Below are 56,927 nucleotides of genomic sequence, written 5' to 3' on the forward strand. Positions count from 1 at the left end.
CGGGGCGACGTCGGCGAGCCGCGCCGCCAGCACCCCCCGGTCCCGGACGGCGGCGTCGCGTTCGGCCTCCGCGTCGTCCAGCGCCTCCTCGAACAGGTCCCGCTCGGTGAGCGCGTCCGCGAGCTGCCCGGCGAGGTGGTCGGCGTGCTGCTCGGCCTGCGACCGGGCCTGCTCGGCGGCGGACGCCTCGTCCCGCAGCAGCGTCAGTTGCCGCTTGGTCCGCCGCTCGGAGCTCGCCAGCACCGACTCCAGCTCGGCGAGGCGGGACCGCAGCCGGTCCAGCTCGGACGCCGCCCGCTCCTCACCGGCCGCCGCGAGGGACTCGGCGGACTCCGACACAGCGGGCATCGTCTCCTCCTCGGGCGGCTCGGCCGGGGGCGGGACCTTCGGACGCAGCCGGCGCGGCAGATGCTCGTTCAGCAGGGTCGCCGCGTCGGCCGCGACGCCCTCCGGGGACGCGCCCGACCTGGCGGCCAGCGTGTCGTCGAGCAGCGCGGTCAGCAGGCCGTGCCGGTCCCGGACGGCGGCGCGGGTGAAGGTCGTGTCGTCCTCGGCGTTCCCGGACGACCCGAAGTACCGCGCGCCGCCCGCCGGGATCGCCCGCTCGGGCAGCAGCCCGGCCAGCACCCGGCGGCCCGGCTCGATCACCACGGCCACGCTCAGCAGTCCGGGCCAGTGCACCCGGAACAGCGTGTCGATGCTGCTCAGCGCCTTGCGGGAGTCGAGCGACACGACCAGCACGCCGACGCTGCGCTCGGGATGCCCGAGGCTGCCCGCGACCAGCGCGAGCCGCTCGTCCTCGGCCCCGTCGTCCGGCTGGACGCCGTCCAGCGGGAACAGTTTCAGCGGCTCGCCGGTCACCGGCAGCCCGCCGGAGTCGCAGATGTGCTGGCGGTCGATGCCGAGCCGCACGCACGGCGCCACGGCGCGGTGCGTCCAGCCGCGCTCGGCGTGCGCGGCGACGCCCCACTCGACCAGCCCCCGGGGCGAGTCGCGCAGGACGACCGCCGCGCGGACGGCGCCCGCGGCCGGGTCGCTCCAGCGGGCGGTGGTGCGGGCGACAAGCCGGGGCGGATCCGCCCCGGCGCCCTCCTCACGGTCGAAGCGCCACGGCCGGATGCCCGCGTCGTCGCCGGGGATCGGCGCGCGGGGCGGCGGTAGCGGAAGGGTGGCGGCTCGGGAGCCTAGCAGGCGGCTCTGGGGCAGCGCGGTGGCTCGCGGGGCGCACGCCTGGAGCACGCCGGTGCGCGCCGCGCCCTTCCCGAACGCCTCGAACAGGGCGTCGGCGAGGGCTCGGGTCGCGCGGCGCGGGCCGGCGTCGGCGATGCCGCGCATCCAGATCACACCGGCGCAGGCGGGGTCTGCGTGGTCGTCGATCACGGTGTGCTTCCCTCTCGTCACGGGTTCCGCACACCCCTATCCAAACCCGAACCGGGCCCTTCCCTCCGGCGAACGGCGTATGTCGCCGTTCTGAGAGTTTTCCGACGTTCACCGCCCGCGTCCTTTACGAAGTAAGATCCGTGCCGGGCGGCACCCACCGCGGACCGGCCCGGGAGGCGGGGTCAGCCGTGCGGGAACTGCTGGGTGTCGGTGCGGACGGAGTACTCCTTCGGTTCCTCCAGCGCGCCGCCGCGCCGCCGCTCGGTCCGGTGGCCGAACAGCGAGTAGTCCACGATCTCCGGGATCACGCGCGGCGCGTCCACGACCACGTCGGAGAACAGGTGGACCAGGCCGCACGCCACGAGGCCGACGACGATGATCACCGCGCCGACGGTGAACAGGATCCAGCTCGGCCCGACGCACAAGGCGATGCCGCCGAGCACGAACCCCAGGAAGACGATCGCGACGGCGACCCACGAGCTCGGCCTGCCCGCGTGTGAGCCGTGCTCGGCCACCGATTCGGTGGCCGTTGTGTCCGACATGACGAAACCCCCCAGAATCCGCCGGTTCTAGCTGGAATCTTCCCTGATCATCGCGGTGCGTAACCATGGACGAGCGGACGGTGCGGATCTAGCATTCGCCCCGTGCTCCTTTCCGGTGCCCTGCACTACTTCCGCGTCCTGCCCGAACAGTGGCCCCACCGACTGGCGATGCTGCGGGCGATGGGCCTCGACACGGTCGAGACCTACCTCGCCTGGAACCTGCACGAACCCGAGCGGGGACGCTTCGTCCTCGGCGGCCGCGCCGACGTCGGCCGGTTCCTCGACCTCGCGGCGGACGCCGGGCTCGACGCGATCGTCCGGCCCGGCCCGTACATCTGCGCCGAATGGGACAACGGCGGGCTGCCGTCCTGGCTGCTGGCCGACCGGTCCGCGCGGCTGCGCTGCCACGACCGCGCCTACCTCGGGCACGTCGCACGCTACTTCGACGCCGTCCTGCCGGCGGTCGTGGAGCGGCAGCGGACGCGCGGCGGGAACGTCGTGATGGTGCAGGTGGAGAACGAGTACGGCGCGTACGGCACCGACCGCCGGTACCTGGAGTGGGTGCGCGACGCGCTGCGCGAGCGCGGCGTGGACGTCCCGCTCAGGACGTCCGACCCGCCGACCGACTACGTGCTGGCCGGCGGCGTCGTGCCCGGCGTCGCGGCGGCGGTGAACTTCGGGCACGACCCGGAGACCGCGTTCGCGACCCTGGCCCGGTACCGCCCGGACGACCCGCCGATGTGCATGGAGTTCTGGGACGGCTGGTTCGACCACTGGGGTGAGCGGCACTCGACCCGCGACGCGGCCGACGCCGCGAACGTGCTCGAGCGGATCCTCGCGACGGGCGCGTCGGTGAACCTGTACATGGCCCACGGCGGCACGAACTTCGGCACGACAGCGGGCGCGAACCTGGGCGGCGACGAGTCCACCGGCGCGTACCAGCCGACCGTCACGTCCTACGACTACAACGCGCCGATCGACGAGCGGGGCGCGCCGACGGCGAAGTTCCACGCGTTCCGGGAGGTGCTGGCGAAGTACCAGGCCCGCGCGATCCCCGAGCCCGAGGCGATGCCGCCGGTGCTGCCCGCCGGGACCGTCCGGCTGGACGAGACGCTGCGGCTGCTGGACGTCCCGCCCGCGAAGGTCGCCGAGGCGGTCGTGCCGCCGACGTTCGAGGAGCTCGGACTGCACCACGGGCTGGTCCTGTACCGGACGCGGGTCCCCGGCCCGCGCGGCGCGCACGACCTGCACCTGGACGGCCTGGCCGACCGCGCGCACGTGTACATCGACGGCGCGCTCGCCGCCGTGCTGGAGCGGTCCGGCGAGACGTCCGCGCCGGTGGGGGTGCCGGGCGGGAGCGCGACGCTGGAGATCCTCGTCGAGTCGATGGGACGCGTGAACTACGGGCCCGGGCTCGGCGACCGGAAGGGGCTCGTCGGGGGCGTCCGGCACGCGCGGCAGTTCCTGCACGGGTGGACGGCCGCCACCTACCCCGTGGACGACATCTCCCACCTGCCCTGGGGCAGGCGGGACCGGGCCGGGCGCGGGCCGGTGTTCCACCGCGGCGTCCTCGACGTCGGCGAGCCGCGCGACGGCTACCTCGCGCTGCCCGACTGGACCAAGGGCTACGCCTGGGTCAACGGCTTCTGCCTGGGCAGGTACTGGGACCGCGGGCCGCAGCGGACGCTCTACGTGCCCTGGCCGCTGCTCCGGCGCGGCGCGAACGAACTGGTCGTCCTGGAGCTGGACGGCGTCGCCGACCCGGTGGCCGAGATCAGGACCACGCCCGATCTCGGGGCACACCGGTTTCGTCGAACGAGATGCCGGACCGTCCGCTCCTGACTACGCTGCGTGCGCCATGACGACCACGCACGGCCTCAGCGAGATCATCGTCGGGGAGGCGCTCGAACGGCGCAGCCCCGCCCAGGGAACGACCTATCTGTCGGGCTCGGGGCCCGTCCCCGGCGCGCACATCCCCCCGGTGCTCGTCGCGCCCGTCCCGGAGCTGGTGGAGGCGCTGCGGGCGTGCGACATGTACGGGATGGTGAGCGCGCACATCGACTGGGCGCGCCGGGGGCGGCCGCTGGTCCCGGACGGCGCTCCGGTGCCGGACGACGTGCTGGCGCTCGTCCGGGAGCGGCTCCCCGACACGGCGCCGCGCGGTGACGCGCTGCGCCACGCGGCCCGGGTGTTCTGGGACGTCCTGGTCAGGGCCGACATCCTGCACCCCGACGACGAGGAGCGGGTGCTGCGGCCGGGCGCGACCGCCCTCGCGCTGACCGGCCCGGACGAGGACGGGGCGCTCGCCGCCTGGCACCGCACGGTGATCGCCCTGCTCGACGAGTGGGGCCACGACGGGCGGCAGGGGCTCACCGCGAACCTGCTCGTCTCGATCTACACCTACGACCAGCCGATCCCCCGGACGAGCATCACGCCGTGGCTGGACGAGGACGGCCGGGCCACCATGGGCCACCATCTGGACGCGCTGCGCGAGTGCGGGCTGGTCGAGTTCACCGCCGCGAAGGTCGGTATCACGCCGCTCGGCCGGTCGGTGACCCGCGTCCTGCTGGAGGACGCGACCGGGATCCGGGTGCCGATGGTCGGCGACCACGCGGACGGCGACGCGGCCGGGCTGCTGGAGGCGCTGCCGTTCTACCCGTCGTTCATGGTCGACCCGGAGGTGCGGCTCTGGCTCGTCCACGGCGGCCGGACGCGGGAGGACGGCGCGGCCGAGTTCGCCGCGGCCCTGCGGGAGGTCGCGCCCGGCGCCCGCCGCGCCGGGCTGGACATCCTGACCGGCAAGTACGGGCGGGCGTTCGGCGAGGCCGGGCCCCGGGCCCTGCTGGACCTCGCGGACGATCCGGCGCTCGCCGGGCTGGTCCGGAGCCGCCTCGCGGACGGGGAGCGCGACGCGCTCTCCCGGCCCGCACCGGCCGGGTCCGACGCGTGGGCCCTGATCGACATGGTCGCGGAGGGCCTGGAGAGCGGCGAGCACACGCCGCACGCGATCATCACCGAGCTGGGGTACACCGGCTGGCCGGAGGACAAGTTCGCCAAGCTGCTGGGCCTGTTCGCCGAGTCGGACCATCCGTGGACCGGACGCGTCCTGACGCTGATGGCCGAGCACCACCCCGAGCCGTCCAGCGCGGCCGCCGCCCGCGCCCTGCTCGACCCGCTCGGCTGAGCCGGCGGGCGGGAGCACGGCCGTCCTCCGGCGCGGCGCGGCGCCGGAGGGCCGGGGGCTGAGGCCGCGGCGGGTCAGAAGGTCAGGGCGACCTTTCCGTGGAGGCCGCCCGCGCGGAAGCGCTCGTGCGCGGCCCGGACGTCGTGGACGCCGAAGGCGGAGTCCACGCGGAGCCGCAGCCGGCCGTGGTCGACGAGCTCGGTGAGCTCGTCCAGGCCGGGGCCGTCCTCGCGCACCTGGTGGACGGTGGTGCGGACGCCGCGCGCGGACAGGTCGGGCACCGGGCCGGCCTGCGTGGCGATCGAGGCGTACCGTCCGCCGTCGGCGACCGCGTCGGTCACGAACGCGCCGAAGGTGTCGAGGACGGCGTCGTAGGCGCGGTCCTCGAGGGCGCCGGGGTCGGTGGTGACCAGGCCGGCGCCGTGCTCGCGGGCGAAGGCGGCCTGCTCGTCCCGGGAGACCAGGGCGTCGACCCTCACGCCGCGCGCGAGGGCGATCTGGAGCGCCAGGCCTCCGACCGCGCCCGCGGCCCCGGCGACGAGGAGCCGCTCGCCGGACGAGACCGCGAGCCAGTCCAGGGTCTGGAGGGCGGTCAGCCCGGGGAGCGGGAGGGTGGCGGCCTCGGCCAGGGTGACCGCGTGCGGCGCGAAGGCCACGGCCTGCGCCGGGAGGGCGACCAGGTCGGCCCAGGTGCCCCGGCCGGTGGCGAGCTGGTGGGACATCGCGATGACGCGTTCCCCGGCGCCGAGGCCGCTGTCCCCGGCGTCGACGACGATCCCGGCCAGGTCCCAGCCGAGGGTCATCGGCAGCGGGGGCGTTCCGCCGCCGATGACGCCCTCGCGGGTCTTGTCGTCGACCGGGTTGAGGCTGGTCGCGATGGTCCGGATCAGGACGTCCCCGGGGCCCGGCTCGGGCCGGGGGACCTCGGCGAGGCCGAGGACGTCGGGGCCGCCGAACCGGTCGATCTGTATTGCGCGCACAAAGAACCCTTCACGCGGTGGACCGCTGACCTGCGCTGCAACACGCGCGATGATCTTGGGATTCCCCGGGGCGCGGCCCGTCCGGGACGGAAGGGGGCGCGCCGCCCGGCGAGCCGGTTTTCAGCCGAAACATGAGCGGGCTTTGACTTGGGCCGGACCCCCTTCCGGGAAAGAAACGATCATGGGCATTCCCGAGTCGCGCGCGTCCCGTCCGGTCCCGCGCCATACGGCCTCCCGCACCCTGGCCGGACGGCCCCGGCCCGTCCGGACCCCGGTCTCCCCGCCGCCCCCGGCCCGGCCGCCGCGGACCGGCGCGAGACGAAGCGGAACCGGCGGCGCGGCACCCCGGGGAGGTCGGCGGCCGTGAACCCCGTCTTCTCCCCCGACATCGCCATCGACCTCGGTTCCCGCAGCGTGCGGGTGCACGTCCGGGGACGCGGGAAGGTCGTCGCGCAGCCGCCGCTGCTGGCGACCTGCGCGCGCACCGGGCGGATGCTGGCCGCCGGGGACTCGGCCGCCGAGATGCGGCGGCGCGCCCTGCCCTGGGTCCGGTTCGAGCGGCCGTTCGAGGCCGGGATCCCGATCGACACCGAGCCCGCGTCCCGGCTGCTGCGCCGCCTCGTCCGGGCCGCGCAGGGCAACCGCCCGTACCTGGTGAAGCCGCGGCTGGCGGTGGCCGTCCCGACCACGCTGACCGACGTCCAGGAGCGGGCGCTGCGGGAGGTGCTGTACTCGGTCGGCACCCGGCAGGCGCACCTCGTCCCGACCCCGATGGCCGCCGCGCTCGGTGCGGACCTGCCGGTCGAGGGCACGCACGCGACCATGGTGGTGGACGTCGGAGCGACCGCGACCAGCGTCGCCGTGCTCGCCTGGGGCGGGCTGATCTGCGCGCACCACTCCCTGGCGGGAGGGGACGCCCTGTCCCGCGCGATCGCCTCCCTGATCCGGCACCGGGACGGGCTGCTGATCGCGGAGCAGACCGCCGACGAGGCCAAGCTGCGGGTCGGCGCGGTGCGTCCCCGCGCGCGGCAGCGCACCCGGCGCATGGTCGTCCACGGCCGCAACCTGCGGACCGGGCTGCCCGGCGCGACGGTGCTGTCGTCCACCGACGTGGAGGCGGCCGTCGCGGGCCCGCTCGCCGAGATCGTCCGGACGGTCCGGACGGCGCTCGCGCTGTGCCCGCCCGAGCTGTCGGCCGACATCATCCCCACCGGCATGCTGCTGACCGGCGGCGGCTCGCGCCTGAAGGGGCTTCCCCTGGTGCTGCGCGAGGCGACCGGCCTGCCCGTCCGGGTGGCGGCGGACGCCGAGGACGCCGTGGTCACGGGCGTGGCCCGCTACCTGGAGACGCTTCCCGCGTCGGTCCGGCGCTTCTACGCCGGTTCTCCCCGGCTGATCTGGCCGGGGACCAAGCCGTCCTGGCTCCCCGCGCACTGACCGGAACGCGCCATTCCCTCCCCTCACATTCCCGTGCGGGGGGTGGGAGGCTGGTTCGGCTGAATCAGCGAACCGGAGGTGCCTCTTGTTCGATTCTCAGAGTGCCGGACGGCGCGCGGCGCTGGCCGCGACGACCCTGGCCTGCGGTGCGGGCCTCGTCTGGGCGGGATCGCCGGCGTCGGCCGACGCCCGCGGGGACTGGCAGCCGTACCGGGCCAAGCCGTTCGTCGATGTCGGGGTGTGCGCGTTCACGGTGCGCGCCGACATCGTCAACGACGAGGAGGAGGTGCGGACGCTCTCCACCTATCCGGACGGCAAGGTCGAGTGGCAGGAGTTCCGGGGCGATCTGCTCATCCGCTTCACCGGCAACGGCCACTCGGTGGTGCGGGACGTGCCGGGATACGGGTGGTTCCACCACCTCAAGGACGGCACGCTGCGCATTCGGATCGACGGCGGACTCAGCCTCGGGATCAAGCAGGGCAACGTCGGATCTCCGGCGGGCGAGTACATCCTGCACGGCCGCTTCAACGTGGAGCGCAAGGCGGACGGGAACTGGATCATGCATCCCGCGGGCGCCACGGTCGAGAACCTCTGCGACACGCTGAGCTGACACTCCCTCGGACATAGCCGACGCTCCCGCAGACGGGGCGCAGGCGAGAGAGCCCGGGTCCGCGCGCCGGACCCGGGCTCTCTCGCCTGCGTGGAACCTGGTCAGCCGACCTGGCGTCCGACGCGGCGCGCGTCCATCTGCTCGCCGAGCTTGCGGAGCCGGAACGCCGCGCCGATCAGCACCGCGCCCATGACGATCGCGAACAGCCCGATCAGCCAGGCCACGGCGATCGCGCCGGAGACGGGCCAGATGAACAGCACGAGACCGAACAGCACCGACACCGCGCCCGCGGCGCCGAGCAGCCACGCGTCGTCCACCACCTTGCGGAGCCGGATCGCGCCGACGATCTCCAGGACGCCGGTGATCAGGGCCCAGGAGGCGATCAGCAGAAGCAGCACCAGCGCGGTGACACGGGGCCAGACGAAGGTCATCAGGCCGAGCAGGATGCCGCAGACCCCGGCGACGGCGAGCCAGCCGCGCGACTCGCCCTCGACGCCGGTGAACGCCCCGGCCAGCGCTACCACGCCGTCCACCAGGGCGTACGCGCCGAACAGGAGGGTGAGCGCCCAGACGGTGATGCCGGGCCAGAACAGGGCGAGCACCCCGAACAGGACGGCGAAGACGCCCCGGACGAGCAGCACCCACCAGTGGCGGCTGAGTTGACCGATCATGCCGGAGACCTGTCCGCGACCGGCTGCGGGCAACACCATCACCGCGCCCAGGATGGGCAAAATCGCACGAACAAGAAGATCAGGGCGGGCGTCAGGCGCCGATCAGGCTGCCCGCGACATAGGTGATCGCCATCGCGATCAGCCCGCCGAGGACGTTGCGCAGGACGGCCCGTCCCGGCGGCGCGCCCCCGAGGCGCGCGCTCGTCCAGCCGCAGATGACCAGCCCGATCACGACCGCGACGACCGTGACCCACACGCGCACCGACGGCGGCGGCAGGACGATCGCGAGCAGCGGCAGCAGCGCGCCGACGGTGAACGCGACGAAGCTCGCCAGCGCCGCCTCCCACGGGTTGGCCAGCCCGTAGGGGTCGACGCCGGCCTCCATCGCGGCGTGCGCGGCGAGCGGGTCGCGGGCCGTCAGCTCGAGCGCGACCTGCCGGGCCACCTTCGGCGTCAGCCCCTTGTCCACGTACGCCTGGGTCAGCTCGTCGAGCTCCTCCTCCGGCTCGTCCTCGAGCTCGCGCCGCTCGGTCGCCAGGAACGCGCGCTCGGTGTCGCGCTGGGTGCTGACCGAGACGTACTCGCCCGCCGCCATCGACAGCGATCCGGCGAGCAGGCCGGACAGGCCCGCGAGCAGCAGCGTCGACTCCTGGGCGGTCGCGCCCGCGACGCCGACGACGATGCCGGCGGTCGAGACGATGCCGTCGTTCGCGCCGAGCACCCCGGCGCGCAGCCAGTTCAGGCGGTCGCTGAAGTTCTTCTGCTCCACGGGATCAGGTGCCGTCCTGGCCCGTGCCGGCGGTCACGCCACCCGAGGGCGCGCCCGCGGACCTCTCGTACTGCCGGTCGACGCGGTAGTCGAGCCCGCCGTCGATGTAGTCCACGATCACGGTGTCGCCCTCGTTGAGCTCGCCGCCGAGCAGCATGCGGGAGAGCTGGTTGTCGACCTCGCGCTGGACGGTCCGGCGCAGCGGACGCGCGCCGAACTGCGGCTGGTAGCCCTTCTCGACGAGGTTCTCCTTGGCTGGGACGGTCACGATGAGCTCCACGTCCTGCCCCCGGAGCCGCTGCTGGGTGTTCTCCAGCAGCAGGTCCACGATCTGGAGCAGCTCCTCCCGGCCGAGCCGGTCGAAGATCACGATCTCGTCGATCCGGTTCAGCAGCTCCGGGCGCAGCGTCTGCTGGAGCAGGTCCATGAGGTTCGCGCGCAGCTCGTCCTCGCCGCCGGTGTTGTCGAGGATCATCTGCGCGCCGATGTTGCTGGTCATGATGACGAGCGTGTTGGAGAAGTCGACCGTCCGGCCCTGGCCGTCGGTGAGCCGCCCGTCGTCGAGCACCTGGAGCAGGATGTTCATCACGTCCGGGTGGGCCTTCTCGATCTCGTCGAACAGCACCACGCTGTGCGGACGCCGCCGGACGGCCTCGGTGAGCTGCCCCGCCTCGTCGTAGCCGACGTACCCGGGCGGCGCGCCGACCAGCCGGGCGACGGTGTGCTTCTCCTGGTACTCGGACATGTCGATGCGGATCATGTGGTCGACGCCGCCGAACAGCACGTCCGCCAGGGCGCGCGCCAGCTCGGTCTTGCCGACGCCGGTCGGCCCGAGGAACAGGAAGCTGCCGATCGGGCGGTTCGGGTCGGACAGGCCCGCGCGGGACCGGCGGACGGCCTCGGCGACCGCGTCCACCGCCCGCTCCTGGCCGATGACCCGCTCGTGCAGGTGCTCCTCCAGCCGCAGCAGCCGGTCCCGTTCCTCCTCGGTGAGCTGCGCGACCGGGATGCCGGTGCGCCGCGACACCACCTCGGCGATGTCGGTGGCGGTGACCTCGGGCGACCGGTCGTGGCCGTGCCGGGCGGCCTCCAGCTCGGGCCGCAGCCGGTCGATCTCGCCGGTGAGCTCCTTGGCGCGGTCGTAGTCCTCGCCCGACACCGCCTGGTCCTTGTCCCGGTGCAGGCGGTCGAGCCGCTCCTCCAGCTCCCGGACGTCGTCGGCGGGCACCGCCGAGCGCAGCCGGACCCGCGCGGACGCCTGGTCCATCAGGTCGATCGCCTTGTCCGGCAGGAACCGGTCGGTGATGTACCGGTCGGACATCGTCGCGGCCGCGTCGAGCGCGTCGTCGGTGATCCGCACCTGGTGGTGCGCCTCGTAGGCGTCGCGCAGCCCGGCGAGGATCTCCACGGTCTGCTCGACGGTCGGCTCGGCGATGAGGACGGGCTGGAAGCGGCGCTCCAGCGCGGCGTCCTTCTCGATGTTCTTGCGGTACTCGTCGATCGTGGTGGCCGCGACGACGTGCAGCTCGCCGCGCGCGAGCGCGGGCTTGAGGATGTTCGCGGCGTCCATGCCGCCCTCGGCCGAGCCCGCGCCGACCAGGGTGTGCACCTCGTCGATGAAGATGATCAGGTTGTCGGAGTCGGCGCGGATCTCGTCGATGACCTTCTTGATCCGCTCCTCGAACTCGCCCCGGTACTTGGACCCGGCGACCATGCCGGTGAGGTCGAGCGCGACGACCCGCTTGCCCTTGAGCGTGTCCGGGACGCCGCCGTTGACGATCCGCTGGGCGATGCCCTCCACGATCGCGGTCTTGCCGACGCCGGGCTCGCCGATCAGGCACGGGTTGTTCTTGGTGCGCCGGGACAGCACCTCGACGGCCTGCTCGATCTCGTCCTCACGGCCCACGACCGCGTCCAGGCCGCCCTGCCGGGCCTCCTCGGTGAGGTCGCGGCCGTACTCGTCCAGGGTCGGGGTGTCACTGCCGCCCTCGCCCTGGCGGGCCGTCCCGCCGGGCGTCCCGGGGCGCTGCCCCTCCTCGCCCGCGAGCGCCCGCTGGAGGTCGTCCACGCCGACGCCCTGCGAGGCCAGCAGCCGCGCGGACGCGGCGTCGGGGTTCATCGCGAGCGCGAGGACGACGTGCTCGGGCCCGATGTAGGACGAGCCGAGCGCGTTGGAGATCCGCTGCGCGTCCAGCAGGGCCCGCTTGGCGGACGGTGTGAACGTGGACGGCGGGGACCCGGGCGTCCCGGACAGCGCCTCGTCGATCGCCTTGGTCAGGCCGTCCGGGTCGGCTCCCGCCGAGCGCAGCAGCGTCCGCCCCGGGTCCTCCTGCGCGGCGGCGTTGAGCATGTCCAGGGTGTCCAGGTCGGGGGCGCCGCGCTCGCCCGCGTTCTGCAGGGCGCGGACCAGCAGCTCCCGTCCCTGCTCGCTGAGCAGCCGGCCGACGTCCACCCGCTGCACGCCGGGCCGGGCGGGCGGCCAGGACTCGCCGCCGAAGACGCGGCCGCCGAGCAGGTCGAAGCCCCGGAAGGGGTCGTCGAAGAACGATCCGAACGGCGAGTTGGTCACGAGATCCCCCCAAGAACGGCGACAAGGGGCTCGTTTCCGTCGAGGACGGGCCATAACACCAGGTCAGCCACCTGGTTGGGTAAACAGCCGCCCGGTCGGCCCGCACGGCCCGCGCGCCCGGCGGCGCCGCCCCGTCAGTCTTGGGAGCGCCTGCGGCCTGCCTGGCGCATCGCCTTCTCCTTGGCCTTGTCGGCGGCGGAGCGGGCGCGGTGCAGGGCGCTCTGGGCCCAGGCGAACTCGGTGGCGAGGATCGCCAGGCCGAGGACGATGCCGAGGATGCCCGGCCCCGGCGTGACCATCATGACCACGCCGACGGCGAGGACGGAGGCGCCGACGACCAGCACACCGCCGCGCCAGGCGAGATGGGTCGCCCGGTTGCGGCGGACGTGCGCGCGAAATCGCGTCATCCGGCCGTTCGGTCGATCCTTTTCCATGTCAATAGCCACGCTTTTACCCAAGGTCAGGGGGTGATGGCCATGATGCGCATCGTGCCCGCTTTTATTCGGTCCGGGACGGGCCCTCCGGTGGTTGCACACGCGAGTCGGGTCCGTCTGGAGAACACAACGACCCGGAGTGCCGAAATGATCCGATTGCCCAGGTCAAAGGCTAAATGTTCGGACGTGATATTGGTCACACGACACGCGGACGGCGGAATGTTCCCACAACTCGGCCCAGTTACGCGTCATAGATCGCGGGGACATCCGTGAGGGGAGTGAAGTTCCCACCCATCGCCCGCACCGCACCGCGGGACCGACGTCCGAAGGAATGGCCATGAACAGCAGCAGCACCACCGTCTCGGCCGAGCTGGGCCTCCGACTCGTCGTCCCCGACCGCACCACCGTCCCCCTGCTCGCCGGCCTGTCCTACGCGGCCGACGACCCCTACGCGATCCGGATGGCCTTCTACGTCGGCGACGACGAGCCGGTCGAATGGATCTTCGCGCGCGAGCTGCTGACCGTCGGCATCGTGCGCCGCGTCGGGGACGGCGACGTCGCGGTCTGGCCCTCGTCCGACGACGACGAGACCCTCGACATCGCGCTCAGCTCGCCGTTCGGCGACGCGCTCTTCGAGGCGCCGCTCGGCCCGCTGGCCGACTTCCTGCACCGCACCTACCAGGTGGTGCCCGCCGGCCAGGAACCGCGCTTCATCGACATCGACGCGGAGCTCGCCACGCTGCTCTGGTCGTCCTGACCGGCGTCAGGGACGGCCAGGGCCCTCGGGCCGTCCCCGGACCGTCCGCCCGCGTGACGCGGCGGGACTTCACTCCCCCGAATCCCCGCCCCCATCGACGACGCCCGCGACCGGGCCCGCGACCGGCCCGCCCGCGGGCCCGCCGGTCAGTTCGGTCAGTTCGGTCAGCCGCGCGACCTGGCGCATCTTGTTCATCGCGTCGAGCGCCGCGACCTTGTACGACTCCGCCAGCGTCGGATAGTTGAACACCGCGTTGACCAGGTAGTCCACGGTGCCACCGCAACCCATCACGGTCTGCCCGATATGCACCAGCTCGGTCGCGCCGGTGCCGAACACGTGGACGCCCAGCAGCGACCGGTCCTCCGGCGAGACCAGCAGCTTCAGCATCCCGTAGGAGTCCCCGATGATCTGGCCGCGGGCCAGCTCCCGGTACCGCGACACCCCGACCTCGAACGGGATCTTCGCCTCGGTCAGCTCGTCCTCGGTCCGCCCGACGAAGCTGATCTCGGGGATGGTGTAGATCCCGATCGGCTGCAGCTCGGCCATCCGGGCGACCGGCTCGCCGCACGCGTGGTGCGCGGCGAGCCGTCCCTGCTCCATGGACGTCGCGGCCAGGGACGGGAAGCCGATCACGTCGCCGACCGCGTAGATGTGCGGGACCTCGGTGGCGTAGTGGGCGTCGACCTTGATCCGCCCGCGCCGGTCCGCGCCCAGGCCCGCCGCCTCCAGGTTCAGCCCGTCGGTCTGGCCCTGCCGTCCGGCCGAGTACATGACGGTGTCGGCCGGGATGCGCTTGCCGCTCTCCAGGACGGTGATCACGCCCCCGCCGTGCCGCTCCACGGCCACGACGGCCTCCCGGAACCGGAAGGTGACCGCGAGGTCGCGCAGGTGGTACTTGAGGGCCTCGACGATCTCCAGGTCGCAGAAGTCGAGCATCCGCTCGCGCCGCTCGACCACGGTGACCTTGGTGCCGAGGGCGGCGAACATCGAGGCGTACTCGATCCCGATCACGCCCGCGCCGACCACGACCATGGACTGCGGGATGCGCTCCAGGTGGATGATGCCGTCGGAGTCGATCACCGTCCGGTCGTCGAAGGCCACCGTGTCCGGACGCGCCGGGCGGGTGCCCGTGGCGATGACGATCCGCTCGGCGCTCACCTTCGTCTCGCGCCCGGAGTCCTCGGCGGACACGCCGGACGTCACGCCGACCGTGTGCGGGTCGAGGAACCGCCCGGTGCCGGGCAGGACGGTGACGTGGTTGCGGGCGAGCTGGCTGCGCACCACGTCGACCTCGCGGCCGACGACGTGCCGGGTTCGCATCCCGAGGTCGGCGACGGTGATGTCCTCCTTGACCCGGTAGCTCTGCCCGTACAGCTCCCGCTGGCTGAGCCCGGTGAGGTACAGCACCGCCTCGCGCAGCGTCTTGGACGGGATCGTCCCGGTGTTGATGCAGACGCCGCCGATCATGTCGCGGCGGTCCACCACGGCCACCCGCCGCCCCAGTTTCGCCGCCGCGATGGCGGCGCGCTGCCCGCCGGGACCCGAGCCGAGCACAAGCATGTCGAAGTCGTACACGCCCCTCAGTGTGGCGAAGGTCCGCTGTTTCCATAAGACCCGGCAAGACCCGACTTGGAATGATCTTTAGGCTGGGGCGGAACGAGCGGGGGTAGGCAGTGGGCATGGAGATGCTGGGCGTCGACGTGGGTGGATCGGGCATCAAGGGCGCGCCCGTCGATCTGGGCACGGGCGAGCTGACCGCGGAGCGGCTGCGGGTGCCGACCCCGGAGCCGTCCGCCCCGGCGGCGGTCGCGGCCGCGGTGGCGCAGGTCGTCGAGCACTTCGGCGGGGACGGCCCGGTCGGGGTGACCTTCCCCGGCGTGGTCGTCGACGGCACGACCCTGACCGCCGCGAACGTGAACCACGGCTGGATCGGACTGGACGCGGCGGAGCTGCTCGGCCGCGCCACCGGACGCCGGGTCACCCTCCTCAACGACGCCGACGCCGCCGGGATCGCGGAGATGACGCACGGCGCGGGCCGGGGACGGGCGGGGACGGTCGTCCTGCTGACGCTCGGCACCGGCATCGGCAGCGCCCTGTTCGTGGACGGGACACTCGTGCCCAACACCGAGTTCGGCCACATCGAGATCCGTGGCAAGGACGCCGAGCACCGCGCGGCCGCGCGGGTCCGCAAGGACAAGGACCTCACCTGGGAGCAGTGGGCCGAGCGGCTCAGCGAGTACCTCCAGCGGCTGGAGGGCCTGATCAGCCCGTCGCTGATCGTCCTCGGCGGGGGCGTGAGCCGCAAGGCCGACAAGTTCGTCCCGCTGATCGAGGGGGTACGGGCGCCGATCGTGCCCGCCGCCCTGCGGAACACGGCCGGGATCGTCGGCGCGGCGATGGCCGCGGCGAGGACGGCCGGGCCCGTCCAGGCCCACACCACCGCCCCCGCCACCGCCCCCGCCACGGCCTCCGACACGGCCCCGGCCTCGGCCTGGTGACCGGCTCCGGCCGGGCGGAGCGAACGCCGCCCGGCCGGAACCGGATCAGCCGAGGGCGACCGTCGCGATCTCCCAGGGGCGCAGCGGCAGGACGAGACGTCCAGGCGCCGCCTCCGGCTCCCCGGTCGGACCGCCCGCCAGGTCGCAGCGGGTCGCCGAGGTGAAGTCGCCGGTCACGACCGCCTCGCCCGGCTCGGGGCGCTCGTTCACCACGCGCAGTTCGAGCTGGCCACCGCGGCGGCGCAGGGACGACAGGACCACGCCGTCCCCCTCGATCCCGATTCCGGAGCGGGGCTCCGGCGCGCCCTCCGGCGCGGTGCCCGCCACGGCCTTCAGCTCGTGCCCGTACAGCTCGGCCGCCGCGAGCACCTCGGGCCCGGGACGGTCGCCGTCGTAGCGCATCAGGCCCAGCTCGAAGACGTGGCGGCCGGGGCACTGGGCGTCGGGGACGGCGACCTGCGGCCCGGCGGGCTCCTCGCGCAGGCCGTTGTCGTCGCGCGACAGCCAGTTCACCGACCGGAGCAGCGTCAGCGCGAGCTCGGTGCCGTCGTTGACGACCTCGTACTCGGTGACGTGCCGGAGCAGCACCGCGAGGCCGCCCGCCGCGACGAACGCGTGCGCGGAGAACGTCGGGAGCGGGACCTCGCCGTGCCCGCCCTCGCCGGTCAGGCCGCGCTCGACGACGGCGAACTGCCCCTCGCCGAACGAGGTCGCCGCGCGGCGCGGCAGCCGCAGGTGCAGCCGGACGCGGTGGTCGCGGGAGGGGTTGTCGAACGCGACGGACATCCGCGTGAACGGCTCGTCCGCGTGGACCTCCGCGAGCGTCCGCACGGCGACCCTCGCCGACGCGTCCGAACGGCCGTCCACCTCGGCCTCGACGGGCCATCTGTACTCGCGGGTGACCGCCACGGACGCGACGAGCGGCCCGGTCTCGACGACCTCGACGCGCTCGGACAGCGGCTCGTCCACCAGGACGTCGCGCTTGGGCGGCGCGTAGTTGTAGGAGTCGCCGATGTCGCCGCCGTCCACGATCCGGCCGAGGTCCCGGAGGTCGACCAGGTCGTTGCGCGGACGGTCCGCCTCGACGCGCGCCGGGTGCCGCGGCTCGACGGCCGCGGCCTCGACGGTCGCGACGCCGAGCGGCGGAACCTCCACCAGCACCGGCTCGCCGACGCGGACCACGCCGCGCCGCCGCACCGGCGACGGGTTCACGACCAGGTGCCCGTCCCTGCCGACCTCGGCCGCCAGACGCCCGGTGACCAGGTCGAACACGGCGTGCCCGAGCTGCTCGGCCTCGGCCATGCGGGCGGCGACCTGCTGCGCGGTCGCGTCGCTGCCGCATCCGGTGACCGAGTCGTGGCAGCTCACCTCGATCAGCTTCCGCCACGCCAGTTCGAGGAACCGGTCGGCCGAGCCGTCCGGGAGCCAGAGCGCGGCGAGCGGTTCGGCGTAGCGGGCGACGCGCCGTTCGGCCGCGCCCATCGCCGCCTTCAGCGGGATCCGGACGGAGAACACGCCGGGCAGGATGTTCGCGCGCGCGTGCGAGCGCATCTCGCCCTCGACCACGGGCAGGCCGTCGAGGGAGCCGTCCGTGAGGAACTCGCCCAGCGTCGCCAGCCGCATGGGCAGCGAGGCGTTCTCGACCTGCTCGGCGAGGTCGGCGGCCGGGGCGGTGTGGTCCGATCCGTACATCGCCAGCGACGGCCCGCCCTCGGGACGCCACTCGCGCAGCCAGGCCGCGACCTCCTCGGCGCGCTCGTCCACCAGGCCCGCGTCGCCGAACATGTGGACGGCGTTGCCGTAGCCGCCCGGCAGGTACTCGGTGCGGACCCGCGACCCGTCCGGGGCCTGCCAGGCGAACGCGTGCGTCGTCACCCGCGCCGGGACGCCGCGCCACACGCACGCCCGGTCGATCCCGAACCCGCGCAGGATCTGCGGCATCTGCGCGATGTGCCCGAACATGTCGGGCAGGTAGCCGAGCCGCATCGCGCCGCCGAGGTCGTCCGCGCGGCGCAGGCCGAGCTCCAGGTTCCGGACGATCGTCTCGCCCGAGCACAGGAACTCGTCCATGAGGATCTGCCACGGCCCGACCGCGAGCCGCCCCTCCCGGACGAGGCGCCCGACCAGTTCCGCGCGCTCGGGCCGGATCTCCAGGTAGTCGTCCACGGCGGCCATCTGGCCGTCCAGGGTGAACCGCAGCCGGGGGTCGCGGTCCATCCGCTCGAGCACGTCGTCCAGCAGTCCGACCAGCCGCAGCCGGAACCGCTGGAACGGCAGGTACCACTCCCGGTCCCAGTGCGTGTGCGGGACCACCACCAGACCTTCGTCGTTCGCCGAGTCGTTCGCCGAGTCCGTCAACCGCATAGTGCGATCACCTCGTTCCTGTCAGTTTCGAGGCGGTGTGTTCCTGTTCCGAGAGCGGGCAGCGTCACCCGGTCGCCGCGCACGGCCGCGCGCCGTCCGTCCGGCCCGCACAGGACGGTCCCGTCGGCGTCCAGCGCGTGCAGCTCGTCGCCGAGCCGCAGCAGGATCGGGCCGCCGCGCGGGCCGGGGGTGACGGCGGTCCGCCCGGCCGCGATCGCCGCGACGACCGCCTCCGGGGAGTCGTCCTCGGCGAGCACCCAGGTGGTCGGCTCGCCGAGCGTCTTGTGCTGGGACGGGTCGTGGAAGTCGCTGCCGCCGAGCGCGACCGTGTCGTCCCGCCAGAGCGCGGCCCACGCGAGCGGCGCGCCCCACGTCCGATCCCACCAGGACGAGTGCCACAGCTCCACGTGCCGGGGCCGGGCGCCCGGCGGGACGTCGTGCCGCCACGCGCAGTCCCCCGACAGCGGATGGTTGATCGACAGCACGCCGCCGTCGCCCGGATCCCACTCGGCCGCCGGGCGCCGGAAGTCGATCCAGCCGACGTCGCCGAACACGTTCGCGTGCCCGTAGTCGGTCGTGACCTCCTGCCCCGGGACCAGCACGATCCCCGCGTGCTTGGACACCCCGGGCAGCTCCGGATGGTGGCTGACCGTGTTGTGGTCGGTGACGGCGAGGAAGTCCAGGCCCTGCCGCACCGCGAGCCCGGCCAGCTCGGGCACGGTCAGCGTCCCGTCGCTGTGCACGGTGTGCGCGTGCAGGTCACCGGCCAGCCACCGCGTCCCGGACGGCTCGGGCAGCCCGTCCCGCCGCGCCGGACGATCCGTCACGGCGGGCGGCACCGGCGTCTCCGGACGCTCCGGCGCGCGGTCGTGCAGCGTGACCGTGACCTCGTACGGAGTGCCGTCCGGCGGGATCCGGTGCAGCCGCAGCCACACGTGCCACTCCCCCGGTTCCAGCTCACCGGGCAGGTAGCCGGGCGTCGCCCAGTCGGCGGCGATCGTGTAGGTGTCCCGCGCGCCGCCCGACCAGCCCCGGAACCCGTCCGGACCGCCGCACCCGAGATCGATCACGCCGCCCGTGAAACCCAGCCGGACGGTCAGGGCCGCCGTCCCCGGCGGCACCTCGAACGGCACCTCGCGCATGATCCGCTCCAGCCGGTCCTCGAGCGTCCACACCCCCTCGAAGCGGATCATGCCGCCGCCGTCACGTCGTCGGTCATCAGTTCTCCTTCGCGGTAGAGCAGGGAACGGCCCGGGCGGGGGCTCGCCCAGCCCTCGTCCCCGGGCCGGGGTTCGGCGTCCTCGGGGACGACGACGCGCACGGGCGCGCCGCCCTCCGTCTCCAGGGTCACCAGTGAGCTGGTACCCAGGTTCTCGATGACCACGACTCGCCCGTGGAACGCCGCGTCCACGGGCGCCGGGGAGTAGTCGAGGTACTCGGGCCGGACGCCGAACACGACCGGCGCGCCGTCCTCGACCCGCACCGGCGGGCGCAGCCGCGCCCCGGCCGCCTCGACCAGGCCGTTCACCACCCGCGCGTCCACGAGGTTCATCGGGGTCGAGCCGATGAACGAGGCGACGAACAGGTTCGCGGGCCGCCGGAACACCTCGGCGGGCGTCCCGACCTGCCGGATCCGCCCGGTCTCCATGACCGCGATCCGGTCGGCCATCGCGAGCGCCTCGGCCTGGTCGTGCGTGACGAACAGCGTCGTCACGCCCAGCTCGTGCTGGAGCTTCTTCAGGAACGTGCGGGCCTCCAGGCGCAGCCGCGCGTCGAGGTTGGACAGCGGCTCGTCCAGCAGGAACACCGCCGGGCGCGCCGCCATCGCACGGGCCAGCGCGACCCGCTGCTGCTGCCCGCCGCTCAGCTCCGCCGGACGGCGTTCCAGCAGGCCGGCGAGCCCGAGCGACTCCGCGACGCCGGCCGCCGCCGCGCGCCGCTCGTCCTTGGGCGCCTTCTTGATCCGCAGCGGGTAGGCGATGTTGTCGGCGACGGTCATGTGCGGGAACAGCGCGTAGTCCTGGAAGACCATGCCGACGTCGCGGCGTCCCGGCGGCAGCCGCGTCACGTCGCGGTCGCCGATCCGGACCGTCCCGGACGTCGCGGTCTCCAGCCCCGCGATCGTCCGCAGCAGCGTCGTCTTCCCGCACCCGGACGGCCCGAGCAGCGCGAAGAACGCGCCGTCCGGGACGGCCAGGTCCAGCCCGTCCACGGCCCGGACGCCGCCCGGGTAGTCCTTGGTCAGCGCGCTCAGTTCGACCCCGGTCACCGTTTGATCCCTCCGTGGAACCGGAACCCGTACCGGCGGCTGACCAGCAGGTACATCAGCACGACGGGCACCGAGTAGAGCAGCGAGAAGGTGGAGATCAGGGCGAGGTCCGGCTGCCCGCCCTCGGTGTAGAAGGTGTACATGATCACCGACGCCGGGGCCTTGTCCGGATCGCGCAGCAGCAGGAACGGCATCAGGAAATCGCCCCACACCTGCGCGACCGTCCAGATCCCGACCATCGCCAGGCCCGGCCGGATCACCGGGACGACCACGTGCCGCAGCGTCTGGAGCGGCGACGCGCCGAACACCCGCGCCGCCTCCTCGTAGGACGCGGGCGTCGCGTCGGTGAAGTCCTTCAGCAGGAAGATCGCGGTCGGCAGCAGGCCGCCGGACAGCACCAGCACCACGCCGAGGTGCGAGTCGACCAGGTGCAGCTGCGTGGCGAGCAGGAAGATCGGCACCATCGCCGCCGTCCCGGTGATGATCGACGACAGCAGGAGCAGCAGGTAGAGCAGGACGTCCCGGCCCGGCAGCCGCACCCGGCTGAGCGCGTACGCGGCGAGCGCCGCGAACACGACGACGATCGCCGCCGTCCCGGCCGCGAGGATCACCGAGTTCTCCAGCGACCTCAGCGCGTACGGGTCGTCCAGCAGGACGCGGAAGTTGTCCAGCGTGAAGCCCGGCAGCGACACCTGGATCTTCGGGTTCGCGTCGAACGGGGCGCTGGCCAGCCACAGCATCGGCAGCGCGAAGAACGCGAGGACGAGCGACACGAACGTGGTCGCGGCGATCCGCCGCAGCGCCGTCCTCATGCCCGCCTCCTTCGCAGCGCCCGCAGGTAGGCGAACGCGATGAGCAGGTTGACCAGCAGCATGACCAGGGAGATCGCCGCGCCGAAGCCGAGCCGTCCCTCGCCGAGCGCGGTCCGGTACACGTAGGCCGACATGACCTCCGAGCGGTTCTCCGGCCCGCCCGCCGTGATGAGGAACGGGGTGAAGTCGTTGAACGTCCACAGGCTGACCAGCAGCAGGCTCGTCAGCGCGTGCCCGCGGATCTTCGGCAGCACCGCGTCCCGCAGGGTCTGCCAGGTGGACGCGCCCGCCAGCTTCGCCGTCTCCAGATGGGACGGCGGAACGTTCCCGAGCGCGGCCGTGTAGAGCATCATCGAGAACGCCGTCCCGCGCCAGACGTTGAACACGACGATGCAGGCCATCGGATGGTCCAGCAGCCAGGCGGTGCCGGGCGTGCCGAGCATCGCGTTCAGCGTCCCGCCGTCCCGGTCCAGCAGCGCCAGCCACAGGAACGCCACGACCGACCCGGGCAGGATCCACGCGAGCAGCACGAGCGCCTCGACCGTCCGGCGGACGGCGGCCGGGCGCTCCCGCATCACCCACGCGACCGAGAACCCGAGCACGGTCTGCCCGAGCACCGCCGACCCGCCGACGAACTCCAGCGTCAGCCACAGCGAGTTGTGGAACCGGCCGTCCGCGAGCACGTCGGTGTAGTTCCGGACACCGGTGAAGTGCGGATGCGTGGCCGCGAGCCCGGTGAGCCGGTAGTCGGTGACGCCCAGGTACAGCGTCCACAGCGCCGGGAACACCAGGAACACGACGATGAGCACCAGCGCCGGGGCGACGAACGCGGCCGCGCGCCGCCGCCCCAGCCCGACGACGTCGGTCGCTTCCTCCCTCACGGGCTCACGCGCGGCCTCAGTGCGCGTCGACGTTGCCGGAACCACCGACGATGCCCTCCAGTGCCTTGGTGTACCGCCCGGCCGCGTCGTCCGGGCCGTGCCCGGCGACGATGCCCGCCGTCGCCTCCTGCAAGGCCGTCGACACCTGCGTGTAGGCGGCGAGCCCCGGCCGGAACAGCGTGATCGGCAGCACCTTCTGCGCGACGTAGGTGAGGAACGGGTCGTCCTTCAGCGCGTCGGCGTTCACGTCGTTGCGCGAGGTGACCTCGGGGTTCCCCGCGATGCGCGCCTTCACCACGTCCGGCCGGTTCAGGTACGCCAGCAGGTCGAACGCCTGCTGCGGGTACTTGGTGTGCGGGTTGATCGTGGCGATCGCCCCGCCGGACACGCTCACGAACGACTGCCCCTTGACGCCCTTGCCGGGGGCCACCGCCGGGATCAGCGCGTACCCGACCGACTGGTCGCGGTCCGCCATCTTCGCGATGCCGTCCTTGGGGTTCAGCACCGCCCGCCACAGATAGACGCCCTCCAGCAGCACGCCGATCTTGTTGTTCGCGAACTCCTCGAACGACTTGTCCCGCCCCTTCGCCTCCTCCTGGAGCTTCTTGTCACCGAGCCCGTTCGGCCCGTACAGCTGCTGGTAGAAGCCGAGGACCTGCTTCATCGCGGCCCCGCCGCCGGCCCACTTGCCGTTCGCGTAGATCTCCGCGCCCGCCCCCGCGAGCAGCGGCAGGACGCCCTGGGTCGTCGTCGCCTCGCCCATCGCCGTCCCGGCGTTGAACTGGAGCGGCGTGACGCCGGGCAGCCGCTTCAGCGCGCGCCCGGCGGCGAGGATCTCGTCCCAGCTCTTCGGCTGCCAGTTCGTGGGCAGCCCGGCCTGCGCGAACAGCTTCTTGTTGTAGAAGAGCACACGCCCGTCGGTGCTCGGGGGGATCCCGTACCGCTTGCCCTGGAACGATCCCAGCTGCTGGACGGACGAACTGATCTGCCCCCAGCCGTCCCAGGAGTCGGCGCGCGCGCCGACCACGTCCGTCAGCGGCTTGATGTAACCGGCCTGCGCGAACTCCCCGACCCAGATCCCGTCCAGGCTGACGATGTCCGCCCCCGCCTTGGACTTCAGGTCGAGCGCGGTCTTGGTCTTGTACGCCTCGTCGTCCACGCCGTAGCCGTGGTACACGACCTTGACGCGCAGGCCCTGGGCCTTCTCGGCGGCGACGAACCCGGGGATGACGGTCTTGGTGATCCACGACGCCTCGGCGTCGTTCTTGCCGCCGACGATGGCGTTGCGCGCGATCGTGAGGGTGACGGACCTGGCCTTGGCGTTGCGCTGCGGGTCGGTCGAGGACGAACCGCCCCCGCAGGACGAGACGGCCGCGCCCACCAGGAGAAAGGCGAGCGCGGCCGTGAGCCGTGAGTGGAACCGTGAGTCGAGGTGCGGATGGGGTCGGGAGCGTTCCAGCCGTCCGGAGATGTCCACGGTGACCTCCAATGGGCGTCACCGTTAACGTGACCGATGGGACGGGAGTCGTAAAGACCTAACCGATCTTCGGTTCGCCCCGCCGCCCGGTCACGGGTCGGTCAGCTCGGTGGAGCGGGCCTCGAACATCTCCATCGCCTTGCGGGTGACCGGGCCCGGAGCGGCCGGCAGCGACGTGCCGTCCACCTTCCGGATCGGCTGGACGTTCCTGGTCGTGGAGGTCAGGAACGCCTCCTCGGCCCGGTACAGCTCCGACAGCGGAAGGTCGCCCTCGACGCCGCCGCACCACTCCAGGACGAGCCCGCGCGTGACGCCCGCTAGGCAGCCCGCCTCCAGCGGTGGCGTGATCAGCTCGCCGTCCAGGACGACGAAGATGTTCGTCCCGGTGCCCTCGCACAGGTTCCCGGCGAGGTTCGCGAAGATCGCCTCGCCGCCGCCGCGCTCGCTGGCGTGCGCGAGCGCCAGCGCGTTCTCGGCGTAGGACGTCGTCTTCAGCCCGGCCAGCGCGCCGTGCTCGTTCCGCGCCCACGGGACGACGACCACGTCGGCGGTCTCCGGGAACGGGTCCTGCTCGGCCACGATGATCGTCGTGGTCGTGCCCTCGGTTCCGCGCTGCGAGCCGAGCGGTCCGGGGCCGGAGGTGTGGGTGATCCGGATGCGGGCGGACGGCCAGTCCGGGGCGGCCGCGAGCGCCGCGCGGCACCCCTCGGCGAGCTCCTCCACGTCCGGTTCGGCCAGGCCGAGCCCGGCGGCGGACCTGCCGAGCCGCTTCAGGTGACGGGTCAGCGCGAACGGCTCGCCGTCCACCGCCTTGACCGTCTCGAACACGCCGTCGCCGACCAGAACGCCGTGGTCGAAGACCGACACGACCGCCTCGTCGGGATCCAGCAGGGTCCCGTTGACCCACACCTTCGCCCGCTCACCGCTCACCGGATGCCACCTCCAGAAGCCGAGCCGCCTTCAGCTCGGTCTCGTTCCATTCTCCCAGCGGGTCGGATCCCCAGGTGATCCCGGCCCCCGTCCCGAACCGGAGCACGCCGTCCTCCGCCCAGAACGTCCGGATGCCGACCGCGAGCGCGCCGCGCCGCCGGTCCGCGTCCACCCAGCCGACCGCCCCGCAGTACGGCCCGCGCGGGACCGGCTCGAGCACCTCCAGCAGCGACAGCGCGCTCGCCTTCGGCGCGCCCGTCACCGAGCCCGGCGGGAACGTCGCCTCGATCAGCTCCGGCCACCCCGCGCCCGGCTCCAGCTCCGCCCGGACGGTCGAGACCAGGTGCACCAGCCCCGGATGCTCCTCCAGCGCGAGCAGCTCCGGCACCGTCACCGACCCGACCGCGGCGACCCGCCCGAGATCGTTCCGGACGAGGTCGACGATCATCACGTTCTCGGCGCGGTCCTTGGGCAGCAGGTCCGCCTCGGTGCGCCCGGTCCCCTTGATCGGCTTGGACGTCACGACCCGTCCGTCCCGGGCCAGGTACAGCTCGGGCGACGCGGACGCGACCGCGATCCCCGGCAGCCGCAGCGTCATCGCGTACGGCGCGGGATTCCCCCTGGCCAGCCGCCTCCCGAGGCCCGCGATGTCGGCGTCCCCGGCGAGCGGCGCGGACAGCACCCGGCACAGGTTCGCCTGGTAGACGACGCCCTCCGCGATCGTCGCGCGGATCCGCTCGACGCCCCGCATGTAGGCGCCCTGGTCCAGCGACGAGACCCACTCCCCCGGCGGCCGCCACGGGCCGTCCGGGTGCGGCGCGGGCCGGACGTCCTCGAACCGCGCGCAGGTGATCTTGCCCTCGTAGCTGACGACGACCGCCCACCAGCCGCGTGAGTCCAGCGCCGCCGGGTCGCTGGTCACCTCGGCGAGCCCGGTCGCCAGCATCCCTCCGACGTGCGCGAACATGGCTCCTGGGGCGAACATGGCCCCTAGTCTGCCGTCCCCGCGCGGGGCCGCGGCACACGGCGCGCCCGCCGGGCCGCCGCGCGCGGGCTAGTGCGAGGCCAGGACGCAGCCGAACGAGTCCGCGAGCCCCTTGAGGCCGTCCTCGGTGACGGTCAGCGCGCGTCGCTCCCGGGGGACGCGCGCGAACCAGTCGAGCTCGATCATCCGCGTGGTCAGCGCCGCGCCGAGCGCCCCGTTCAGGTGCGGACGGCGTTCCGTCCAGTCCAGGCAGGCGCCCGCGAACCGCCGCCGCGTCCGGCGCAGCGCGTCCAGGTCGAGCCCGATCTCCTCGAACCGGTGCTCGCCCTTCTCGGTCGTCGCGTACGGGATGCCGGTCTCGACCGGGCGGCCGGCGTCCGGTTCGATCATGCCGCCGTCCGCCAGGGCCGCGAACAGCGCCACCCCGGCCTCCCCGGCGAGGTGGTCGTAGCAGGTGCGGGCGGTGTGCAGCCGCCGCGCCAGCCGCGACTGCCGCAGCCCCTTCACCTCGATGTCCGGGCTGATCCGGCTGAGCGCCTCGATCACCGCGGCGACCTCCTCCCCGGCGAGCCGGTAGTACCGCCACCGGCCCTGCGCGACGACGCTCACCAGGCCGCCGTCCAGCAGCTTCGCCAGGTGCGCGCTCGCGGTCTGCGGGCTCACCCCGGCGACCCGCGCGAGTTCCCCGGCCGCCAGCGGACGGCCGTCCAGCAGCGCGGTCAGCATCGCCGCCCGCGCCCGGTCGGCCATCAGCGCGGCCACCGGGGCGATATCGGAGTCATACGCCAGGCTCATGCCTTCGAGCCTAGGCGGCGGACGCTTCGACGCCGATGGAAGCGTCCCGTGCGACCGGATCGCGTAATCCGGTTTGGGGAAGCGGCCCGGACACGCTAATGTTCTCTCTGTCGCCGGGGAAGCCCGGACGGCAGGCGGAAGTGGCTCAGGGGTAGAGCATCACCTTGCCAAGGTGAGGGTCGCGGGTTCAAATCCCGTCTTCCGCTCTGAGAGGCCGGACACGGCCTCGCTCTGGTGGAGTGGCCGAGAGGCGAGGCAACGGCCTGCAAAGCCGTGTACACGGGTTCAAATCCCGTCTCCACCTCCAAGGGCGATTAGCTCAGTGGGAGAGCGCTACCTTGACACGGTAGAGGTCACTGGTTCAATCCCAGTATCGCCCACCACACGTAAGACGGAAGCCCCGCTTCTCTTCGGAGAAGCGGGGCTTTCGCGTTCCCGGACGCCATCACCCTGACCTCGGTCCCGCACCGCGCGCCTGCGTGCCGTCCCGAGTCCCTGAGGTTCCCCGAGCCGGGTCGGCTCGGTGTGGGACACGAACAGGCAACGGATTGAACGGCCTTCTTGTCGGGTTCGCGGCGCGGTGTCACATTTCGGCCGGGATGACCGCGTGGTCGCGGTTCTCCGGGGGTCCCATCGCACTCGCCTTCTTGGAGGACCGGCCGTGGCCCGATCTCGTGTTGCCCTCCGGCGCGTCGGCGCGCTCGCCCTGGCGGCGGGCCTGCTGACCGCCGGTCTCTCCGCACCGCCCGCGTTCGCCGACGGCCCCGGATCCGGATCGCCGTGGGTCGTCACGCTCGGCGACTCCTACATCTCCGGCGAGGCGGGACGCTGGGCGGGCAACAGCAACGACGGCGAATCGCTGATCGACGCGCTGGGTCCGACGGCCTACTACGACAACGCCTCCCACACCGCCGAGCAGATCACCCGCTGCCACCGCTCACAGTCCGCCGAGGTCTACATCGGCGGCGGCGTGAACGGCATGAACCTCGCCTGCTCCGGGGCCACGACCGGCACCCACACCGACTCCAGCGGCAACTTCAAGCCCGGGATCGACTTCTACAACAGCGGCGGCAACCAGGGCCAGGCTCTGATGCTGCAGAACTTCGCCTCGTCCCACAACGTCACGATGGTCGCGGTCTCCATCGGCGGGAACGACTTCGGCTTCGGCGGCATCGTGCAGAAGTGCGTCACGGACTTCCTGACCTCGCCGTCGTGGCTGCCGAACTACTGCAACGACGACTCGGCGGTGACGTCCAACTTCACCTCGTCCAACGTCGCCGCGCAGCGGGCCAAGATCGCCCAGGCGTTCCGGAACGTCGCCCAGGCCATGACGAACGCCGGGTACTCGCCGTCCTCCTACAAGATCGTCGCGCAGGACTACCCGTCGCCGATCCCCACGAGCTCGGGCTTCCGCTACTCGCAGTCCGGCTACACCCGGCAGTCGACCGGCGGCTGCGGCTTCTGGAACAACGACGCCAACTACGCCAACTCCACCGCGCTGACGGTCATCGACCAGACGGTGGCAGGCGCGGCGTCCGACGCGGGGCTTTCCAACCTGGTGACCATGCGCCTGTCCTCGGCGTTCAACTCCCGGCGGCTGTGCGAGAACACCGTCGGCCTCGTCGAGGAGGCGGGCCTGAGCTCCTGGCGGAGCGCGGGCGCCGTGGACAAGACCGAGTGGATCAACCAGATCCGCACCGTCACCACCATCGGTTCGGACTACTACATCCAGGAGTCCATCCACCCGAACTACTGGGGCCAGCTCGCCCTGCGCAACTGCCTGCGCCAGGCGTACAACGGCGGCTCCCCCCACGGCGGCGCCTGCACCCGCGGCGGCACCGGCACCAACGCCAACGGCGAACCCCTCATGACCCTGAACTGACCCCGGACAGGTGCTGGGCCGGAACCCCGGCCCAGCACCTACCGGACCTCCCGCAACCGAACTGCTGAAGCCTGGTGGCTTGCGGCTCGGCCCGGCTGTCAGAAGTCGCCGTCGGCGACCTGGAGGACGGTGAGGCCGAGGCCGCGCCACATGGCGACGACGGTGGCGCGGTCCTCCAGAACCGCCGTGACCTGCTCGTTCGGACGGACGTGCCGCTTGTACAGCTCGGACTTGACGGTGGTGTCGCGGCGGCGGTCGCCGTCCTTGCGCATGAGCAGCGCCTCGCCGGGGACGGCGACGTGTTCAGCGAGCCAGGCACGGGTGGAGGCACGGCAGGCGTCGGACCGTCCGGTCACGTAGATGATGCCGTGGCCCGCTGCGGCGAGGGCCTGGACGACGGTGATGACGGGCGCGTTCGGGAGGTCTTCGCCGACTCGGTGCCAGTCGTACGGGGCGCGTTCGCGTGGTCCGGGACGGCGGAGCGCGACGGTGCCGTCGATGTCGACCAGGAACAGACCCCGGCTCGGCTTGGTCGGCGTCACGGAGGCTCCTTGGCGGGCTGTGCGGAGAACACGTCGGGCGGGTGCCGAACTCAACCATAGAAACCTCGCCCGTATCACCCGATATCCCGCCGGATGGAGCGTGCGCCGAGCGAGACCCGCCTGCCGGGTCACGGGTCACTGCCGGAGCGGCAGGTCGCGCTGGTACCAGGTGCCCGGCTTGCCGCCGAGGTCGGACGCGTCTGCCTCGGCTACCGGGAAGTAGGCGCGGTTCGCCGGTTCGAAGGCCAGGACGGCCCGGGTGTGGCTCGCGTCCAGCCTCGTCAGCTCGGGCATCTGCCGGCTCCTCCGGCCGTCCGGTCGCGGGTGTGGTCGGTGTCTCGGATGCCGAGGTCGACGGGGTCGGCAGGGTCGGCGGTAGGGCCCGGTCCCCGAGCGGAGCGGTCGCCGCGTTCGGGCCGGACCGGGCATCTGATCAGGCCGGTAGCGTTGGGGGGTGAGCGCCACACTTGTCGCTAAGGATCTTGTCGCCGGGCACGGCGACCGTCTGCTGTTCTCCGGCCTGGACCTGGTCGTCGCCCCCGGCGACGTCGTCGGGTTGGTCGGGGCCAACGGGGCCGGCAAGTCGTCGCTGCTGCGGCTGCTCGCCGGGGTGGACGCGCCCGAGTCCGGGAGCGTCCGGCTGAGCCCGCCGACGGCGCTGGTCGGATATCTACCGCAGGAGCCCGAGCGGCGGCCGGGCGAGACGATCGAGGCGTTCCTGGGACGCCGGACGGGCGTGACACAGGCGCAGGCCGACCTGGACGAGGCGACGACGGGCCTGGTCGACGAGGTCGAGGGCGCGGACGACGCGTACGCCGAGGCGCTGGAGCGGTGGCTCGCGCTCGGCGGCGCCGACCTGGCCGACCGGGCGGGCGAGGTCGCCGCCGAACTCGGCCTCACCGTCGATCTCGACCAGCCGATGACGTCGCTGTCGGGCGGGCAGGCGGCGCGGGCCGGACTGGCGTCGCTGCTGCTCAGCCGGTACGACGTGTTCCTGCTGGACGAGCCGACCAACGATCTCGACCTGGACGGCCTGGAGCGGCTCGAGCGGTTCGTCACCGACCTGCGGGCCGGGACGGTCCTGGTGAGCCACGACCGCGAGTTCCTGACCCGGACGGTCACCCGCGTCCTCGAACTGGACCTCGCGCAGCAGCAGATCAACGCCTATGGCGGCGGGTACGAGTCGTACCTGGCCGAGCGGGACGTCGCGCGGCGGCACGCGCGGGCCGACTACGAGGAGTACGCCGACAAGCTGTCCTCGCTCAAGGACCGGGCGCAGACGCAGCGGGCGTGGATGGACAAGGGCGTCAAGAACGCGCGCCGGAAGGCGGGCGACAACGACAAGATCGGCCGGAAGTTCCGGTCGGAGTCGAGCGAGAAGCAGGCGGCCAAGGCGCGGCAGACCGAGAAGGCGATCGAGCGGCTGGACGTCGTCGCGGAGCCGCGCAAGGAGTGGGAGCTGCGGATGGAGATCGCCGCCGCGCCGCGCTCGGGCGCGGTCGCGGCGACCCTGCGGGGCGCGGTCGTCCGGCGCGGGTCGTTCACGTTCGGCCCGGCCGACCTGGAGATCGGCTGGGCGGACCGGGTCGCGATCACGGGCGCGAACGGCGCGGGCAAGACGACGCTGCTCGGGGCGCTTCTGGGACGGATCCCGGTGGACGAGGGGCACGCCTCCCTCGGCCCCGGCGTCCTGGTCGGGGAGATCGACCAGGCGCGCGGGCTGTTCCTCGGCGACGCGGCGCTGCTGGACGCGTTCGGCGCGGCCGTCCCGGAGACGACCGCCGCGGACGTCCGGACGCTGCTGGCGAAGTTCGGCCTGCGCGCCGAGCACGTGCTGCGCCCGGCGGCCACCCTCTCCCCCGGTGAGCGGACCCGCGCGGCGCTGGCGCTGCTCCAGGCCAGGGGCGTGAACCTGCTCGTCCTGGACGAGCCGACCAACCACCTCGACCTGGCCGCGATCGAGCAGCTGGAGCAGGCGCTCGACTCCTACACCGGCACCCTGCTGCTGGTCACGCACGACCGCCGGATGCTGGACGCCGTCCGGACGACGCGGCGGCTGCGGGTCGAGCACGGAAAGGTCATCGAGCTCTGAGGCACGGCGCGGTCACCGGGCCCCCGGGTCAGGGACGAGTGGCACGGGCGGCGAGCCGGACGATCCGGGTGCGGCCGTCGCCCCTCGGCCAGATCGGGAGCCAGTCCGCGGGCCAGGCGTAGCCGGGCAGGCCGTCGCGGTGGAGCCCGGCGACGCGCGGCTCGTCCAGGGACGCGGCGGCGAAGCGGTAGAGGGCGGCGGCCCGCGCGTTGATCACGCCGTGGTCGAGCAGCCGGGGCAGGCCGCCCTCGGCGCCGACCAGCGACTCGGCGCTCAGGCCGGTGAGCGGGTAGCCCTCCGGGAAGGCCCGGCGCAGGTCGAGGAAGAAGCCGACCGTCCCCTTGCGCGGGTCGCCGAGGAGGGGGCCGAGCGGGGCCAGCGGGCCCAGCGCGAGGCGCGGGTGGGCGACCATGGCGTGCGTGTAGAGGACGCGCATGAGCGCCACGTTCATCATGAAGCGCTCGGCGGGCAGCTCGGCGAGGGCCAGCGGCAGGTGGTCCAGGTAGCCGTCCACGACGCTGGCGTTGTGCGCGCGGTACCAGGCGGCCGGGGACGGCCGGCGGAGGAACCGCTGCCAGAGCGCCACGCGCGGGTTGGCGGCCTGGACGCCGTCCAGCAGGGCGGCCTCGGTCTTGTCCTGGAGGAGGCGCTCGTTGACGGCCCGCCACCACGGGCTTCCGGGCGGATCGCCGTCCGGCGCGTTGAGGACGCCCCGGGTGATCGTCCAGCGCAGGAAGCTCAGTTCGGCCCGTCCGTACCGGGCGTAACGGCCGCGGTAGAACGCGGCGGCGAGGCGCAGGCGGGCGGACGGGGGCCCGTCCCGGACGGCGCTGACCCGCGCCGCCGCCCTCTCGGCGGCCGCACCCTCGTGTCCCACCCTTCCAGTGTGACAAAGCGTCCAGGGCCCGATTCGGGTGAGGGTTTTTCGGGTTTTTGTCCCCCTTCCGTCCTGTCCTGTTCTTCCGCTCGCGCCCCGTGCATGGTGATACTCCTCACGCGATCCGGTGAGCGGAGGGAGTCCCATGGGCATCGACGACCTGACTCGGCGCGGGTTCCTCGCGGGAACGGCGGGCGCGGCCGCCGTCCTGGCGGCGGGCGGCACGGAGGCCGACGCGGCGGCGTCCACCAGGGCCCCCGTCTCGAAGCTGCCGGAGCCGTCGAAATCGGGCATCGACCACATCGTCGTCGTGATGATGGAGAACCGCTCCTTCGACCACTACCTCGGCTGGCTCCCGGGCGCGGACGGCAGGCAGGACGGCCTGACCTTCACCGACGCCCAGGGCGGGAAGCACGCCACGCACCACCTGACCGTCCCGTGGGGCTGCGGCTTCAACGACCCCGACCACTCCTACGGCGGCGGACGCGTCGAGTACAACGGCGGCAAGTGCGACGGCTGGCTGCGCGCCGGGCACAACGACGTGTTCTCGATCGGCTACTACAAGGGCGCCGACCTGGGCTTCCACGGCCACGCCGCCCGCGACTGGACGGTCTGCGACCGCTACTTCCCGGCGATCATGTCGTCCACCTTCCCGAACCGGATCTTCCAGCACGCGGCGCAGACCGACCGGACGTCCAACACCTTCACGATCTCCCAGCTCACCACCATCTGGGACCGCCTGAAGGCGAAGAAGGTCTCCTGCCGCTACTACTTCAGCGACGTCCCGTTCACCGGGCTCTGGGGCCTGAAGCACCTGGACGTCAGCCGGAACATCGGCGAGTTCTACGCCGACGCCAAGGCCGGGCGCCTGCCCGCCGTCAGCTTCGTCGAGCCCGGGTTCCTCGGCGAGGCGCTGCCCGGCATGTCCGAGGACGAGCACCCGCTCGCCGACATCCGCCTCGGCCAGAGCTTCCTCAACCGGGTCTACACGGCCGTCACGACGTCCCCGAACTGGCCCCGCACCCTCTTCGTGATCAACTACGACGAGTGGGGCGGCTTCTTCGACCACGTCCCGCCGCCCACCGGCCCGGACCCGCGCCCCGACCTCGGCACCGGCCTGCGCGGCTTCCGCGTCCCCTGCCTGCTGATCTCCCCCCGCGCCCGGCGGCGGTCGATCGCCCACGAGGTCTACGACCACACGTCCGTCCTCAAGGCCATCGAGTGGCGCTGGGGCCTGAAGCCCCTGTCCGTCCGGGACGCCGCCGCCCGCAACATCGCCGAGGTCCTCGACTTCCACGCCAAGCCGAACCTGCACGCCCCGCGCTACTCGGTCCCCCAGCCGACCACGCTCGGCTGTATCGAGCCCCACGCCCACACCGGCGACGACTGGCACGATCTGGCCGCCTACGCCACCCGCCACGGCTTCGCCGCCCGGCACCGCTGAGGGCCGCCGACCACCTGGCGGAACGGGCCTCTCCGGGGGTCGAGCCGCTGATCAGCTCGGCTCCGATGTCACGAGCACTCGGAATCCACGCTAAAGTTTTCCTTGTCGCCGCGAGGGACCGGCCCGAAAGGGAAGGCACCGAGCAGCACACGCGGAAGTGGCTCAGGGGTAGAGCATCACCTTGCCAAGGTGAGGGTCGCGGGTTCAAATCCCGTCTTCCGCTCTCCGGATCACCCTCCCAGGGTGGACGTTCCGGGCGATTAGCTCAGTGGGAGAGCGCTACCTTGACACGGTAGAGGTCACTGGTTCAATCCCAGTATCGCCCACCAGCAGGCATGAATCTCAGGCCCTGTTCCCTCACGGGAACGGGGCCTTTGGCTTTCTCCGACGCGATTCGATCATCGTGAGGGCCGACGTAATGATCACGTCCGGCCTCCGGAGAACCTAGTCCCGGGGGCGCGTGAGCGCGTCGGTGAAGTCGGCCAGCAGCCCCTGGAAACGCTCGCGGTCCGCCGGGGGCAGGGCCGTCAGGGCGTCGGCGATGACGGCTTCGGCCTTCGGCGTGACCGTCGCGAGCGTGTCGCGTCCTGTGGCGGTCAGGTGGTTGTCCACGATGCGGCCGCGTCCCGCGCTGCGCTCGACGAGGCCCCGGTCCTGGAGACGCTGGAGCAGTCCCCCGAGCGTCTGCGGGGTGTGGAACGTGGCCCTGGCCAGTTCGGACGCCGAGGCGCCCGGCTGCCGCTCCACCTCCCGCAGCACGGCCCACAGGCCCAGGTTGAGGTCGAACGGGCGCAGGGCCTCGTCGAGGCGCTGCGCCAGCACGTGCTGCGCGCGCTTGAGCGTCAGGCCGAATTCGACCACCGGGGACCTGTCCGGGGCGGGGTCACTGTTCATGGCCACGGCCAGAAGCTATCAGGCGCCTTCCATGGTCCGAGCTCGGGTGCGCCGGGTGGGGTGCGGTACGGTCCGACGCCGGCGCGGGGCCGGCGTCGGACCGTTCGTGGGGAGTTCAGCCGATGGCAGCGGGCTGTGGTTCCGGCGTGCGGGGTGCGGACCGGTGCAGGCCCTTGCGGTCGTAGAGGCGGGTGACGGCGAGACCGAGGGCCAGTGAGAGGGCGAAGCCGATCCCCGTCATGGTCCAGGCGCGGCCGAGCCCGGCATCGGCCTGGGCGCCGAAGTAGAGGATGGACCGGACGCCGTCGACCACCTGGCGGAAGGGCTCGAAGTCGGCCAGGAACCGGTAGAAGGAGGGCAGTGCCTCCAGTGGGATGGTGCCGCCGGCGGACGGGATGGCCAGCCCGATCAGCACGAGCATGGAGACGATGGGGCCCGGCGTGCCGAAGGCGGCGAGCAGGCCCAGGGCGGTGATGCCCATCGCGGCCGTGGCGCACGATCCGAAGAACCACAGCAGTGGCAGGTGGGAGGCGTCGATACCGATGACGCCCACGGCCGCCGCCATGGCCAGTGCCGAGGTCAGCATCGACAGGACGACCATGAGTACCGAGCCGACCGCGAAGTGACGGACCCGGCTGATGTGCTGGGCGGGCTTGAGGGAGCGGAACGGGCCCCTGTCGTTCGCGATCCAGCCGAGGGTCGCGTCCAGGCGGGAGTGGATCACGTTGGCGCCGAGCATGCCGCCGAGGACGAGGACGAGGGTGTAGAAGAACGCGCTCAACCCGAGGCCGCTGTGGTGGCCGAGCGGGTGCCCGTCCTTGACCACGGACTTGACCGGGTCGGCGATCATCAGCTGCGCCGCCGCGCTCTGCGTGGTGGGCCGTCCGGCGGTGCCGGACGGCGTCTGCTGTGCGGTTTGCCGGGTCAGCTGCTGGGTGAGTTGCTGCCCCACCTGGGCGGAGGTGGTCTGGACGACCTTGCGGTTGATCTCGGTGGCCATGGAGGAGCCGAAGCTTCCGGCGGCGGGGTTGGTCAGCACCGTCATGGTCGGCGGGTGGGGCTGCTGCTGGGCCGGGCTGGCGAGGGCCGCCACGGAGGCGGAGAAGTTCTCCGGGATGACGAGCGCCCCGAAGGCCTTGTCCTTGCCCAGGAGGTCGTCGGCGGTGCGGCGGTCGACCTGCTTCCAGGCGATCTTGCCCTTCAGATCGGGGGCGTTGGTGGTCTGCGAGGCGATCTGCGCGCCGAGGTTGATCTGCCTGCCGGCGACCTGGGTGCCCCGGTCGGCGTTGACCAGGGCGATCGGCAGGTCCTTCATCGAGCCGACCGGGTCGTTGTTGGCGCCCAGGTAGAGCAGCGACAGGACGAACGACAGCAGGCCGAGGATCAGCGCCGAGGACAGCCACAGGCTCCGGCGGCGCAGCAGCCTGCGCTCGCTCGTCCTGAAGGTGTGGGTCGGCTCGGTCATGGGTGCTCCAGTTGCGGTGTCGCGCCCGCAGCGGTGCTGAGGTGCGGAGGGTGGTGTTTCCAGTGTTCCGGCTGGTCGACAGTCTTCTGGAAAGCTTTACTTTCCACTACGATAGTCGAACTATCGGATATTGGCCCCCACCTGGACATATGGGAGAATGGTCACACACAGGAAGCGAGCGAGCACATGAGGATTTCCGACCTGAGCCGCCTGTCCGGGACACCGGTCGGGACGATCAAGTACTACCTGCGGGAGGGCCTGCTGCCACCCGGACGGCCCCTCGGGGCCACCCTGACCCTGTACGGCGAGGAGCACGTCCAGCGCCTGCGGCTGATCCGCGCCCTGACCTCCCGCGGTGGCCTGTCCATCGCCGCCACCCGCGACGTGCTCGCGGCGATCGACCAGCCGCTCGATCCTCTCGCCACGCTCGGCGTCGTCCACTACGCGCTGCCCACCCCCGTGGACGCCGCCGAGGCGGACGCCGTGGACGAGCAGTCGCTGCGGGTCGATGAGCTTCTGGCCGCGATGGGATGGGAGGTTTCCCCGGAGTCGCCGCACCGGCGCGCGCTCGCCGCGAGCCTGATGGACCTCAGCCGCCTCGGCATGGAGTACGGCACCGAGGACCTGCTGCCTTACGCCGAACTGGCCGCCGCCGCCGCCAGGCTCGACCTCGACCGGCTCGAGAACATCGAAGACCGCCTCCGGCTCGCCGAGCACGCCGCGATCGTCGTCCTGCTCCTCGAACCGGTTCTGGCGGTCCTGCGACGCCTCGCCCAGGAGGACGAGTCCCGCCGCCGGACCGCCTGGGCCCGCACGACCGACGGCGCCGGCCCACGGCCCGACCCGCACCCAGCCGACGGCCGCTGAACTCCCCTCGGCTCGGATCGTCGCACCGGGACATGCGAGCCGGGAGGCGGCGGGGTCAGGTGGGAACCACCGGGCACCGCTCGCCCGCCGACCAGAAGATCTGCTCGTCTCGAGCAGCGCACACCCGCCTGCCCGGCCACAGACTCCACCGCGGCCTTGGGCGCATCCCCGCACCGGGGCACCCATTTGTGAGCGGTACGTGCCGCAGCAGAACGTCACACAGAGCTACTTCGGGACCGGTGGCATGGACCCTAGTCCCGGGCCTCCGTGGGCAGGGCGCTTGATTTCGGGTCGAGCACCAGCAGCGGGATGTGCCGGTCGGTCTTCTCCCGGTACTCGGCGTAGGACGGGAACGCCTTCTCAGCCCGCTCCCACCACTCGGCCCGCTCCGCGCCCTCGACCTCGCGCGCGACGAAGACCTTCGTCACGGTCCCGTCCTGGAGCAGGAACTCGGGGTGGGCCTTGATGTTGTAGTACCAGGTCGGATGCCCGGGAGCGCCGCGCTTGGACGCGATGACGGCGTACCGGCCGTCGTGCTCCACGCGCATCACCGGCGTGTACCGGAGCCTTCCGCTCTTCGCGCCGCGCAGTGTCATGAGCACGATCGGCGACCCGCCGATCTGCAGGCCTTCCGTGGTCCCCGATTCCAGGATCCGCTTGGTCTGCTCTCGCGCGTGCTCTGAGAGGGGCATCTCCACGATCTCGTCTGCCATGGCCTCGTTCTCCTTTCTGTCCGCGTTCTCAGGCCTCGTCCGCCGGCAACGCGGGCGGGTAGGGCGCGCCGATGACGGCGGAGCGGCTGACGTCCTCCCAGGCGGTCGCCTCGGCGATCTGCCGCCGCGAGTAGTCGAGGGACATGTCGACGGCGTTCGCGCCGAGGAGCAGGTGCGTGGGCGGGTCGCCGCGCTTGACGACCCGGACGACGATCTCCGCCGCCCGCGCCGGGTCGCCCGCGGGACCGGGGCCGCCGCCGCGCTTGAGCATGGCGCCGATCGTGGGGTCGTAGTCCGCGGGGATGTCGTGGACCGTCATCGAGGAGCCGTTGGCGTCGGTCGCGAAGTAGCTCGGCTCGACCGTGAGGACGCCGACGCCGAACGGCGCGGTCTCCGCCGCGAGCGCCCGGCTGAACCCGTCGACGGCGAACTTGGCCGCCTGGTAGCTCGCGACGCCCGGGACTCCGCCGACGCGTCCGCGCGCCGAGGAGATCTGCACGATCAGGCCGCCGCCCTGGGCGCGCAGGAGCGGGATCACCGTTCTGGAGACGTTGTAGACGCCCCAGAAGTTGGTCTCGAACTGGGTGCGGAAGTCCTGGTCGTCGCCTGTTTCGATCGGGGCGACGTTGGTGTATCCGGCGTTGTTGACGACGACGTCGAGCCTGCCGAAGCGCGCGGCGGCGTCCTTCACCGCGGCCTGGACGGCGCCGGGGTCCGTCACGTCCAGGTCGAGCGCGAGCAGCCGGTCGCCGTGGGACTCGACGAGGCCCGCGAGCCGCTCCGGACGGCGCGCCGTGGCGACGACGCGGTCGCCCGCGTCGAGGGCGGCCTGGACGAGGGCACGCCCGAGACCGCGTGAGGAGCCTGTGATGAACCATGTCTGCGCCTGCCGCATGCCGGTCACCTCTTCCCTCCAAGGCTTTGAAGTCACCTTCGTCATTGAAGGTGCCTTCAATGGCAGCGTACGTCGGCCCGCGCCGTGCGTCCAGAGTCGTCCGGAACGGCGTTCGGAGGAGCGTTCGGAGGAGCGCTGCGTGAGGGGGTCGCGGCGGCTGGTGATCATGGTGCCGGACGATCCGGATTCGGGCGTACCTACTGGTCGGAAGGGTGTGCGCGCCGAGTCCGCCGGGTGACACACTGCGGGCGGGGGACGGGTTCGTCGGGGGCGATGACTTTGGGTGGAGGAGATCCATGGCGCAGATCACGCGGCGCTCCGAGAAGGAGCCGCTGCTGAAGACGACGTTCCTCTCACACGGAACGCTGGAGGTGATCGACCTCCAGAAGTCGCGGCGCTTCTACGAGGAGGTGCTCGGGCTGGAGGTGATCCAGCACGCGCCGATCGGGCTCCTCGTGCGGCTCGGCAGCGACCACGTGTACGTGTGCGTCGAGACGCCGAAGGCGGAGCAGCACGACATGCCGCTGCTCGGGCACAACGGCCTCGACGTGGGCAGCCGCGAGGACGTCGACGACGCGCACGCGAAACTCTCGGCCGTCCGCGAGGAGTACGGCATCCGGAAGCTGACGCGTCCCGTCGACCAGCACGGGACGTACGCGTTCTACGTGCAGGACCTCGACCGCAACTGGTGGGAGATCGGGCACCTCCCGCCCGGTGGCCACATGTTCCGCTTCGCGGACCCCAAGTACGACCTCACCGCCGAGGACGCGCCCGTGGCGCAGACCGACTGACACCAGGGACTTCTCGACGGCGGCGGCGCCCGCGATTCCTACGCGGGTGTCGCCGCCGCCGCGCGTTGGGAGGGCGGCGGTCAGCGCTTCGTGACGGCTCGGAACGACCTGGTGAGGCGGGCGAGTCCCGCGGGGACGCGGTCGGTGGGGATCGCGCCGTAGCCGAGGACGATCCCGGGCCGCGGCGTCTCGTGGCAGTAGGACGCCAGGTCCTCGACGGCGACGCCGAGGCGGCGGGCCTCGGTCACGACCGCCGGGATGTCGGCGGGCGCGTCCGGTCTGAGGACGGCGCACACGTGCAGCCCCGCCGTCGACGGGACCGGGTCGAGCCACTCGGCCAGGTCGCCGGCGAGGGCCTCGGTGATCAGCTCGTGGCGCGCGGCGTAGGTCCGGGTGGCCTTGCGGACGTGGCGTGGCAGCTCGCCCGAGTCGATGAAGCGGGCGAGCGCGGCCTGCGTGACAGGGTCGCCGTGCCAGTCGGTGAGCCGCTTGACCGCGTGCAGCGCCGGCCGCAGTGAGGCGGGCGCGATGAGGAAGCCGACGCGCAGCAGCGGCAGCAGGGTCTTGGAGAAGGTGCCGACGTAGACGACGCGTCCGGCGCGGTCGAGGCTGTGGAGCGGGTCCAGGGGACGGTCGGAGAAGCGGAACTCGCTGTCGTAGTCGTCCTCGACGATCACGGCGTCGTGGCGTCCGGCCCAGTCGAGCAAGGCGGCGCGGCGGGCCAGGGACATGGGCGTGCCCAGCGGGAACTGGTGCGAGGGCGTCACGTAGACCAGGCGCGCGCCGCCCGGGAGAGCGTTCACGTCGAGGCCCTCGCGGTCGACGGGGACCGACACGACGCGGGCGCCGAGGGAGTGGAACAGGTGCCGGGCCGGCGGGTAGCCGGGGTCCTCGACGGCCACGACGTCGCCGGGGTCGATGAGGACGCGTCCGACGAGGTCGAGGGCCTGCTGCGCGCCGTGGGTGACCAGGACGTCGGCGGCGGTGGCGCGCACCGACCGTGAGCGTCCGATGGAGCGGGCGACGGCCTCGCGGAGGCCGTGGTGTCCGGCGGCGTCGCGGTATCCGGCGGTCCTGATGGTCGCGGCGCGCCACTCCGCGGTGAGGAGCCGCCTCCAGACGGGGAGCGGGAACAGCTCCGGGTCCGGTGTGCCCACGCCGAAGTCGTAGAGGGGCGTTTCCGGTTCGACCGTCCGGGGTCCGGGCGGGACGTCCCAGAGCGGACGCGGACGCGCCGCGTCGCCGTCGCGGACGGCGCGGGGACTCCCGACGGGGGCGGCGCCGACGAACGTGCCGGATCCGACGCGGGCGACCAGCAGGCCCTCGGCGGTCAGCCGTTCGTAGGCGACGGAGACGGTGTTGCGGGAGACGTCCAGGCGGCGGGCGAGCTCGCGTGTCGGGGGCAGGCGCTCGCCGGGACGCAGGCGTCCGTCCAGGATCGCGTCCAGGAGCTGCCGGTGGATGCGGGTGGCGAGGTCGCCGGGCCCGTCCAGGCCGAGGTGGAGGTCGATCGCGATTGGCCCATCGTGTTATGCGGATATTGGCACTTCAGGTCGCCAATCGGAGGCCGTTGACTGGTATCGAACGAAATCGAGAACGACCTAGGAGTACCCCCGTGACCCCCGTCGACATGTGGTTCGACCCGAAGTGCCCCTGGGCCTGGAACACCTCCCGCTGGCTGCTGGAGGTGGAGAAGGTCCGCGATGTCGACGTGCGCTTCCACGTGATGAGCCTGTGGCTGCTGAACGACGGCCGCGAGGACCTGGAGGAGTGGTACGCGCGGTGGCTGTCCGACACGCTCGGGCCCGTCCGCGTGGCGATCGCCGTCGAGCAGAAGTACGGAACGCCCACCCTCACCGACCTCTACACCGCACTCGGCAACCGCATCCACCACGAGAAGATGCCGATCGGGCGGGACCTGTACGAGAGCGCCCTGTACGAGGTGGGCCTGGACCGCCGCCTCGCCGACGCCGCCGACACCGACGAGTTCGACGAGGCCCTCCGGCTGAGCCACCACACGGGCCTCGACCCGGTGGGTGAGAACCTCGGAACCCCCGCGATCCATGTTCCTGGCCCGGACGGCAAGGTCAACGCGTTCTTCGGACCGGTCGTCACGCCCGTCCCGCGCGGCGAGGACGCCGGACGCCTCTGGGACGGCGTCCTGCTCGTCACCGGCGCGCCCGGCTTCTACGAGCTGAAGCGCGGACGCACCGAATCCCCCCGCGTCGATTGAGCCGGGTCCTTCCGCCGGCCGGGCCCGCGCGCGTCCTGGCGCTCGGCCAGCTGGCGAACTCGATCGGCGACGGCGCGTTCTACGCCACCTCGGCGCTGTTCTTCACCCGGGTCGTCGGCCTCTCGCCGTCCCGGGTGGGGCTCGCCCTGACCATCGGCTGGACGTGCGGGATACTGGCCGGGGTCCCCCTCGGCCAGGTCGCCGACCGGTGGGGCCCGCGCCGGACGACGGTGACGCTGGCGCTCGCGACCTCGGCGTCCCTCGGCGCGCTGCTCGCCGTGCGGTCCTTCCCGCTGTTCCTGCTGGTCGTGTGCGTGTACGCGTGCTGCCAGGGCGGCCTGAACTCCGCCCGGCAGGCGCTGCTCGCCGGCCTGGTGGAACCGGAACGGCGGACGGTGGTGCGCGCCCACCTCCAGTCGACGCTCAACGCGGGACTGGCCCTGGGCGCCGGGCTGGGCGGACTGGCCCTGACGTTCGACGACACCGCGTCCTACCTGGCCGTCCTCGCCATGGACGCGGTGAGCTTCGCCGTCGCGGCGCTCGTCCTCCGGCGGCTCCCCGAGGTCGTCAAGGGTGAGGTGGAGGAGACGGACGGGCGGCGGGCCGGTGGGCCGCGGGTGGCGGTGCTGCGTGACCGTCCGTACGCGATGCTCATGGTGCTGAGCGCCGTCATGTACCTGAACATGCCGCTTCTCAGCCTCGGGCTGCCGCTGTGGATCGTCGGGCGCACCGACGCGCCGGGCTCGACGGCCGCCGTGATCCTCGTGCTCAACATGGTCACCGTCGTGGTGTTCCAGGTCAGGGTGGCCGAGCGGGTGGACGGGCCGCGCGCCGCCGCCCGGGCCTCGCGGCGGGCCGGGGCGCTGATGATCGTCGCCTGCGCGGTCTTCGCGTCGTCAGCGGCCTCCGTGGGGGCGGCCGCCGCCGTCGCGATCCTGCTGGCCGGGGCGCTGGTCCAGGCGTTCGCCGAGATGCTGCACAGCGCGAGCGCCGCCGAACTCGGCTTCGGACTCGCACCGGACGGACGTCAGGGCCAGTACCAGGGCTTCTTCGGCATGGCCCCGCAGCTCGCGCGGATGGCGGGCCCGACGGTCCTGACCACGCTGCTGCTCGGGTGGGGAACCCCGGGCTGGGTGGCCCTGGGCGCGGTGTTCCTGGTCGGCGGGCTCGCGGTGGGACCGGTCGTCCGCCTCGCGGTGAACCGCGCGGGGACGGGCCGGACGGTGCGCCCGGCCGTCGCCGAGCGCGCCGTCCGGTGAGGGGCCGTCACTCCCAGGTCGTCCCGGCGGGGATCCGCAAGGTGGTGTTGATGCGGTTGAAGAAGTTGGTGATCGCCACCATCAGCACCAGCGATCCGAGCTGCCGCTCGTCGTAGTGCTGCTCCGCCTCGGCCCAGATCTCGTCGGAGACCGCGCCGGGACGGTCCGCCAGGCGGGTCGCGGCCTCGGCGAGAGCCAGCGCGGCCCGCTCGGCGTCGTCGAACAGCGGGTTCTCGTACCAGGCGGCCAGCGCGAGCAGCTTGTCGTCGCCGATCCCCGCCTTGCCCGCGGACTTGGCGCCGGCGTCGACGCAGGCGCTGCACCCGTTGATCTGGCTCGCGCGCAGATGCACCAGCTCGAGCGTCTCGCGCGGGACGCCACCGGAGTACACCTCCTTGAAGATGTGCTGAACGCCCTGGGTGATGCCTGGTTGGGGCGCGGTGTCCCGGATGCGTGCGGTCATCTCTGCTCCTGAGAGGGTGTCGTCGATCGGTGAACGCCACTACGACGTCCGCCCGGAAGGAGAGGTAACGCGGCCCTCGGAGTTACCTCACCGGCGTCCGGCGCGTCCTTGTGGTGACACCCGCCGCACCCCGAGGAGAACCGTGACCGATCAGGACGACCTCGCCGCGGAGTTCGAGGCGCGGCGCGCCTACCTCCACGCGATCGCGTTCCGCGTGCTCGGCTCGCACGCCGATGCCGACGACGCCGTCCAGGAGGCGTGGCTGCGGCTCGCGCGGACCGGCCGCGACGGCATCGACGACCTGCGCGGATGGCTCACCACGGTGACCGGGCGCATCTGCCTGGACCTGCTCCGGCGACGCGGCGTCCGAGGCGAGCAGCCACTCGAACTCCATATCGGCGCACTCCCCCAGGACCCCGCCGATCCCGAGCATGACGTCATGCTCGCCGACTCGGTCGGCCTCGCGCTGTACGTCGTCATGGACGCCCTCACCCCGGCGGAACGGGTCTCGTTCGTCCTGCACGACGTGTTCGACGTCCCGTTCAGCGGCATCGCGGAAATCCTCGGCCGGAGCACCGCGGCCACCAAGATGCTCGCCAGCCGGGCTCGCGGACGGCTGCGCTCAGGCACCCCCGCGTCCGGCTCCGACGCCGCCGCCCGGGACGTCATCGACGCGTTCCTCGCGGCGGCGGGCCGGGGCGACCTGGCCGAACTGCTGACCATCCTGGCCCCGGAGGTCGAACTGCACGCGCAGGGCCCGGCGGGTCTCGTGACGGTCCGCGGCGCGACCGAGGTCGCCTCCCAGGCGACGAGGTTCGCGAACCCGGACGCGACGGCCCACCAGTCCCTCGTGGACGGCGTCCCCGGCGTCCTCATCACCATCGCCGGACGCCCGGTCACGGTCATGGCCTTCACCGTCGAGCACGGGACCATCACCACCATCCGCGCCCTCACCGACCCACCCCACCTCGCCCGAGTCGTCCCGTCCTGGATCCCCTGACCGCCATGCCGACTCAGCTCCCCGGCCACGCGAACACGGCCTGGACGGTCCGTCCGCGCCCATCGCCGTTCCAGCACCAGTGCGCAGCCAGCGCCCCCACGGTGAGCAGGCCGCGACCGCACTCCTCGATGCGGTCCAGGTCGTCCAGGCAGGGCAGAGAGCGGGCATGCGGTTCGGAGGCCCCACCCTGGTCGACGACACCGACGACGACCCGACCCTCCTCATGGCGCACCTCAACGGTGAAGGTGCCACCCGCATCGCCCGAGCGGGTATGGCGAACGGCGTTCACGGCCAGCTCGTCCAGCACCAGAAGAATGTCGTCCAGCAGGGGAGAACCGTACAGAAGCTGCGCGGCGAAGACCCGAACCGCCTTCGCCTGAACGGGATCTCCGGGGAAGACACGCCGCCAGAACATCGGCGCTGCCGGAGTGGCGGACATGGGAGTGGTGAGCAACATCGATCACCTCACAAGGACGGCGACGTCGCCTGGCACGGCGACCCGAACTCCCCCATCGTCACCACCGGCCACCACCACGGTCCCGGATTCCAGCCCCCTCCCGACCGAAACCGCAGGTCGCACACACCGATCGAGAATGTGGGACATCGGAACGTTCGACGAGCACACGTGCGCGTCGCGAACGTTCGTCCACTGCACGGAAATCGCCCGCCCGCTCGGCCAACACGGACGCAAACGACCGGCATTCTCCGTCACCGCGTGCTAACACGGAGTGGATGACCTGATCTGCCGAGCTCCCCTCCCGCTCGGCCCTCCCCTGGAGGCCCCCGGTGACCAGTCCGTTCGTCCGCCGACGCCGCCTCGCCACCGAACTGCGCGCGCTGCGAGAGGAGCACGGCGTCACGGCCGAAGAGCTCGCCGGACGGCTGCACAAGTCCCGCACGATGCTCTCGAAGCTCGAGAACGCCCACTCCCGGCCCAACCTGGCCGAGATCATGAAGATCCTCGACCTGCTCGGCGTGACGGGCGAGCGCTGGCACGAGATCGTCACCATCGCCCGCGACGCCGCCGAACGCGGCTGGTGGGACTCCTTCGGTGACGCCATGGGGTCACGCCAGCGCCTCTACGCCGACATCGAGTCCGGCGCCACGACCATCCGTGGCTACAACCAGTTCGGTTTCCCCGGCCTGCTGCAGACACCGGAGTTCATGCGGGCGCTCATCCGCCTCGATCACGCGGACGGACCGCTCGGCTACCAGCCCGCACGCATGATCCAGGCCCGGCTGAAGCGGCAGGAGGTCGCACTCCGCCAAGGCGGACCGGCACTGGAGATCGTCTTGGACGAGTTCGTGATCCGCCGGCTCGCGGTCCCCGCCGAGGTGATGAGCGCCCAACTCCATCACCTGGTGGGCGTGGTGTCGGCGGAGCCTCGCCTGAGCGTCCGCATCCTCCCGGTCGACGCTCGGATCGAGGGCGGATTCCTCGCTCGCTCCTCGTTCACGATCTACACCTTCCCGGACCCCCGCGACCCGGCCATGGCGGTCGCCGACACGGTCAACGCGGACCTGGTGCACACCGATCCCGCGGACGTAGGACGGTACGACGTGATGTACGCACGGCTCCGGAAGGCGTCGCTCTCCCCCGTCAGGAGTCTCACCCTCATGGAAGAGGGAGCCACCCGCTTGACCGAGCTGGCAGGATCGTAACCATGGCCCCCCAGTACGCAGTCTGGCGGAAATCCACCCACAGTGCACCGGATGGCGAGTGTGTCGAGGCCGCCCGATTCCCCTCCGGGACGGTAGGCGTCCGCGACAGCAAGGCGGCCGAGACAAGCCCCGTCCTGGAGCTCTCCTTGGACGAGTGGGCAGGCTTCCTCCACGCCGCTCGAGCATGTCCTGCACTGTGACCTGACACGGCATCCGCCCCCTCCACCAGCCCCCAAATGCAGCACGAAGGGCCCGCAACCTCACGGTTGCGGGCCCGCCATCTTCGCGACCTGTCATGTCATGAAGATGGACCACCAAACAAAGAACGCTGACATGCGCTCTCTTTCTAATCGTTCCGCCCTCGCAGGATGACGCCTGAAGACTACCGGGCCAGTGTGGACTTCTGGCGCCATTTCGGAAAGTTCCTTATTGGACAAGTTGTTCACCGAATGGGGCCCATCTCACCCCACCTCGCGCGGTCCAGCTGCGCACACTCCAGTCACGACGGCCTCTATCGAACCTCTTCTCGACTCGATATGACCAGCTGGGCATTACAGATTTCCGCCGGGTGCGGGAACTCTGATTGTGAGAGGTCTTCGCGTTCAGGCGTGGGAGGTGGCGTCGGTGTCGTCTTGGAGTTGGGCGCGGACGGCGTCGGCGGCGGGGACGCCGAGGGCGGTGAAGAGCTGGAGCGCCCGTTCGAGGAACGGGCGCGCGGCCACTTTTCCGTGCATGACGGACTTGACGGTGCCAATGCCCCACAGGGCCCTGGCCTCCTGGTTGGCGTCGCCTGTGGAGCGGGCCAGGCCGAGGGCCTCGTCGTAGGCCGTGTAGGCAGCGGACGGGCGGGACGCACGGCGGTGTGCGTCGGCCACGCCCAGAAGGGCCTCGACTTCAAGGAAAGGCTCGCGGAGTTCTCGGGCTTGTCGAAGGGCCTTTTTGAGGTGGAGGAGGCCCTCGCCTTCGCGGCTCGGGCCGTTCACGTAATGGGCGCCGAGGTGGATCAGGCAGTCGGTCTCGCCGCGGCGGTCGCCGATCTCGGAGTAGATGGCGAGGGCGTCGCGGTAATGAGCGAGGGCCTCATCGAAACGCCCTTGCTTGTCGTAGACCACGCCGAAGTTGTTCAGCAGGTTGGCCTGGTGTTGCTTGCTCGGTTCCATCACGTTCTCGACGCGCCGGAAATAGACGAGCGCCTCGTGCGTGCGGTCGAAGATCAATTCGAGTTCGCCGAGGTTGTTGAGCGTCATCCAGCCGTCTCGCGCGTCTCCCGCGGTCTCGTAGAGCTTCAGCGCGGCCTGGAGATAGGAGATCGCTTCGTTGTAGCGGCCCTGATGCCATTTGACGATTCCGGCGTGGTCCAGGGTCGAGGCTTCACCGGCGTGGTCGCCGAGGGAACGCCAGAGGGTGAGCGCCTGGTCGTAATAGCCGGATGCGACGTCGTATTCGGATCGGGTCCAGTGGATGAGGCCGATCTGGTCGAGTGCGGCGGCGGCGCCCGCCCGGTCGCCCAGGTGTTCGTGGATGCGGAGGGACTCGGTGGCCGACTCGAGGGCGGAGGGGTGATCGCCCGTCCGCCAGAACGTCCTGCCGAGGTGGGCGAGGGCGCGGGCCGTTCCGGCTTCGTCCCGCTGGGTTCGGCGGGCCTGGACGGCGGCCTGGTGGACGCGCACGGCGTCGTGCCAGCGTCCGGACTCCTGGAGGTGGGCGGCGAGCGCGTCGCTGAAGCGGCCGGTGTACTCGCCGAGGTCGTGGGCGGCGCTGTAGTCGACCATCGGGACCAGGTTGTCGGCCTCCTCGTCGAGGCGGACGCGGTCGGTTCCCTCCGCGAGTGCGAGGTAGTGGCCCAGGAGGCGGCGCACCGGGGGCGGTACCGCGGGGGGCGGGGGCGGTGCGGCCAGGCCGTGGGCGTACTCGTGGAGCAGGTCGTGGAAGCGGTAGTGGCCCCGGTCGATCTCGGCCAGGAGGTGGTGGTCGGCGAGTTCTTCGAGGACGGGTTCGGCGCGCGTGGGCGGCATGTCCAGCAGGACACCCGCGGCCTCGGTGGTGATGACGGGGCCGGGATGCAGGGAGAGCAGGCGGAACGCCTCCCGCGGGAGCGGTGGCAGCCCTTCGTAGGACAACGCGAACGCCGCGAGCAGGTGGCGGTTCTCGGCGCGGATCTCGGCCAGGCGGCCGGGGCGGACGCGCAGGCGGCGGACCAGGTCGGCGACGTCCCAGTGGGCGCGGTGGCGCAGGCGGTTGCCGGTGAGCTGGAGGGCTAGGGGCAGGTGTCCGCAGAGCCGCGCGACCTCGGCGACGTCGGCGCCGGACGCGTCGGCGCCGGTCCCGCTGACCCGGACGAACAGGTCGGCGGACTCGTCCGGCGGGAGGACGTCGAGCGTGAGCGGCCGGGCGTCGTCCAAGCCCGCGAGGGTGCGCCTGCTGGTGGTGATGACGAGGCTGCCCGCGCCGCCCGGGAGCAGCGGGTTCACCTGGGTGACGCCGAGCGCGTCGTCCAGGACGACCAGGACGCGGCGGTGCGCGAGGTGGGAGCGCCACAGCGCCGAGCGGCGGTCGGTGTCGACCGGGGCGCTGCCGGGTTCGACGCCGATCTTGCGGAGCAGCGTGCCGAGCGCCTCGGCGGGGTGGATGGGGCTGCGTTCGGCGCTGTGCCCGTGCAGCGAGAGGAAGAGGCAACCGTCCGGGTAGCGGTCGGCGAGCCGGTGCGCGAGGTGGACGGCCAGGACGGTCTTGCCGACTCCCGGCATGCCGTCGATCGCGATGACGGAGACGCCGCCGTCGTCCGCGAGGGCCCGCAGGGCGCGCATCTCCCGGTCGCGTCCGGTGAAGGTGCCGAGGTCGCGGAGCAGGTCGTTGGTCGGCGGTGGACGGCGCGTCCCCCGGGACGACGTCGGCGGGTCGAGCGCGGCGTCTCCCACGAGGATCTGCCGGTGCAGTTCGCGCAGCGCCGTTCCGGGGGTGGCGCCCAGGCGTTCGTCCATGCGCCGGCGGGCCGACTCGTATTCGTCGAGAGCATCTCCGGAACGGCCCGAACGGTGCAGGGCCAGCATCAGCAGCGCGACGGCGCGGTCATTCTCGGGGTTCGCCGCGACGACGTCCGGGAGTTCCCCGACGAGTTCTTCATGGCGGCCGAGTTCGAGAATGAGTTCGACTCGTTCGAGGGTGCAGCCGAGCAGTTCACCGGCGATCCTTTGGCGGACGCGCGCGGCCCAGTCGCCCGACACGTTCTGCAGGGGAATGCCGCCGGCCAGCCGCTCGGCGTCGCCATAGACCTCCACGGCGTGTTCGCGGCGGCCCCGCGCGGCGAGGTCGGCGGCGCGCTTCCGCAGTTCGTGGAAGCGCCGGTAGTCGACGTCGTCGGCGCTCGCGTCCAGCACGTACGCGCCGGTCGCGCGGGTCAGGCGCTCGCGGGGGTCGGTCCGGGTGAGCTGGGTGCGCAGCCGCGCGATGTGGCTGTAGAGGAAGTTGCGCGCCTTGGCGGGCGGCTCGCCCTCCCAGATCCGGTCGATGAGGGTCTCGGTCGGGACCGGGCGGTCGCCCGCCAGCAGCAGGGAGGCGAGGATGATCCGTTCCTTCGCCCAGGGCGACGAGGGCGTTCCGCCGTCCGCCTGGATCTCCACCAGGCCGAGAATTCGGAATTCCACTCGTGCTCCCTTCGGGAAGATTTCCGACGGGCAGCCTTTTGACAGTCGGATCCTTTCACTGTCAAGCGGGCCGGACCAGAAGGAAGGCGACTGTCCCCTGGCCACTTCGGGCCGGTTCCTCCACCCCGGCCGCAAGGGTCCCCGCAAGGTACGCCGCAAGGTGCATTTCGGACTATCGGCGTGGGGTCGCTACGAAACGGGCGGCGTGGATGCCGCCCTGAAGGGGGCATGAACGCAGATGTCCGACAGCGATTGGCGCCCGTTCCCGGTCGGGATGGACGCCGGCCGATGGGTGACGCGCGGCGGATGCAAGACGCTGCTGGTCGTGGTGCACACCGTGACCGGCGGGCAGCGGCTGCTGTCCGCCGCACGGCTGGTGGAGAACGACCTGCGCGTGCAGGTCGTCTTCACCCAGGGGCCGGACGCCTTCGGCGCCGGAGTCAAGGAGTTCCTCGACGGGATCGGCGCGGCGGCCGTCCCGTGGCGGCAGGCGGTGCGGACGGAGTTCGACCTCGCGCTCGCCGCCGGCTACGGCGGGCTGGCCGATCTCCACGCCCCGGTCGTCGTCATGCCGCACGGGATCGGCCACACCAAGCTCCTCGCGCGGCGTGAGGGCCGCGCGGTGGGCGAACGCGTGGCGTACGGGCTCGACGCGCAGCGGCTCGTCCGGGACGGGACGCTCGTGCCGTCCGCGGTGGTGCTGCCGCACGAGGACGACCTCGCCGCGCTCGGCCGGAGCTGCCCGGAGGCGGTGCCCGCGGCGCACGTGCTGGGCGACCCGAGCTTCGACGTGCTGGAGGCCAGCCTGTCGCGGCGCGCGTCGTACCAGGTGGCGCTGGGCGCGGGCGATGGCCGCAAGCTGGTGGTGGTGTGCTCGACCTGGGGGCCGAAGTCGCTGCTCGGGCGGCGTCCCGAGCTGTGGTCACGGCTGCTCGACGAGCTCCCCGAGGACGAGTACCAGGTGGTGACGCTGCTCCACCCGCACGTCTGGGCCGCCCACGGCGAGTACCAGCTGCGAAGTTGGCTGGCCGACCGGCTGAGACGCGGGCTGAGCCTGGTCCCGCCGTCGGCCGACTGGCTCGCGGTGCTCGCCGCCGCGGACTGGATCGTCGGCGACCACGGCTCGGCGACCGTCTACGGAGCGGCGGCCGGGGTGCCGGTGCTGCTCGCCAGCTTCCCGCCCGAGGAGGTGGCGCCGGACTCGGCCGCCGCCCGGCTCGCGCAGGTCGCGCCCCGCGTCGGGCGGGGCGCGCTGCCGCGGCAGCTCGCGCAGGCCGCCGAGGGCTTCTCCGCGGACCGGCACCGCGCGGTCGTCGCGCGGATCACGTCCCGGCCCGGCCGGTTCGGGCGGCTGATGCGGCGCCTGATCTACCGGCGGATGCGGCTGCCGCAACCGCCGACGGTCCCCGGGACGCCGCCCGCCGCCGCCCCGCCCTTCCTGACCCGGTGAACGGAGGCGTCGTGTCCGATCTCGTGATGCTGGTCCGGACGTACGAGCCGGACCGTCCGCTGCGGGTCTGCCGCGTCCCGTACCCGCCGGCGGCGCGCGGCACGACCGCCGTGCTCGTCATCCCCCGGGGCGGCGGGCTCCGCGCGCCCCGGCTGGCGCTGTTCACCGGCCGGGACGACGACAACGCCGCCGAGCTGTGCCCGCCCGGCGCGCTCACCGCGCTGGACGCGCACGTCGTGGCCCGCTACGACGACGCCCAGGACCTGCCCCGCCGCGAGTTCGCCGACGTGCTGACCGGACGGGTGAGACGCCCGTCCCGCAGCGCCTTCGAGCGGCTGTCGGCCGTGCTGCGCCGCTACCCGGGCTGCTCGGTCGCGGTCGGCCCGTCCGGGGACCAGGAGGTGGCGGTGCTGCGCGGCGGCGCGACCGTCCGCAGCCTCAGCACCCCGCGCCGGTCCCGGTCCGGCGCGGACCTGTGGCCGGACGTCCACGGCTCCTTCCTCTACTGCTGGACGACCGCCGGGCTCCCGCTCGGCGACCTGTCCCACTGCGTCCTGATCGTCGGACGCCTCGGCACGTTCGGTGACCGCCCGCACCTGGAGGCGTCGGGCCGGGTCCTCATCACGTCCGTCGAGGACGGCGTGGCGGTTCGGAGGCTGGCGTCATGAGCCCGATCGTGCTGGTGGCGGGGGCCGTGAGCCTGTACGCCACGGTCGGCGTCCGGGACTTCCCGGTCGCGTACGCGTCGCGGTCCAAGCCGTCCTGGGTGGAGTTCGGATGCTCCGGCGTCGCGCTGAGCGTCTCGCGCGTGCAGGCGGCGTTCGGGCACCGGGTGCGGCTGTGCACGCTGGTCGGCGACGACAGCGCCGGGACGGCCGTCCGCGACGACCTGGCGCGGCTGGGGCTGCTCGGTCCCGGCGTCCTGCGGACACCGGTGTCGACGACCGGCGTCGTCCTGGTGAACGAGCAGGGACGGCGCATGGGACTGCCCTACCTCTCCCCCATCGACCACGAGGTCTACCCGTGGGACGTCCTGGAGGCGCAGGCGTCCGGGGCCGACCTGCTGGTGCTGACGAACATCCGGCCGATCCGACCGCTGGTCGGGCGGGCCGCGCGCCTGGGCGTCCCGATCGCGGTCGACCTGCACCAGATCGACGGCCCGGACAACGAGTACAACCGGCCGTGGCTGGAGCACGCGAGCGTCGTGTTCGCCAGTCACGAGCGGCTGCCCGAGCCCGGGGTCTGGGCGGGTGAGGTGTTCCGCCGCTTCCCGCGCTGCGGCGTCGTCGGCGTCGGCATGGCCGAGCGCGGCGCGGCGGTGGCGCTGCGGGACGGGCGCCTGATCAGGGTGGACGCCGTGGTGCCCGGCCGCGTCGTCAACACCTCGGGCGCGGGCGACGCGCTGTTCTCGACCTTCCTGGCCGTGTGGCTGCGCACCGGTGACCCGGTCGCGGCGCTGCGGTCGGGGGTCGTCCACGCGGGCTGGAAGATCGGCTTCCGCCGTCCGTCGGCCGCGACGCTGCGTCCCGGCGAGCTGGCGGCGCTGTGCGAGGCCGATCCGCCGCGGGTCGTGGTCGGACGCTGGGACTGACCCCGCTCATCGGGGCAGCTCGGGTCAGCGGGGCGGGCCGGGGCAGCAGGACCGACCGGGTCAGCGGGGCGGGCCGTCCGCCAGGTCGGCCAGCCTCCGCTCGACGGCACCGGCCGGCAGGCCGAGGCCGGTCAGGATCGTCCTGGCCTCGTCGAGGAGCCGGACGGCGGTGACAGGGGCGCCGCCGTCCACCTCGAACTCGGCGTAGGCCCGCAGGACGGAGGCCGTTCCGGCGCCGGATCCGATCTCCCGCATCCGGGCGAGCGCCTCGGCGAACAGCGGCGCGGCCTCGTCGCGCGCGCCGATTCCGGCCTTCGCGCGCGCGAGGAAGAGGATCGTGCGGGCCATGCTGTTGGGGTCGCGGACACCGCTGAGGGCGTCCCGCGCCTCGGTGAGGACCCTGACGGCCTCGTGCGCGCGTCGCGCGTCCACGAGGACTCCCCCGAGGTCGGCCAGGGTGCGCGCGGCCCGCCGGGTCTCTCCGAGTTCGCGGTAGACGGCGATGGCGTCCCCGTAGCGGCGGACGGCCGGGTCCCAGCGGCGCCGGTCCGCGTCGAGGATGCCGAGCCTGCGGCTGATCCCGCCCACGCGCTGCCGGTTTCCCAGCTCCTCCCAGAGGGCGCGCGCGGCGAGGAAGTCGCGTTCCGCTCCGTCCAGGTCGCCCAGGACGCGGCGGGTGAGGCCCGTGCGGCTGAGCATCTTGGCCTCGGCCTCGGCGTCGCCCGCGCTTCGGGCCGCCGCCAGCCCGAGTTCCTCGAAGCCGAGCCGGTCCGTCCGGTGGCCTCGATGGACGAAGAGGGGCCACAGGGCGTCCACCAGGAGCCAGCACGCTTCGTACAGCCCGGCTTCCGCGGCCATGGACGCGACGGCGTGCAGGCCGGTGAACTCGGCGTCCAGCCAGTCCAGGGCCTCGGCGGACGTCGCGAACTCCAGCGCGCCCGGCACCCCGGCGGCCTCGCCCGGCTCGCGAAGCCGCCGGTAGGGAGCGATCGCGCCGCTCGCCGCGAGCGCCGTCCGCAGGCACCAGGCCGTGGCGCGTTCCATGGCCGCCGCACGCTCCTCCGGCGCGATGGACTCCAGTGCCGTCTGGCGTGCGTGCAGCCGCGTCAGCTCATGGAACCGGTACCGCCCGGACGGAACCTCGTCGAGCAGGTTGGCGTCGGCGAGGGTCTCCAGGGCGAGCGCCGCGTCGTCCACCGGGACGGCGGCCAGCGCGGCCGCGACATGCGCGTCGAACGCGCCGCCGGGGTAGAGGCCGAGCAGCGCGTAGAGGTACTGCGCGGGCTCGGGCAGGGCCTGCCGGGACAGTTCCAAAGCGGCCTCCACGGTGACGCCGTCCTGGAGGTCCTGCGCGGCGAGGACGGCCAGCCGCCGCCGCTCCTCCTCCAGGGCCTCGACGATCCCCTCGACCGTCCAGGCCGGGCGGCTGGCCAGGCGCGCGGCGGCGACCGTGAGCGCCAGCGGCAGCCCCGCGCACAGCTCCGCCAGCCGGACGGCGTGGGTGTGCTCGCGGTCGACCCGGTCCGCGCCGACCATCAGGGCGAGCAGCTCCATCGCCGCCGCGTCCTCGAACGGCTCGACCCGGACGCCCCGCGCGCCCCGCACCAGCAGCCCGGCCAGCCGCCACCGGCTGGTGACCAGCGCGAGACTGCCGGACGAGGCGGGCAGCAGCGGCGTCACCTGCGCGGCCGAGAACGCGTCGTCCAGCACGACCAGGACGCGCCGGTCCGCCGACATCGACCGGTACAGCGCGGCCCGTTCCCCCAGCTCCACCGGGATCCGGGCGGGTGGGACGCCGAGCGCGCGCAGGAACCCGCCGAGGACGTCGGCGGGCAGGGCGGGCCCGACCGGGGCGTGACCGCGGAGATCGGCGTAGAGCTGGCCGTCCGGGAAGTCGTGCTGCCGTGAGTGCGCCCAGTTCAGTGCGACGGTGGTCTTGCCGATGCCCGGCGGGCCGCTCAGCACGACGGCGCCACCGGGACCATCCGGGCCGTCCGGATCCGGCCGAAAGCGGTCGAGCTCCTCGAGCGTCCTCGTCCGGTTCACGAGCGTCCGGGTGGCGGGGAGCTGCCGCGGCCGGACGGGCTCCCGCGCGGGCGCGCGCATGTTGACGGTGCCGCTGAGCTCGCCGACCTGGATGACGGGCCCCGCGACGTCCCCGCTGAACTCGTTCACGGGACGCTCGTGGGGAGGGCCGTCGGCGTGCGTCATCCCTCGCACATTTACCCGGGCACGACGGCCTGTCAACTACCGGACGGCCTGTCAACAACGCCGCGGGCCCGTCCCGGAGGACCGGAACGGGCTCGCGGCGCCGGGCGGAGGGTCAGTGCGCGGGAACGGTGTCGACCGCGGTCTCCTCGGCGGACGTGGACTTCGCGGCGGGCCCGGATCCGCGGAGCGGGACCTCCTTGATGAACCAGGCGGCGACGAAGGCCAGGGCGGCGAGGATCGCGCCGCCGATCGCGACGCCGTGCACGCCGCTGGTGACACCCGCCTCGAACGCCTTGCGGATCTCGTCGGGGAGCGTCTTCAGCACGGCCGGGGTGAAGTGCCCGCCACCGGAGACGATCTGGTGGGCCTTCGCGGCGCCGAGGTGGTCGGTGAGCACGCCCTCGAGCCGGTTGGTGTAGATCGAGCCGAGCAGCGCGACACCGAGGGAGCCGCCGATGGTGCGGAACAGGGTGACGGCGCCGCTAGCCGCGCCCATGTCGCGCAGCTCGACGCTGTTCTGCGTGACCAGCATGCTGATCTGCATGATGAATCCCATGCCCAGGCCGACGCCGAGGGTCATGAAGGAGCTCATGGCCGTCGAGGTGTCGACGGTCAGCATCAGCAGGACGAGCATGCCGCCGGTGAGGACCGCGCCGCCGATGATCGGGTAGGCCCGGTAGCGGCCGTTGCGGGTGATGAGCTGGCCGGTGGTCAGCATCACGACGAGCATGCCGAACATCAGCGGGAGCAGCAGCAGGCCGCTGTTGGTCGGGGACGCGCCCTGGACGTTCTGCATGTACTGCGGCAGGAAGTTGACCGCGCCGAACATCGCGCCGCCGACCAGGAAGCTGAGGATCTGCGCGGCGACGAAGTTGCGGCTGCGGAACAGGCGCATCGGCAGGATCGGCTCGGGGACGCGGGTCTCGGCGAACACGAACGCGACCAGGGAGACGACACCCGCGACCGCGAGGCCGATGATCTGCGCCGAGGCCCAGGGGTACTGGCTGCCGCCCCAGCTGGCGACCAGGGTGACGCAGACGACGCCGACGGTCAGCAGGGCCGCGCCGATGACGTCGATCTTCGCCTTGAGGCGGCGCGAGTGCAGGTGCATGCCGAACCCGGTGACCAGCAGCGCGACCACGCCGATCGGGACGTTCACGTAGAACGCCCAGCGCCAGCTCAGGTGGTCGGTGAGGAAGCCGCCGAGCAGCGGGCCGCCGACGAACGCGACGGGCATCATGCCGCCGATCATCGCCTGGAACTTGCCGCGCTCGCGGGGCGGGACCAGGTCGCCGATGATCGCCATGGCGCCGACCATCAGGCCGCCGGCGCCGAGGCCCTGGAGGGCGCGGAAGCCGATCAGCTCGTTCATGTTCTGCGCCAGGCCGGACAGCATCGACCCGACGAGGAAGATCACGATCGAGGACATGAACATGCCCTTGCGGCCGTACAGGTCGCCGAGCTTGCCCCAGATCGGGGTCGCGGCCGCGGCCGCGAGGGCGTAGGCGGTGACGACCCACGACAGGTGGGCGAGTCCGCCCAGGTCACCGACGATGGTCGGCAGCGCGGTGCCGACGATCAGGTTGTCGAGCATGGCCAGGAACATGCCGAGCATCAGCCCGAAGATGCCGATGTAGATCTGACGCTGGCTGTTGGCCTCGCCCTCCGCCGCCGGGGCCGCGCCCGGCCCGTCCGCGGCGGGCGGCGCGGCCTGCCCGTTTCCTGCCTGCGACATCGCTAGTCTCCCCTGGAGGACGGTTTCCAACTTACTTGCCGTCCGGCTAGTTTGCTTACCTGTCGTACGGTAAGCTCTGAACTAGCCGGTCGTCAAGTAAGTTTCAGGGGCATGGGAGTGATGATGGGCGGACGACGGGGCGACACCCGGGAGCAGATCCGCAGGGTCGCGCTCGAGCTGTTCGCCGAGCAGGGCTACGAGAAGACCTCGCTGCGCGAGATCGCCGAGCGTCTCGGGGTGACCAAGGCCGCCCTGTACTACCACTTCAAGACCAAGGAGGACATCATCGCCAGCCTCTTCGAGGAGGTCGGCGAGAGGATGGACGAGCTGGTCACGTGGGCGAAGTCCCAGCCGATGACCCGCGAGCACCGGATAGAGGTCCTCGAACGCTACGCCGAGATGATGCGCGGCCCCGCGGGCGACCTCATGCGCTTCATGTCGCAGAACCAGCAGGAGGTCCGCGACCTGAAGCCGGGCGAGGACGCGCGCGCCCGCTTCCGCAGCCTCGCCCGAGTCCTGGCGGACGACCGCGACCCCGTGGTCGACCAGCTCCGCGCGCGCCTGTCCATCATGTCCCTGCACATGAGCGTGTTCCTCACCAACGACATGGACATCTCCGACGACCAGCGGCACGAGGCCGCCCTGGAGATCGCCATGGAGCTCATCGACGGGAGCCGGTCCCGCGCCCCCGGCCGGCGGCCCGCGAACTGACCCGCACCACCGGCGGCGGAGCACCCGCCGCCGGTGGCCGGTTCACCTGCCGTCGGGACGGCGCAGGCTGACGATCTGGGTCATCCCCTCGTCCTGGATGGCCTGTGGCGGCGGACGCCGGACACTGTCGCTCAGCCGCACCAGGACGGCGATGAGGATCCA

At 72.5% G+C, this 56,927-nt stretch carries 51 protein-coding genes and 5 tRNA genes (1 of these 56 running past the window's edge); 25 read left to right on the plus strand and 31 right to left on the minus strand.

The features are described from left to right. Positions 1-1,380, minus strand: a 1,380-nt coding sequence (locus EBO15_RS24075; protein ID WP_407643384.1) for a hypothetical protein, incomplete at its 3' end; no start/stop codon positions are given. A 182-nt stretch (positions 1,381-1,562) separates the two neighbouring features. Beyond that, positions 1,563-1,922 (minus strand): HGxxPAAW family protein, encoded by a 360-nt coding sequence (locus EBO15_RS24080; protein ID WP_122196713.1) that lies wholly within the window; start codon positions 1,920-1,922, stop codon positions 1,563-1,565. Positions 1,923-2,024: 102 nt separating this feature from the next. Between EBO15_RS24080 and EBO15_RS24085 the strand changes: the two genes are divergently transcribed. Both EBO15_RS24085 and EBO15_RS24090 read left to right on the plus strand, forming a co-directional pair. Beyond that, on the plus strand, positions 2,025-3,764 hold the full coding sequence (locus tag EBO15_RS24085) for a glycoside hydrolase family 35 protein (protein ID WP_199744772.1): 1,740 nt from the start codon (positions 2,025-2,027) through the stop codon (positions 3,762-3,764). A 16-nt stretch (positions 3,765-3,780) separates the two neighbouring features. Next, the gene (locus EBO15_RS24090; RefSeq protein ID WP_122196715.1) at positions 3,781-5,106 is read left to right on the plus strand and encodes a hypothetical protein; all 1,326 of its coding nucleotides are present in this window, start codon (positions 3,781-3,783) and stop codon (positions 5,104-5,106) included. Positions 5,107-5,180: 74 nt separating this feature from the next. On the opposite strand, the gene EBO15_RS24095 is transcribed toward EBO15_RS24090, so the two are convergent. Beyond that, the gene (locus tag EBO15_RS24095) at positions 5,181-6,086 is read right to left on the minus strand and encodes an NADP-dependent oxidoreductase (protein ID WP_122196716.1); all 906 of its coding nucleotides are present in this window, start codon (positions 6,084-6,086) and stop codon (positions 5,181-5,183) included. A 363-nt stretch (positions 6,087-6,449) separates the two neighbouring features. On the opposite strand from EBO15_RS24095, the gene EBO15_RS24100 reads away from it, so the two are divergent. Then, the gene (locus tag EBO15_RS24100) at positions 6,450-7,523 is read left to right on the plus strand and encodes a rod shape-determining protein (protein ID WP_158628342.1); all 1,074 of its coding nucleotides are present in this window, start codon (positions 6,450-6,452) and stop codon (positions 7,521-7,523) included. Positions 7,524-7,608: 85 nt separating this feature from the next. After that, a complete protein-coding gene (locus tag EBO15_RS24105; RefSeq protein WP_122196718.1) occupies positions 7,609-8,133 on the plus strand; it encodes a hypothetical protein in 525 nt (174 codons plus the stop codon). A 101-nt stretch (positions 8,134-8,234) separates the two neighbouring features. Here EBO15_RS24105 and EBO15_RS24110 read toward each other — a convergent pair whose 3' ends face one another. The 4 genes from EBO15_RS24110 to EBO15_RS24125 form a co-directional block, all read right to left on the minus strand. Beyond that, the gene (locus EBO15_RS24110; RefSeq protein WP_122196719.1) at positions 8,235-8,804 is read right to left on the minus strand and encodes an HdeD family acid-resistance protein; all 570 of its coding nucleotides are present in this window, start codon (positions 8,802-8,804) and stop codon (positions 8,235-8,237) included. Positions 8,805-8,895: 91 nt separating this feature from the next. Then, positions 8,896-9,573 (minus strand): VIT1/CCC1 transporter family protein, encoded by a 678-nt coding sequence (locus EBO15_RS24115; protein WP_122196720.1) that lies wholly within the window; start codon positions 9,571-9,573, stop codon positions 8,896-8,898. A 4-nt stretch (positions 9,574-9,577) separates the two neighbouring features. Beyond that, positions 9,578-12,142, minus strand: a complete 2,565-nt coding sequence (locus EBO15_RS24120; RefSeq protein WP_199744773.1) for an ATP-dependent Clp protease ATP-binding subunit — start codon at positions 12,140-12,142, stop codon at positions 9,578-9,580. A gap of 134 nt (positions 12,143-12,276) precedes the next feature. Next, positions 12,277-12,549, minus strand: a complete 273-nt coding sequence (locus EBO15_RS24125) for a PGPGW domain-containing protein (RefSeq protein WP_233616401.1) — start codon at positions 12,547-12,549, stop codon at positions 12,277-12,279. 364 nt (positions 12,550-12,913) lie between these two features. Between EBO15_RS24125 and EBO15_RS24130 the strand changes: the two genes are divergently transcribed. Continuing rightward, complete coding sequence (locus EBO15_RS24130) at positions 12,914-13,333, plus strand: SsgA family sporulation/cell division regulator (protein ID WP_122196723.1); 420 nt, start codon at positions 12,914-12,916, stop codon at positions 13,331-13,333. A gap of 69 nt (positions 13,334-13,402) precedes the next feature. On the opposite strand, the gene sthA is transcribed toward EBO15_RS24130, so the two are convergent. Next, positions 13,403-14,908 (minus strand): Si-specific NAD(P)(+) transhydrogenase, encoded by a 1,506-nt coding sequence (gene sthA / locus EBO15_RS24135; RefSeq protein ID WP_122196724.1) that lies wholly within the window; start codon positions 14,906-14,908, stop codon positions 13,403-13,405. Between the two features lie 104 nt (positions 14,909-15,012). Between sthA and ppgK the strand changes: the two genes are divergently transcribed. Further along, the gene (gene ppgK, locus EBO15_RS24140) at positions 15,013-15,831 is read left to right on the plus strand and encodes a polyphosphate--glucose phosphotransferase (protein WP_122196725.1); all 819 of its coding nucleotides are present in this window, start codon (positions 15,013-15,015) and stop codon (positions 15,829-15,831) included. Between the two features lie 45 nt (positions 15,832-15,876). Here the strand turns inward: ppgK and EBO15_RS24145 are convergent, their stop codons facing one another. From EBO15_RS24145 to EBO15_RS24185, 9 genes are all read right to left on the minus strand, one after another. Further along, the gene (locus EBO15_RS24145; protein ID WP_122196726.1) at positions 15,877-18,195 is read right to left on the minus strand and encodes a glycoside hydrolase family 38 N-terminal domain-containing protein; all 2,319 of its coding nucleotides are present in this window, start codon (positions 18,193-18,195) and stop codon (positions 15,877-15,879) included. Then, the gene (locus EBO15_RS24150; RefSeq protein WP_122196727.1) at positions 18,186-19,388 is read right to left on the minus strand and encodes a CehA/McbA family metallohydrolase; all 1,203 of its coding nucleotides are present in this window, start codon (positions 19,386-19,388) and stop codon (positions 18,186-18,188) included. The genes EBO15_RS24145 and EBO15_RS24150 overlap by 10 nt, the downstream gene beginning before the upstream one ends. Continuing rightward, positions 19,385-20,464 carry an ABC transporter ATP-binding protein gene (locus tag EBO15_RS24155; protein WP_122196728.1) on the minus strand — a complete coding sequence of 360 codons (1,080 nt, stop codon included), beginning with the start codon at positions 20,462-20,464 and terminating at the stop codon, positions 19,385-19,387. Before EBO15_RS24155 ends, EBO15_RS24150 begins: the two co-directional genes overlap by 4 nt. Continuing rightward, positions 20,461-21,276: a carbohydrate ABC transporter permease gene (locus EBO15_RS24160; RefSeq protein WP_122196729.1), complete on the minus strand. Its 816-nt coding sequence runs from the start codon at positions 21,274-21,276 to the stop codon at positions 20,461-20,463. The genes EBO15_RS24155 and EBO15_RS24160 overlap by 4 nt, the downstream gene beginning before the upstream one ends. Continuing rightward, the gene (locus EBO15_RS24165; RefSeq protein ID WP_199744774.1) at positions 21,273-22,157 is read right to left on the minus strand and encodes a carbohydrate ABC transporter permease; all 885 of its coding nucleotides are present in this window, start codon (positions 22,155-22,157) and stop codon (positions 21,273-21,275) included. The genes EBO15_RS24160 and EBO15_RS24165 overlap by 4 nt, the downstream gene beginning before the upstream one ends. Before the next feature lie 16 nt (positions 22,158-22,173). Further along, complete coding sequence (locus EBO15_RS24170; protein WP_233616402.1) at positions 22,174-23,646, minus strand: extracellular solute-binding protein; 1,473 nt, start codon at positions 23,644-23,646, stop codon at positions 22,174-22,176. A 78-nt stretch (positions 23,647-23,724) separates the two neighbouring features. Continuing rightward, positions 23,725-24,564 (minus strand): aminotransferase class IV, encoded by an 840-nt coding sequence (locus EBO15_RS24175; RefSeq protein ID WP_122196731.1) that lies wholly within the window; start codon positions 24,562-24,564, stop codon positions 23,725-23,727. Next, positions 24,554-25,549, minus strand: coding sequence for a chorismate-binding protein (locus EBO15_RS24180; RefSeq protein ID WP_233616403.1), 996 nt, complete (start codon positions 25,547-25,549; stop codon positions 24,554-24,556). The genes EBO15_RS24175 and EBO15_RS24180 overlap by 11 nt, the downstream gene beginning before the upstream one ends. A 69-nt stretch (positions 25,550-25,618) precedes the next feature. Further along, positions 25,619-26,344, minus strand: a complete 726-nt coding sequence (locus EBO15_RS24185) for an ArsR/SmtB family transcription factor (protein ID WP_122196733.1) — start codon at positions 26,342-26,344, stop codon at positions 25,619-25,621. Positions 26,345-26,478: 134 nt separating this feature from the next. On the opposite strand from EBO15_RS24185, the gene EBO15_RS24190 reads away from it, so the two are divergent. The 4 genes from EBO15_RS24190 (at position 26,479) to EBO15_RS24205 (ending at position 28,226) form a co-directional block, all read left to right on the plus strand. Continuing rightward, positions 26,479-26,550: transfer RNA gene (locus EBO15_RS24190), tRNA-Gly, on the plus strand. Between the two features lie 27 nt (positions 26,551-26,577). Further along, positions 26,578-26,651: transfer RNA gene (locus tag EBO15_RS24195), tRNA-Cys, on the plus strand. Position 26,652: 1 nt separating this feature from the next. Further along, positions 26,653-26,727 (plus strand) — tRNA-Val (locus EBO15_RS24200). 278 nt (positions 26,728-27,005) lie between these two features. Then, the gene (locus tag EBO15_RS24205) at positions 27,006-28,226 is read left to right on the plus strand and encodes an SGNH/GDSL hydrolase family protein (RefSeq protein WP_199744775.1); all 1,221 of its coding nucleotides are present in this window, start codon (positions 27,006-27,008) and stop codon (positions 28,224-28,226) included. Positions 28,227-28,324: 98 nt separating this feature from the next. Here EBO15_RS24205 and EBO15_RS24210 read toward each other — a convergent pair whose 3' ends face one another. Both EBO15_RS24210 and EBO15_RS44385 read right to left on the minus strand, forming a co-directional pair. Next, positions 28,325-28,768, minus strand: coding sequence for a phosphatase domain-containing protein (locus EBO15_RS24210; protein WP_122196734.1), 444 nt, complete (start codon positions 28,766-28,768; stop codon positions 28,325-28,327). A gap of 135 nt (positions 28,769-28,903) precedes the next feature. After that, the gene (locus tag EBO15_RS44385; protein WP_158628343.1) at positions 28,904-29,062 is read right to left on the minus strand and encodes a hypothetical protein; all 159 of its coding nucleotides are present in this window, start codon (positions 29,060-29,062) and stop codon (positions 28,904-28,906) included. Positions 29,063-29,222: 160 nt separating this feature from the next. Here EBO15_RS44385 and EBO15_RS24215 point away from each other — a divergent pair, with 160 nt between their 5' ends. After that, on the plus strand, positions 29,223-30,860 hold the full coding sequence (locus EBO15_RS24215) for an ABC-F family ATP-binding cassette domain-containing protein (protein ID WP_122196735.1): 1,638 nt from the start codon (positions 29,223-29,225) through the stop codon (positions 30,858-30,860). A 28-nt stretch (positions 30,861-30,888) separates the two neighbouring features. Here EBO15_RS24215 and EBO15_RS24220 read toward each other — a convergent pair whose 3' ends face one another. After that, positions 30,889-31,737, minus strand: coding sequence for a hypothetical protein (locus EBO15_RS24220; protein WP_122196736.1), 849 nt, complete (start codon positions 31,735-31,737; stop codon positions 30,889-30,891). Between the two features lie 145 nt (positions 31,738-31,882). Between EBO15_RS24220 and EBO15_RS24225 the strand changes: the two genes are divergently transcribed. The 3 genes from EBO15_RS24225 (at position 31,883) to EBO15_RS24235 (ending at position 33,510) form a co-directional block, all read left to right on the plus strand. Then, entirely contained in the window at positions 31,883-33,181 is a 1,299-nt protein-coding gene (locus tag EBO15_RS24225) for an alkaline phosphatase family protein (RefSeq protein ID WP_122196737.1), read from the plus strand. Positions 33,182-33,332: 151 nt separating this feature from the next. Then, positions 33,333-33,404: transfer RNA gene (locus tag EBO15_RS24230), tRNA-Gly, on the plus strand. A 31-nt stretch (positions 33,405-33,435) separates the two neighbouring features. After that, positions 33,436-33,510 (plus strand) — tRNA-Val (locus tag EBO15_RS24235). Between the two features lie 115 nt (positions 33,511-33,625). Here the strand turns inward: EBO15_RS24235 and EBO15_RS24240 are convergent. Continuing rightward, complete coding sequence (locus EBO15_RS24240) at positions 33,626-34,075, minus strand: MarR family winged helix-turn-helix transcriptional regulator (protein ID WP_122196738.1); 450 nt, start codon at positions 34,073-34,075, stop codon at positions 33,626-33,628. Positions 34,076-34,190: 115 nt separating this feature from the next. Then, positions 34,191-35,540: a YhgE/Pip domain-containing protein gene (locus EBO15_RS24245; protein WP_122196739.1), complete on the minus strand. Its 1,350-nt coding sequence runs from the start codon at positions 35,538-35,540 to the stop codon at positions 34,191-34,193. Positions 35,541-35,726: 186 nt separating this feature from the next. On the opposite strand from EBO15_RS24245, the gene EBO15_RS24250 reads away from it, so the two are divergent. After that, positions 35,727-36,407, plus strand: coding sequence for a MerR family transcriptional regulator (locus EBO15_RS24250; protein WP_122196740.1), 681 nt, complete (start codon positions 35,727-35,729; stop codon positions 36,405-36,407). Between the two features lie 251 nt (positions 36,408-36,658). On the opposite strand, the gene EBO15_RS24255 is transcribed toward EBO15_RS24250, so the two are convergent. Then, a complete protein-coding gene (locus EBO15_RS24255; RefSeq protein WP_122196741.1) occupies positions 36,659-37,120 on the minus strand; it encodes a nitroreductase family deazaflavin-dependent oxidoreductase in 462 nt (153 codons plus the stop codon). Between the two features lie 28 nt (positions 37,121-37,148). Further along, a complete protein-coding gene (locus tag EBO15_RS24260) occupies positions 37,149-38,015 on the minus strand; it encodes an SDR family NAD(P)-dependent oxidoreductase (RefSeq protein WP_122196765.1) in 867 nt (288 codons plus the stop codon). Positions 38,016-38,311: 296 nt separating this feature from the next. Here EBO15_RS24260 and EBO15_RS24265 point away from each other — a divergent pair, with 296 nt between their 5' ends. Further along, on the plus strand, positions 38,312-38,806 hold the full coding sequence (locus tag EBO15_RS24265; RefSeq protein ID WP_122196742.1) for a VOC family protein: 495 nt from the start codon (positions 38,312-38,314) through the stop codon (positions 38,804-38,806). Positions 38,807-38,886: 80 nt separating this feature from the next. Here EBO15_RS24265 and pdxR read toward each other — a convergent pair whose 3' ends face one another. Then, positions 38,887-40,323, minus strand: coding sequence for a MocR-like pyridoxine biosynthesis transcription factor PdxR (gene pdxR, locus EBO15_RS24270; RefSeq protein ID WP_456047878.1), 1,437 nt, complete (start codon positions 40,321-40,323; stop codon positions 38,887-38,889). Positions 40,324-40,421: 98 nt separating this feature from the next. On the opposite strand from pdxR, the gene EBO15_RS24275 reads away from it, so the two are divergent. Further along, complete coding sequence (locus EBO15_RS24275) at positions 40,422-41,039, plus strand: mycothiol-dependent nitroreductase Rv2466c family protein (RefSeq protein ID WP_378237275.1); 618 nt, start codon at positions 40,422-40,424, stop codon at positions 41,037-41,039. Further along, a complete protein-coding gene (locus tag EBO15_RS24280; RefSeq protein ID WP_122196744.1) occupies positions 41,036-42,298 on the plus strand; it encodes an MFS transporter in 1,263 nt (420 codons plus the stop codon). The genes EBO15_RS24275 and EBO15_RS24280 overlap by 4 nt, the downstream gene beginning before the upstream one ends. 7 nt (positions 42,299-42,305) lie before the next feature. On the opposite strand, the gene EBO15_RS24285 is transcribed toward EBO15_RS24280, so the two are convergent. Next, positions 42,306-42,761 carry a carboxymuconolactone decarboxylase family protein gene (locus EBO15_RS24285; protein ID WP_122196745.1) on the minus strand — a complete coding sequence of 152 codons (456 nt, stop codon included), beginning with the start codon at positions 42,759-42,761 and terminating at the stop codon, positions 42,306-42,308. 142 nt (positions 42,762-42,903) lie between these two features. On the opposite strand from EBO15_RS24285, the gene EBO15_RS24290 reads away from it, so the two are divergent. After that, entirely contained in the window at positions 42,904-43,761 is an 858-nt protein-coding gene (locus tag EBO15_RS24290) for a sigma-70 family RNA polymerase sigma factor (RefSeq protein WP_122196746.1), read from the plus strand. 13 nt (positions 43,762-43,774) lie between these two features. On the opposite strand, the gene EBO15_RS24295 is transcribed toward EBO15_RS24290, so the two are convergent. Beyond that, positions 43,775-44,218, minus strand: a complete 444-nt coding sequence (locus tag EBO15_RS24295; protein WP_122196747.1) for an ATP-binding protein — start codon at positions 44,216-44,218, stop codon at positions 43,775-43,777. A gap of 329 nt (positions 44,219-44,547) precedes the next feature. On the opposite strand from EBO15_RS24295, the gene EBO15_RS24300 reads away from it, so the two are divergent. Together EBO15_RS24300 and EBO15_RS24305 are read left to right on the plus strand one after the other, a co-directional pair. Continuing rightward, positions 44,548-45,423, plus strand: a complete 876-nt coding sequence (locus EBO15_RS24300; RefSeq protein ID WP_122196748.1) for a helix-turn-helix domain-containing protein — start codon at positions 44,548-44,550, stop codon at positions 45,421-45,423. 2 nt (positions 45,424-45,425) lie between these two features. Further along, positions 45,426-45,623 carry a DUF397 domain-containing protein gene (locus EBO15_RS24305; protein WP_122196749.1) on the plus strand — a complete coding sequence of 66 codons (198 nt, stop codon included), beginning with the start codon at positions 45,426-45,428 and terminating at the stop codon, positions 45,621-45,623. A 402-nt stretch (positions 45,624-46,025) separates the two neighbouring features. On the opposite strand, the gene EBO15_RS24310 is transcribed toward EBO15_RS24305, so the two are convergent. Beyond that, entirely contained in the window at positions 46,026-49,067 is a 3,042-nt protein-coding gene (locus tag EBO15_RS24310; protein ID WP_158628344.1) for an AfsR/SARP family transcriptional regulator, read from the minus strand. Between the two features lie 238 nt (positions 49,068-49,305). Here EBO15_RS24310 and EBO15_RS24315 point away from each other — a divergent pair, with 238 nt between their 5' ends. From EBO15_RS24315 to EBO15_RS46870, 3 genes are read left to right on the plus strand one after another with little or no spacing between them, the layout of a single operon-like run. Continuing rightward, complete coding sequence (locus EBO15_RS24315) at positions 49,306-50,517, plus strand: hypothetical protein (RefSeq protein ID WP_122196751.1); 1,212 nt, start codon at positions 49,306-49,308, stop codon at positions 50,515-50,517. Between the two features lie 11 nt (positions 50,518-50,528). Then, positions 50,529-51,185, plus strand: coding sequence for a hypothetical protein (locus EBO15_RS24320; RefSeq protein WP_147481633.1), 657 nt, complete (start codon positions 50,529-50,531; stop codon positions 51,183-51,185). Continuing rightward, positions 51,182-52,108, plus strand: coding sequence for a carbohydrate kinase family protein (locus tag EBO15_RS46870; RefSeq protein ID WP_122196753.1), 927 nt, complete (start codon positions 51,182-51,184; stop codon positions 52,106-52,108). The genes EBO15_RS24320 and EBO15_RS46870 overlap by 4 nt, the downstream gene beginning before the upstream one ends. 60 nt (positions 52,109-52,168) lie before the next feature. Here EBO15_RS46870 and EBO15_RS24330 read toward each other — a convergent pair whose 3' ends face one another. Together EBO15_RS24330 and EBO15_RS24335 are read right to left on the minus strand one after the other, a co-directional pair. Then, positions 52,169-54,319, minus strand: a complete 2,151-nt coding sequence (locus tag EBO15_RS24330) for an ATP-binding protein (protein WP_122196754.1) — start codon at positions 54,317-54,319, stop codon at positions 52,169-52,171. A 112-nt stretch (positions 54,320-54,431) separates the two neighbouring features. Continuing rightward, the gene (locus EBO15_RS24335; RefSeq protein ID WP_122196755.1) at positions 54,432-56,054 is read right to left on the minus strand and encodes an MDR family MFS transporter; all 1,623 of its coding nucleotides are present in this window, start codon (positions 56,052-56,054) and stop codon (positions 54,432-54,434) included. 111 nt (positions 56,055-56,165) lie between these two features. Here EBO15_RS24335 and EBO15_RS24340 point away from each other — a divergent pair, with 111 nt between their 5' ends. After that, entirely contained in the window at positions 56,166-56,765 is a 600-nt protein-coding gene (locus EBO15_RS24340; protein WP_122196756.1) for a TetR/AcrR family transcriptional regulator, read from the plus strand. A 42-nt stretch (positions 56,766-56,807) separates the two neighbouring features. On the opposite strand, the gene EBO15_RS24345 is transcribed toward EBO15_RS24340, so the two are convergent. Continuing rightward, positions 56,808-56,927, minus strand: the final stretch of a protein-coding gene (locus EBO15_RS24345) for an FtsW/RodA/SpoVE family cell cycle protein (RefSeq protein WP_122196757.1). The gene runs 1,452 nt beyond the window's last position; 120 of the gene's 1,572 nt are visible here — the last part of the coding sequence; its start codon lies off the right edge, out of view; the stop codon is at positions 56,808-56,810.

It is taken from the genome of Actinomadura harenae (genome assembly GCF_003696215.1).
GTDB lineage: Bacteria > Actinomycetota > Actinomycetes > Streptosporangiales > Streptosporangiaceae > Spirillospora > Spirillospora harenae.

Coding starts and splice junctions, on each gene's coding strand:
- EBO15_RS24080 (WP_122196713.1), bottom strand. CDS start 1,922: ATGTCGGACACAACGGCCACCGAATCGGTGGCCGAGCACGGCTCACAC.
- EBO15_RS24090 (WP_122196715.1), top strand. CDS start 3,781: ATGACGACCACGCACGGCCTCAGCGAGATCATCGTCGGGGAGGCGCTC.
- EBO15_RS24110 (WP_122196719.1), bottom strand. CDS start 8,804: ATGATCGGTCAACTCAGCCGCCACTGGTGGGTGCTGCTCGTCCGGGGC.
- EBO15_RS24125 (WP_233616401.1), bottom strand. CDS start 12,549: ATGACGCGATTTCGCGCGCACGTCCGCCGCAACCGGGCGACCCATCTC.
- EBO15_RS24130 (WP_122196723.1), top strand. CDS start 12,914: ATGAACAGCAGCAGCACCACCGTCTCGGCCGAGCTGGGCCTCCGACTC.
- ppgK (WP_122196725.1), top strand. CDS start 15,013: ATGGAGATGCTGGGCGTCGACGTGGGTGGATCGGGCATCAAGGGCGCG.
- EBO15_RS24145 (WP_122196726.1), bottom strand. CDS start 18,195: ATGCGGTTGACGGACTCGGCGAACGACTCGGCGAACGACGAAGGTCTG.
- EBO15_RS24150 (WP_122196727.1), bottom strand. CDS start 19,388: ATGATCCGCTTCGAGGGGGTGTGGACGCTCGAGGACCGGCTGGAGCGG.
- EBO15_RS24160 (WP_122196729.1), bottom strand. CDS start 21,276: ATGAGGACGGCGCTGCGGCGGATCGCCGCGACCACGTTCGTGTCGCTC.
- EBO15_RS24180 (WP_233616403.1), bottom strand. CDS start 25,549: ATGTTCGCCCCAGGAGCCATGTTCGCGCACGTCGGAGGGATGCTGGCG.
- EBO15_RS24185 (WP_122196733.1), bottom strand. CDS start 26,344: ATGAGCCTGGCGTATGACTCCGATATCGCCCCGGTGGCCGCGCTGATG.
- EBO15_RS44385 (WP_158628343.1), bottom strand. CDS start 29,062: ATGCCCGAGCTGACGAGGCTGGACGCGAGCCACACCCGGGCCGTCCTG.
- EBO15_RS24225 (WP_122196737.1), top strand. CDS start 31,883: ATGGGCATCGACGACCTGACTCGGCGCGGGTTCCTCGCGGGAACGGCG.
- EBO15_RS24240 (WP_122196738.1), bottom strand. CDS start 34,075: ATGAACAGTGACCCCGCCCCGGACAGGTCCCCGGTGGTCGAATTCGGC.
- EBO15_RS24245 (WP_122196739.1), bottom strand. CDS start 35,540: ATGACCGAGCCGACCCACACCTTCAGGACGAGCGAGCGCAGGCTGCTG.
- EBO15_RS24250 (WP_122196740.1), top strand. CDS start 35,727: ATGAGGATTTCCGACCTGAGCCGCCTGTCCGGGACACCGGTCGGGACG.
- EBO15_RS24255 (WP_122196741.1), bottom strand. CDS start 37,120: ATGGCAGACGAGATCGTGGAGATGCCCCTCTCAGAGCACGCGCGAGAG.
- EBO15_RS24260 (WP_122196765.1), bottom strand. CDS start 38,015: ATGCGGCAGGCGCAGACATGGTTCATCACAGGCTCCTCACGCGGTCTC.
- EBO15_RS24265 (WP_122196742.1), top strand. CDS start 38,312: ATGGCGCAGATCACGCGGCGCTCCGAGAAGGAGCCGCTGCTGAAGACG.
- EBO15_RS24285 (WP_122196745.1), bottom strand. CDS start 42,761: ATGACCGCACGCATCCGGGACACCGCGCCCCAACCAGGCATCACCCAG.
- EBO15_RS24295 (WP_122196747.1), bottom strand. CDS start 44,218: ATGTTGCTCACCACTCCCATGTCCGCCACTCCGGCAGCGCCGATGTTC.
- EBO15_RS24305 (WP_122196749.1), top strand. CDS start 45,426: ATGGCCCCCCAGTACGCAGTCTGGCGGAAATCCACCCACAGTGCACCG.
- EBO15_RS24315 (WP_122196751.1), top strand. CDS start 49,306: ATGTCCGACAGCGATTGGCGCCCGTTCCCGGTCGGGATGGACGCCGGC.
- EBO15_RS46870 (WP_122196753.1), top strand. CDS start 51,182: ATGAGCCCGATCGTGCTGGTGGCGGGGGCCGTGAGCCTGTACGCCACG.
- EBO15_RS24330 (WP_122196754.1), bottom strand. CDS start 54,319: ATGACGCACGCCGACGGCCCTCCCCACGAGCGTCCCGTGAACGAGTTC.
- EBO15_RS24335 (WP_122196755.1), bottom strand. CDS start 56,054: ATGTCGCAGGCAGGAAACGGGCAGGCCGCGCCGCCCGCCGCGGACGGG.
- EBO15_RS24340 (WP_122196756.1), top strand. CDS start 56,166: ATGGGAGTGATGATGGGCGGACGACGGGGCGACACCCGGGAGCAGATC.